Below are 57,671 nucleotides of genomic sequence, written 5' to 3'. Positions count from 1 at the left end.
GAATACGCATACGGTTGTTCCTGTTGATACTAGTGCTGATCTGGATCCCGATCTGATCGTTGGTCGGAGCGAAGTCGGTAATCCCCCTCCGTTGGTAAGTGACGAGTTATCAGTGATCCCGGTGTTAAAGACGAGCGGAGACGACAAAGTCATTGATGGGCGGCCAACACCTGAATATGTCGCGTTTTCGTTACCCAACAAAATGTTCAAAGAACGTGTGCCAAGTTCAGGTCAATATTTTCGCAATAATGCAAAGACGCCCGCGTTTATTGATAAAGGCGAGAGCGTCATCGTGCATGACAAAAAGACGGATGCTTACCAGGCGGTGATGGCACTGGCAAAAGTAAAAGGATGGGAAAGCATTCAACTTGCTGGTAAGCCTGAACATGTTGCACGCGGTTGGCTCGAAGCTCAATTGCTGGGCATCGAAGTGATTAATTTCACTCCCACTGAGCAAGATTTAGTAAAACTTGAACAGGCGCGTGAGGAAAAGTTACGCGTGCCAGGTGAGCACCACATTGAAAACGCTAAGGTGGTTTCTGTTGGACGTCACGTCGGGACAATTGTAGATATACGGGACGGCTATGCTATTCAAAACGGCGGTCGCAATCAATTCCTTGCGCATGCGTTAACGCAGTTTGATACGAAGCCAGAGGTAGGAGAAAAAGTCGATATCCAGTATCACTGTGGTAAGCCGCAGATGCGTAACACGCTATCCAAAGCACAGGAAAATAGTGTGGCACGTTAATTGAAATGAAACACGACTTGATCGCATGCACCCGTCATCCGGTAGGGCTACGATCATTCTACAAAAGCGAAAAATAGGATGCATGCTGCATTTCAAAAAATGATGCTGCGTAACCCGGATGTAATTTTTATATCCGCCCAGAACAACGGTATCGATTCGAGCGCACAGCGCAAAGAGATACCGAGTTCGAAAGATCAATGATGGAGGTAATTTCAATCGAAGTGTTTCTCTCTGAAGGCGGCGTTTGTCTGGCCGTGCCGCGTGATTGTGGTTTGGAGTTCGCCAGCATGCTACTTGTAGACCGAAAGTCTTATTCGCTGACCGCAATGAGTGGCGATGAAATTTTGCCTGTCACATTACCAAATCTTTCCCCCGCACATTGTGATGCACTACTTACCGTCGGGAAAATTGCTGTTGGCGAGTTTGTGCTGCAAGGCGTGGCCGCAGCCTATTTTCTCGATGTGCAATCAGCTTAAGTAAAGGTCATTATGGAAACTGCCACTTTCATTGAACAGGTAGCGAAATTGTTCGCTGATCGTCTGGCGGCTGGGACCGCGCTTTGGCAACGCGACGTTCGAGGCGTATTGCAGTCCATGCCCATTGCGATGACTGAAGACCAGGATGTCCCCCTGTCGGGTGGTAACGCGATGTTGTTGGCGCAAACAATGGCAGATCGTGGCTGGACCGATCCGCGCTTCTTTACGGAAGACAATCTTGCGTCTATGGGCGCTGCCGTTATTGAAGGTGTCGCCGGCACAACTATTCAGTTTGCGAAGTCCGTTGGCACTGATGGCCTTGTGTTATCCGCTCCCGAGGTGAAGGCCTATCGGTTGTATAACGCAGCAGAAGTCATCGGTTTGCCGGAATGGAAAGCGCCGCGTAGGGACTGGCCGTTGGAAACACTGGGTACGCGGTTATTGCCGAAATTTGAGATCGATATAGTGCATGACCAGGTTGATCAGGCATTTTATTCGCGTGAGGATGGGAAAGTACATATGCCGCCGATGCGTTCATTTCCATCGGTTAGTGACTACATCGGTGTCGCGGTACATGAACTTTCTCACGGTAGTGCCTCTGAGTTGCAAAGGTCGGTAACAGGCGTTGCTGGCACACCGTCCTATGCCCGCGAAGAAATGAGAGCAGAAATGGCATCAATGCAGTTAAGTGTTGCCTTAGGCTTGCCGCATAATATTGCGCGCCATGCAGGTTTTGTAGAAGAGTGGCGAAACATATTGCATGCAGAACCCGGTGAATTTTTCCGCGCGACGAGGGATGCTGAAAAGATGGCAGCGCTGGTACTGTGGCATGTCAAATCTGTTGAAAAGGAAGTCGCTGTGGAAAAATCTCGCACAACAACGCCTGATCGCGTCGCCCAAAGTAAAAAGAAAAGTGGGACGACGCGGGGGCAGTATCTGGCACGATTACGATATCTTTTCGATCATCGACAAACGATACTGGCCGTACCTTTTCGGCAAAAGGACGATGCGATGGCTGCTGGCGCGCTCTACTTTGGGATTGAAAATCTATGGTTCGCGCCGCCAGATGCTGACATCACAAAACTGAAGGCGTGGGATCCCCGGCAATCCAGCCTGGCAGCACCGCAGATGCCGTCAAAATCCACCATGATTGCATCAATCCAGGACAAGATGCGGGCACTCGGCCTCACTATTACTGACCGGGTACAGCGCGAAATGCAGGAAGCGATGAATGGCGAATGGCATTACGCCCCGGTTGAAGCCAAGAGTTCTAATCGTTCGGGAGCCTACGTACTTTACCTTGACGGTCGAGCGGGTAATGCATCGGGAAACAGTACTCCTTATGCCGTAATCATGAATCATAAGTCCGGGGCCAAGGACACATGGTTTTATGACGGTCCTGAGCTAACCCCGGAACAACTGGCCCGTATGCGTGCTGATGCGCAAGCAAGGGATGCACAACTTGCAAAAGAAGTGGCGGTAACGCAAGGATCAGTATCGTTGCAAGCGAATGCTCTCTGGAACCGGGCATCGCACATTACAGACCCTACAACTCATGGATATTTGGAAGCAAAAGGGATAGAGGCGCACGGTGCAAAAATGGCGCAGGGTGATATTTTGCTTGAATATCCGGCATTTTCAAATACCGAAGGAAAATCAATCATCCGTCCACATCAGTCATATTTGTTGCGCCCGTTGCGCGATCTCGAAGGGAAGTTATGGTCACTGCAAGCGATTAGTGATGATGGGAAGATCAAGACCTTTATGGCAGGAGGCAAAAAGAAAGGATTATTCGACCTGATTGGCGCCGATACATTGCCTGAAAAGGGTGCGCTAGCTTTTGCGGAAGGTTTCGCTACGAGCGCCTCGTTGCGAGAGTCCAGTGGCTGGGTCATCGCAAATTGTTTTGATGCCGGTAATTTGGAAGCGGTGATCGCAGAAATCGGAAGCAACATTCCTAAGGCGGTGACTCCTGTCATCGGTGCAGACAACGATCAATTCTTTGTCGAGCGGGCGTTCGAAATGTTGTTGCAGACAGGTATCGTTGCAGGCCCGTCGCTGGATGGCGCGACATCCGGTGAAATTCAGGTAAGGTCAGCATTTGATGCGACTCGGCGTATCGTATTAGGTGAGGCTATCGCCGACGGGCAGTCGTATCAAGGACCAAAAGGAAGATACAAACTTTCATTTGAAAACGATGTTTCTACATTAAATATTGTTAATAAGGCGATTCTTGAAATTGCCATTAACGATTCATCAGGCGAACAGAAGATTAAGACTTTGCGTACAGGAAATCGTGGAGCAGAAGCGGCAGCAGCGGCTCTGGTCAAATTACCCCGTGCATTGATTGTGACACCAAAGTTTGCATCGTTAACTGGCAGACCGACTGATTGGAATGACTTGGCGAAGAGGGAAGGGATAGATCAATTACGATCGCAACTGATTGAACAGGGAGCAGGATTTCTGCTTGGAAAAAGTAGATCACCTGATTCAACACAGAAACGGGAAGTAAGTACTGGACATAGCCGCTAAGTAATTAGCATAATTAAAGGATATTTAGAAATTTTTCTGTATTAAGCCTACTACTCGGTCGTCGTATCACAGAGCGAAGATGTACAATATTTTGTGCTTTTTCAATCGGTCGTCTATACTGGTTGCGGAGGTATTACAAATGGATATCAGAACTGTTGGGAAAGAAGTACGGGGGCGCAGGGAGGCGATCGGGCTAACTCAGGATCGTCTGGCGAAGCTGGCACATTTATCGCGCCAGACAGTGCAGCGCTTAGAGGCAGGGACGATTAAGGATCTCAGTTTTCAACGCGTAGCCAGCTTGCTCTCGGTACTAGGATTGAGTTTTGACAGCGTATCGCTCGATGCCCGCAAGAAAAAGCGCGGTTTGTGGATGGCAGCGAAAACCTCTAGCGTCAGCTATGTCGGTGAACTGACCGAAAATATGCTTGAGCAAATCCTGGCAACAGGACAAGCGCCGGTCGGTTACGAAGCGCATATTGGCCACCTGTTGGACGAAGCACCAGTGGGTATCGTGGTGATGGCCGTTGAGGAGGCGGCGAGGCTGGAGCACCGTTCACCCTCCGAAATCTGGCTAAACGTAGCTAAACTCGCCAAAATTTACTCAGATGGACGCAAGGAACTTTGGATATGAAGCAGTCTGAATTGGTATCTGGAATATGGGAAACACTACTCCCAAAGGCACTTACACTTATCGACGAAATCTCGACGCACGGCGGAGTCAAAGACCCCTTTTTTACCTTCGGTGGCGGCACGGTGTTGATGCTCCGCTATCAACACCGCTTCAGCAAAGATATCGATATCTTCGTACCCGATCCACAAAGCCTGGGATACATCAATCCACGCCTAAGCGATACGGCCGAAATGCTTTGCGGATCGCAATATATTGAAGCTGAAAACTTTGTGAAACTCATCCTTGAAGAAGGCGAGATTGACTTTGTCGCTTCTCCAAATCTTCTACCCAAACAGCATGCCTTTGAGTTTTGGAATCTCTTCGGCCGAGAGGTACGCGTGGAAACAGCGGCTGAAATTGTTGCAAAAAAAATGTTTCATCGCGGGGACTGCGCAACTGCCCGCGATTTATTCGATCTCTCACTAGTCATCGAGCGTGAGCCGCAAGCCCTGGAAGCTACCATACCTTTCATGCATCGGCATTTAGAGGTATTTATGCGGCATTTAAAACTAGCAAGTCCCAACTACATTGCTCAGTTTAATCGCGTCGAAACAATTGGCTACCATCCGACCTTTGAGCATGCGGCGGAAGTGGCCACTGGCTATCTCAATGGACTAATTGCTGGCAAAGCACAATCCGAGCAGGAGGCACGCACTTTTGCAATGCAGAAAAACTTTGTAGTGGTTTCTATTGATTTTGATAAGGGCCACTATTCTGGTCCCATCATTCATCGAACCCCCACACATCTGGTTCAGGCACTTGGCCGTAATACTGTCGCTATTCACGATCTGCACCAGCTTACGGCCAGTACACGTGAGGCATTGACGAATGAATCATCGAGCGTAAATTTCCGGTACCGTAATAGCGAATTATCTTTTATGGGTAAGCATCCCCGCGAGACGGACAACAATCGCGGACGGTAACCGGAATTAAGGAGAGGCATTATTGCTACTTAATGCCTCGACTTTTGTCACTAAAGGAATTTATTAATATCATAATTAAATTTCATTAATTTAGGACGCTATTTAATATCGCCAAGGGCAACATAGGTCATTAACTAAGTGTCAATTTAGCGTTAATTGAAATCAAGCCACCAAATAATTTTTTAATGCCAATTTTTACTATTATTGATGAGGTGATATGCAGCTCGACATGTTTGGGGCAACAGAGGAAACGACGGTCAACAATACCGCACCGCCGATTATCATAAATGATGCCTGGTTACCGCCAGAGCTAATCAGATTTGAAGAAGCACTCGGCAGACGCGATTTAGGAAGTGCGATCCGGCAATTAAATACGTTGAAGACAGATGCCGCCGCCCGCGTATTACTCGGTGCTGGTTTTGCCATCTCATCACTGAAAAACAGAGCCCAGTTGATGGCCAGCGTACAGCGCGATATCGTCGAGGCCGCCAGGTGCGGTGTGAATGGTCATGCGTTACGATTATCTGAAAGTAGTGACAGCGCGTTAGCAAACGACAACGAAACACTTACAAATCATATTTTAGAAAAGGAGTTTGAAAATCATGGAAGAACTATATCAACGGAACGCATATCCAGCGGCGTTAGCAGACCAGATCGAACATTTGGGTCCCACAGCGGTATCGATCGCCAACAGATGGCGACTGGGATGGCCGAAGCGAGTAGACAAGCTGGTGAACACGCAAACGTTCCTGACATGCATCCAGACACAATTGGAGCAGGAGATGGAAGTCATGGCAGCAGAGCCGAATCTGCGGCATCTGTCCCCACGCGAGATCCGAGAGATTTACGAGATTCAGGAAGCCCCGCCGATCGCATAAACCCGGTGACAGAAAGGCTGGTGGATTATGTTCTTTCTGATGAGGACCTAATTGATCTGGGGAGCCTGGGAGAAAAATTCCGCAACAATATTCAGGCGATTGAGATTGTCAAAAAACTAGAAACAGAACAACGCCGTGTCGCACCGGATGAGCAAAAAATACTGGCTAGGTATGTCGGTTGGGGCGGTTTAAAAGGTGTATTTGATGCCAATAACAAGCAGTGGTCGAAACAACACAACGCACTCAAAAATCTGCTGACAGATAGTGAGTGGGCGGCAGCAAGTCGGTCCCAACTGGATGCGTTCTATACGTCGCCGGTCATTGCAAACGCGATGTATAGCGCCGTGACACGGCTTGGTTTTGGTAGTGGCCGCATATTGGAACCATCAGTCGGTGTCGGTAATTTTTTCGGGTTAATGCCGGAGACGATGCGACGAGATTCTGTATTGCACGGTGTGGAGCTGGATGTTCTCTCCAGTCAGATTGTCGCCAGCTTGTATCCAAACGCAAAAATTGCAAAGGCGACGGGTTTTCAAGATTTCAAAATTCCGGCAGGTTACTTTGACATGGTGATCGGAAATCCCCCGTTTGGTAGTCAGGCGGTCACCGACGACAGCGGCAGCGCTTACTCAGGCTGGTCCATCCATAATTATTTTTTCGCCAAGAGCATCGATATGTTGCGGCCAGGCGGTGTGATGCCGATGGTTGTGTCACACCATTTCCTGGACAAGCTCGACCCGCATGTGCGGCAATGGATTTCTCGTCGTGCCGAGCTTATCTCAGGAGTTCGGCTTCCTAAAACAGCCTTCAAGGAAAATGCCAACACAGAGGTCGTGACCGATATTTTGATTTTTCGGCGACTGGATGATTCAGCAATGTCGGGCCGACAAGCGCTGCCGAACTGGCTCAACGTCACGGATGTGAATCTTGAAAATCCTGAGACAGGCGGGATGACTCAGACGCCGATCAATGATTATTTCCTCGAAAATCCTCACAATGTACTTGGTACGCAGCATGCCGCATCCGGGCTCTATCGCGGAAATGCGTACACCGTTAATCCAAATGGAAATCTTGCCGACCAATTGGCCAATTGGGTCGAGGAGCTTCCAGCCAACATTTATGTGCCATTGGTTCGGTCTGCGGTGGAGCTTGATTCGCCGGATGTGGCTATTCCAGATGGGGTCAAAGAAGGTTCGTACTACCTGGATGAAAATATCATCCATCAACGTTTGCCCGATATGCTCGGGAATCACAGATCTACCGCATGGGAGCCGCCAAATCAGCGTGCATTCGAACGCATGAGCGGGATGATTCACATCCGCGAGACGATGCGGCACCAAATGCGACTTGAGCGATCATCCGATGCAACAGACGACCAAATTGAGGATGGTCGTAAAGCATTGAACCGGATCTACAACGATTTCCAGCGCAAGAATGGTTTTTTAAATGATGCCACCAACCGTCGTCTTTTTATGGATGACACCGAATCTGCGCTAATTCAGGCGCTGGAATTCGATTACGAGAAAGCAATCTCTGCGACAAAGGCGGCGGAATTGGGTCTCGAATCACGACCTGCGCGCGCTACAAAGGCTGATATCTTGCATCGCCGCGTACTGTTTCCGCCTGTCGAAATAGCAAATGTTGAAACAGCTAAAGACGCACTGTTGCATGCATTAAACATGACTGGTCGTGTCGATATGGAATACATGCAACGCGCTTATGGCAAAGATCGTGAGGCGATTATCAGTGAGCTTGGCGATCTGGTATTCAATGATCCTATCGATGGACTGATGACTGCCGATGCGTATCTGACCGGCGACGTTAAATCCCGGTTTGAAGAAGCAGAAGCCGCAGCAGTCAATGATCCAGCATTTCTACGCAACGTCGAAGCGTTGTCTTCTGTCATACCCAAAGATAAATTGCCATCAGAAATATTTGCTTCCATAGGCGCAGCCTGGATACCCGGATCTGTGTATTCCGATTTTGCAGAGGAAATTTCGGGTGGTTCAGTTTTGTTTGGATATGTGAAAGGTGTGGCGAACTGGGCATCGCATGTGAGTGGAGGCATTGATTTTGCAAAGAATAATAATGCCTTCGGTACCGAGCGTATGAGTGCTCTGGATATCTTGTCGCAGACCATGAATTCACGCGCAATCGAGGTCAAAAAAAAGGTCATGCTAGACGGTAAAGAGCGCTACGTTACCGATGAAGCCGCAACGGAAGCCGCGCGCCAAAAGTGCGACAAGATCCGAGGGCATTGGGACTCCTGGTTATGGTCGGATGGCGATCGCGCAGACGAACTGACGAATATCTATAACAAGCAGTTCAACAGAATCGTTGGTCGTCGCTTCGACGGATCTCACTTGACGTTTCCAGGTATGAACCCCGCGATATCATTGTTGGCGCATCAGAAGAATACTGTATGGCGCGCATTGCAGGATCGAACGCTATTAGCCGATCAAGTGGTCGGCGCAGGTAAAACCTATGAGCTGGTGACGATTGCGATGGAAATGCGTCGCTTGGGCATCGCCAAAAAAATGATGCTGGCGGTGCCGAATCATTTGACGCTGCAATGGCGAAGCGATTTTTACCGTCTATATCCGGGTGCCAATATACTTGCCGCCACCCCGCAGGATTTTGATAAAGATAATCGCGAAAAATTCTTTTCCAAGATCGTCACCGGTAACTGGGACGCCATCATTATTGGTCATTCTTCATTGAAAAAATTAGGCGTACCACTCGATGCTGAGAATGCGATATTGCAAGAACAGTTCGACGAAATTTCTTCATCCATTCGTGCAATGAAAGAAGAGCGTGGCGATCGCAACATCATCCGCGACATGGAAAAAATCAAGGGCAACCTCCAAGCGAAAATCAATACGCTAAACAAGAAGGCCGGGCATAAAGACAATGTCGTGAACTTTGAGGATCTGGGTGTTGATGCTCTGGCGATCGATGAATTACATGAATTCAAAAATCTATTCTTTTCAACACAAATGAGTCGGGTCGCTGGCCTGGGGAATCCCGCCGGCTCTGGAAAAGCATTTGATTTGTTCGTCAAAATCAGATGGCTTAAAAAGACTTACGGCGAAAATGCACCGCTGATTACTGCCACAGGAACCCCTGTTTCAAATTCGTTGGCAGAAATGTATACGATGCAGCGCTTCATGCAATATGAGTCACTCAAAAGAGACGGCTTACACCACTTCGATACGTGGGCAAAACAATACGGTGATGTGCAAACGGTGTATGAAGTCGCACCGTCTGGAAACGGTTATCGACTTTCTCAACGATTTGCGAAATTTAAAAATCTCGCTTCGCTCATGGGTTCTTATCGCAGCTTTGCTGATGTTGTCACGCTAGAGGATTTGAAGGCGCAAGAAATTGCTCTCGGAAGAATATTTCCGGTTCCAAAAATGCGCGGTGGAAGACCACAAAATATTGTGGCGAAAAGATCCGATCTTCAGGAAAAATTCTTCGGTGTACCAGAAATCCAAAAGGATGAAAACGCGCGCCCACGCTTTGACATGGATTTGTCGCAGCCGGTATCGATTACTCAACAAGCAGAGGGAAATTGGAAGTTGGAGAGTCTCGGCTGCGTAAGGATCTTTGAAACCGAAGAAGAAGCGGCATACGCTCTGGCGATCATGGCAACGACGCCAAAAATGACAATTGATCCAAAATCAATTGTTGGCCAGTTTGAAAATATTCGCCATCTGACGCGCGCAACCAAAGGCAAGATTAATGCCTTATCGCTGACGGGTCTGGCAAACAAAGCGGGTCTGGATTATCGGTTAATTGACACCGGTGCGGCCGACTTCGGTGGCAGCAAAATTAATCTTGCGATCGGAAACATGCTTACCAGCTACGCGGCCTGGCAAGCTGATAAAGGCGTGCAGTTAGTATTTTGTGATCTGTCGATACCGTTATCTGCCAAAGCCAAGATGGCAAGCAACGAAAAACGGATCTATGTTCGCAACGATCAAGAACATGTCACGCACAAGAAGGGGACACTGCATACGGTGAAAGACTATGAAGGTTTTCCCTATTATTTGGTGGCAGAAGGCAAGGGGAAAGGACGAACTTATACGCTGTACGACCCCGGCTCGGGACAAGTCCTGAAATCGGGATTCGACTCAAAAATATCGGCACATACATTCGTGTCTGAATTTATAGCAAAGGAAGGCGGCCAGGAACAATGGCTCGACATACGCGAGAGCGCAAGAATGATCGAAGAAGATGAAATTGATGAGTACAAAAACAGCCTTGCGTTAGATGACGAAGGTGATTCGGCAGATTTTGAAATTTCAGCGAAAGATATTGAAGGTGCGACCGGCGTTTCAGGATTTTCCGTCTACGATGATATCAAGGCAAAACTGATCGCCAGAGGTGTACCAGAAAATGAAGTCGAATTCATTCACGACCACGATACGCCACAAGCAAAAGATGCGTTGTTTAAACGGGTGAATGCTGGCGACGTTCGCTTCTTATTGGGATCAACTCCGAAAATGGGAGCTGGCACGAACGTGCAAAAGCGCCTGGTCGCGTTGCATCACATTGATGCGCCGTGGCGGCCCTCAGATTTGGAGCAACGCGAAGGCCGTATTATCCGGCGTGGGAACCTCCTATACGATCGCGATCCGGCTGGCTTCTTTGTTGAAGTCAACAGATACGCAACAGCGCAAACCTACGACACACGTCGCTGGCAGTTGTTGGAGCATAAGGCGGCAGGGGTTGACCAGTTGCGTAACTATAAAGGCGATAACGAAATCGAAGATGTTGCCTCCGAAGCCGCCAATTCGGCAGATATGAAAGCAGCGGCATCAGGCAATCCACTCATCCTGCGCGAAACCCAGTTATCAAACGAAGTCAAGAAGCTGCGGACTCTGGCGCGTGCGCACAATGACAGTGAATTCATGCTCAGAAACCGTTTGAAAAGCTTCGTGGACTATGCTGAGAGATCCGGACCGGCAGAGCTAGCGAAATTAACTGATTTGCTCCAAAGCCGTAACCTGGCAAAAACATTGGCGGTGTACGAAGGAAAAGTATTGCACGAGAATTCTATGATGACGACCGCTATGGGAAAAATTGCCGTGGCGATGAATGAAATGGGGGCTTCTCGCAACATACATTATCGGGGCCTTTTATTTGCCTTTGAAAAAGTATGGGAGACCAAAGTAACGATGATGATGCCCGACGGCGATAAGCATTTGATCGAAGCATTATCACCAAGTGGTGCTGTCACTCGTATGGAAAATTGGGCAAACGCAATTGAGCAAAAAATACACAGTGTAAATAATCGCATTGATAAATACGTCAGCGAAGCTGAAGGAACCAGAAAATTACTTGGGCAACCTTTCAACGATGCTGATGCGTTGGCGGGTGCTATTTCTGAGCATGGAAAAGTGCAGCGAGCTTTGATGAAAGCAAACTCGTCGGCTGCGATTAAACCGGAAGAGAAAGTCATGTTTGCGGCCGCATTGGCAGAGCAAAAGCGTATGCTGATTTCTCTTGGTTATGCAACTGCTGTAGCTGAAATCGAAGCGGCAGATCGTGCTGAGGAAATTAATTTACCGAACGCTGAAGTCATCGAGACAGCATCGCAGATAGCAACCGTCAACACCGGGCTACATATTGGCGAGATTATCCGTGTGGAGCCGAATATGGTGATTCAAAGTTGTGGGCGTGGCCAGGAAATTGCCCATTTGATCGCGCCTCTCGACGTAGTGCCAGAGCTTGGTCAGGCGGTGAAGATTGCGTATGCGGGCGGTAAGGGCGTTGTGCGGCAGTCTGGTACGCAGGAACGAGAAGTTATGCGATAAATCGCTGTTGCGTCTGGGTAACATTAAAATAATTTAATGCTATTGGTGAGGTTAATATGTCGGAACGCAGGGAAAATAGTGACAGTGGTAAGAAGCAAGGTAACAAAATGGCGTTAAATGGCTATTACGTGAAAAAGCTTGGTCAGAACAAAGGAGCGCCAAGAATTTGGCTTGAGGGTGCTTTGGCATCTTTGGGCGGTTTCAATCCTGGAACACGCTTTGACGTCGATGTTCATGGCAGGATGGTCGTGTTGCAAGCGAATCCTGATGGGACACGCGTTGTATCCGGTAAGAAGATCGGTGAAAAGACAAATCCGGTCATAGATTTAAATAGCAAAGAGCTTCTGGCCGTATTCGATGGCATGGCTGCTGTTCGTATCGCCGTCAAAGATGGTGAAATTTTTATTTTACCTTTGGCATCGGAATTAAAAAAACAAGAACGATTTAACCGTCTGCGAGAGAAACTTGAGTCGGGAGAACCGATAACGATCGGAAGTCTGTCTCATGGTGGCGGCATACTGTCGCATGCGTTCCATACTGGACTGGCCAGTGCTGGCATCGAAAGTAAACTCAGTTTTGCGAACGAAATTCGACCAGAACTTTTGGAGCATGCGCGTATGCATAATGATGCATGGTCGACCGATACAAAGGTCTATGCTGCTCCTATGCAAGAATTGGCTTTCGACGAACGTGGTTTGGCAAGCATCCCTTTGGTTGAGGGGATGGAAATTTCTTTACCGTGTAGCGGCGCCAGTCCGGCTGGCCGCAGTAAAAAAGGGCTGTCAAAGCCCGAGGATCATGAGCAGGTAGGCCATCTTGTCGTCGCCAGCTTGATCCTATTAGCAAAAGCAAATCCGGCTATTGTCTTGTATGAAAACGTTCCAGCCTACGCCGAGTCCGGCAGTGCTTCAATTCTGCGTAATCAGCTTCGGGATCTTGGCTACGAGACGCATGAGAAATTCTTAAACGGGAAAGAGTGGGGCGCTCTCGAAAACAGAAATCGATGGTGCATGGTCGCCGTCACGCAAGGCATCAAATTTGATTTCGATCAACTCGTGCCGCCAGTTCCAGCAGAGCGTCGTCTGGGCGATGTACTGGAGGTGATACCTGATGATGATCCGCGATGGTCCAGGATGCAGGGGTTGCGTGATAAAGAGGTACGGGATAAAGCACAAGGAAAAGGATTTTCAATGCAAATCTATTCTGAAGATTCTGATCACGTTAATACCATCACCAAAGGCTACGGGAAGGTGCGTAGTACTGATCCAAAATTACGAAATGCAAATAACCCTGACTTATTAAGGCAACTAACCCCGCTAGAACATGCGGCCGTAAAAAGCATTCCGCCGCATTTGATCAGTGGGTTAAGTAATACCGTCGCGCACGAAGTTCTTGGACAGAGCATCGTATTTCCAGGGTTTCGTGACGTTGGCCAACATATTGGTAACGCGATGAACGCGTTCGCAGGGCGGACAACTGTTTCGTTGGCAAACAGGACCCCACTCAACTGCACCGAACTGGTTTCGGCTACTGGTGCCACAATGGCCAGCGAGATTTTGGCATCTTTAACATTGGCCAACGCTGAGGGTGGGCGTTATTACGGGCGTGTGGTGGTAGCCGACGGTGATGTAGTAATTCAAGATGCAGGACGGGGAGCAGGAGTGGTGCATCAGTTAGATTTGCTTGATGACACGCCGCTATTAGGAGCCTCAGTCGATGTCGTGTACAGCCGAGGCCACGGAGTTGTTCGTGAGGTCGCCGAAAAAGGCAAAGCGTTGGAAGCTGGAATAAGTAGATAATTTTTACTGTGAATTTTATGGAGGTATTTATGAATTTCAATAATGCTGAAGAAAAGCGGTTACCTAATGGTGCTCTGGTTGTATCAGATGGCCGATTCATTGGTTCAGTGATCGATATTCAGAACGATCACGTGATTCAGGATACAGGACGAGGTAATCTGGTTGCGCATGATCTGGCAAACTTTGAAACACCGCCGAATAAAGGCGACAAAGTGGACATAGCGTACAAAGATGGGCTAGCCAAAATCGTGGATCCACTGTTGCACGACAATCATTCGGTTGGGGTCGCGATGAATACCCGTTAGGCAAAGCTTTAGCGACTAAAGACATTTCTTCACGGCATAATTAATTGTTATAATAAATTTTATGAAAAGAATGATTCGAATATTATTCCGCTATGTTGTTTTACTGGTATTCAGGGTGCAGATCAAGTATTCGGCCATCTCAACAAAACTTCAGCGCCATGGATGCGCAATTGTCACGGCGAACCACATTTCATTGCTTGATGGATTGCTGATCTGTCTAGCGTCACCGGTGCCATTGTTGTTCGCCGTTGAAGTTCCATTTGTACGAGGAATCAGTATGACGGCACACGGTTTGCGCCTACTCGTCTGGATAGGCTTTGGTGAAGTCGTGGCGATAGATCAACATACGCCGCATGGTCTGCGGTATCTGTTAAGGGCCTTGCGATCAAATCGCCCTGTGATGATTTTTCCTGAAGGTGCTATCTCTGTTGATGGCTGTCGTTCAACTGATCAAGCAGGGGTCGCCTGGCTTCAGAGGCAATCAGGTGCTATGGTTCTTGATGTGCGGATAGATGGTGCCGAACGTAGCCGTCTTTTCAGTAAAAGCGGCAAACATTGGTGGCCAGCGATTCACATCAAATTTTAATTATATTAGCTAAGACATTACTTAATGTTAATGAGGGAAATTTTTTATGGGCATCAATACAGATCAGGTTTTTGTTATTCCGGGACAAAAGACAATGACGTCAGGCGTTGCCGCAATCCAGCACGTTGTAGTCGTTGCCCCGGATCAGTCTGAAGCTTGGGCGTTAATTGAGAGGGAGATGCCCGAATTCAAAGCGCTGGGAGCAACTTCTTTAAAAGAGTATGAAGATGCCGTTGTAAAAATTAGGGCTACGTTAAGCGGGAGCGAAAGCGACTGGTCGATGTTGGTACATCCTGAGTTTGGTTGAATATTGGCAAGGTGACTGAATGAATGCCGAAATTGACAGTGCATCAAAACAAGCCGTCGTAACGGCTAAAAATCGCCGCTTAGGGCCGCCCATATTACACAGCGACGGTTGGAGTAGGGCGGAGGCCTTATTGCTCAGGAGTTTAGTAAATGCGGGTCAAGTAGACGCAGCAGTGGGGATTTTGGCATCATTGGGGGTTGATGATGCACGCGCCATCTTGATCCAAGCAGATTTTCGTCCGAGTCTGTTTGGCGATCGGGAATCCGTATTCGGAGGTTTGAAATTCGATTTTCTGAAAGCTGCGGAGCAATCCTTGGGGCCTGTAACTGCCACGGTGACAACAGAACTACCCACCGCGATGAACACATTGCAAACAGTATTCTCTGCCGGAGACGTTGAAGTAGGACTGGCTGGCACTGCGCCACTGGAGACTAGAACCTCAATGCAATTTTTGGCGGGCCAGGCGATTATGCACCGCGTGACTGGCTTCGAGATCGATGGCATCGATGGCAAATACAAGCTGCCATCCAGCATTGCACTGAGAGATGTGAAGAATTTGTTTGTGTATGCCGCTGGTGAATTGGCAATGGCAGAGGTTCGCTCAACCATTCCCGGGTGGGCAAATGGAAAACCGGCTGCGAAGTTCTCTGACCTTGTGCCAGAATCCATTGCACGTATTTTGCGCGGTAGTCCATCGCTGAGCGGGATTGCATCAGTGCAAGCTGCTTTGGTATCCGGGATGGTCAAAGACTTTGCTTCAAAACAAGGAAGTCAGATTATCGGGCAGGTTTTTGATAATCGTGGGGTGAAGTTAGATATGCCATCGGCACAACAACTTGCTGAGGATGCGGGACTCAAGATCACGATACCTGATCAACAGCGGGGAAATTATTTCGGTACAGTCGTCGCGATTGATCACCGGTCATCAGTCATAAAATGGTCGCGCGACTCGGTGCTGATTTTTCCTCACAAGGAATTGCCGGATGGAGTGGCGCGCCCGAGCAAAGGGGATGTGGTGCGAATCAAATATAGTGGTGGCAATGTGGGAGTAATAATTCAGTCGCAACCAAGGATAAAAGAGACTATTGGCGGACGATGACGCAAATTATTGTCATATATTTCCTTTTGTGACTAAAGTTTATAAACGATCAAATTCCTATCTTTTCAAAATAATGTAATGTTTTTTGAAGGCGTGTAATGTCCAATAACAGCAGTCAGATGTTGAAATTTCGATCAAAACGATCGCCAGTTCAAAATGCGTTAGCTGCATTGTTGTTGGCGGTCATGACGTGGTTCATATTTTCTACAGTGCCTACCCAGTGGTTCGCGTCCGCCGTGCAATATGACACCGGCTTGGGTGAGCCTATGTTTATTGCTGGAAAAATAGCCATTTACTTTCCGCTAGACTGGGTTGGTTGGGGCTGGCGCTTGGGCGACTACGACCCATTACGGATGTTGGTCAAGCGCATGCTGGCGTTAGGTATTGGCACCGTTGTGGTTGCCATGCTGTGCGGTGTTTGTTACGTGTTCATGTTGGCCAGAAAAAAAGCTGGCATGGATGATCTTCATGGCTCAGCACACTGGGCAAGTGTAAAAGAAGTAGATGCAACCGGCTTCTATCCAACCAATGAACGGCAGGTTGATGGCGCAATCATTGGCTCGGTGATGGTAGATTCAAAAAACGCCATTATTCATCCTATGCACCCGAAATATCATCGTCGGTATCGCTCAGTGATGGAAGGTCCGATCTTTCAACGCCGGCAGCAGCGCGATAAAGATGGCGTACCAAAAGTTGCGTTAAGTACGATTGTTAAGCAAGTCAAACTCCTGCGCGATGATAATCCGGCCCACATCCTTGCCTTTGCCCCAACGCGCTCCGGCAAAGGCGTCGGACTAATTTTACCCACGTTGTATACGTGGCGTCATTCAGTACTCATCAATGACATTAAAAATGAAAACTGGGCGCTGACGTCTGGGTTTCGTCAGGCTGCCGGACAAACAGTTATCCGATTTGAACCAGCTTGTCTGGATGGTTCTGCAGCACGCTGGAATCCGCTAGATGAAATCCGTATTTTTACCGATATGGATGTGCAAGATGCACAGTCCATCATGAATATGGTGTGCGACCCGAAAGGGGAAGGTCTTGAAGACCATTGGGCTAAAACTTCCTGGGAGTTCTTGACTGGCCTGGCACTGCACCTGCGGTACGAAGGTAAAACAGCGACTATGGCAGGGATGGCACAGTATCTCGGCGACCCGCGATGGGAAGACGAAAAACAGATGTACACCACGATGCTGCAAACGCAGCATGATCCAGAGGGAAAAACCCATTGGCTTGATACCGATAACAACAGAACATCGATTCATCCGGCAGTCGCGAATGCAGCAAAAACAATGCTCAATAAAGAAGACAAAGAAAGAACGTCAGTTTTATCGACCGCAAAATCGTTCTTGTCCTTGTATCTCGATCCAGTGGTGGCGCGCAATACCGCAACATCGGATTTCCTGGTTAGGGATTTGATGAATTCAGATAAGCCAGTGTCTTGCTACTACGTTGTCCAACCGGCAGATCTGGAACGTATGACATCACTTTCGCGGCTTTTTTACGCGATGGTTATTCGACGCAATGCAGCAGATATGCAGTTCGCTGGCGGGGCACCTGTGCAAAGTTATAAGCACCGGCTTCTGTTAGTGATCGACGAATTGCCATCCCTGCGCAAGCTGACTGTTTTGCAAGAGGCGCTCGGCTACATGGCCGGATACGGCATGAAATGCTATTTGATTTGCCAGGACATCATTCAACTCGAAGATGCCTATGGCGATAAACAAACGATCGTAGCCGGTTGCCACGTCAGAATTTCCTACGCACCGAATACCAGCGAGACCGCTGAAAAATTAGCCGCCATGACCGGAAAAACGACGATCACTGAAGAGAAACGCAGCACCTCGTTTAAGCAGATGGGCGTCGATACAGGCAACGTTTCTGTTTCCGAAGATAAGACCGGGCGAGAACTGATGACCTCGGCCGAATTTCTGGCGTTATCACGTGAAGACATGGTCATTTTCGTCGCAGGGTCCGCGCCGATTTACGGTCGAAAAATCAAATACTACGAAGACAAAGCCATGAACGCACGGTCAAAAATTCCTGCGCCGGCTAAGTCGGACATTCTGCGTTCGGCGGTCGTGGTTGTCACACCTGTTTCGAATCCACTGATTGATCGGGAAATGCAAAACCGGCAGCTTTGGCAAAAGCAAGTGGCGTCTGCAACAACAGAGGGAGTAGTCACAGCGGATGCTGATTGTGGCGCACTTAATGTTAAAGGTTCAGCGGATGTAACCGACGATGGCATAGTGGCCATGCCAATGAAAAAACAATCTTTTTACGCAGGTCGCGTCCATCATTTAAGTGACACCGAAAAAGAAGAAATCATCGCTATGGCGCATAAGATCGGCACGATTGAAAGTGTTGCCCTCTTGAGTGTTTTCTAGGAATGAGATGAAACTATGTGGAGCAATATTTTGCCTGGCCATGCTCGTGGCCAGCCAAGTGACAGCAGCCGAAGAAGTAGAGGCATTATTGACGCGGTGCGCACCAGCGGTTCATCCTGAAACAATGCGCGCTGTGCTATCCGCAGAATCAGGTGGGAATGTGTTGGCAATCGCAGATGCAGGTCCGCTAAAGCTGCCATGGAAACAACGCAAACACCTAGTGCGGTCCATCTATCCAGCCGACAAAATTGAAGCTGTAGCCGTCGTAAAAAAACTGCTGGAAAATGGCCACACCGTATCCATCGGCCTTGCCCAAATCAACGATCGTAACCTTCCTCGATTGGGTGTCTCGATCGAAGACATGTTCGAACCATGTAAGAACGTCAAAGCCGGAGCACTTGTACTGACCGAGTTCTACCAGTCTGCGTTGAGTCGCTTCGACACCAGCCAGCAAGCGCTACGCGCTGCGCTATCGAGTTACAACTCAGGTGATTTTTTTCGAGGAGAAAACGATGGTTATGTCGATAGAGTGACGGATCAGGTGGGCAAACCATTGGTGCTGGTAGAGGGCGGTTCCACGGAAACCAAGGCATCTTCCGTGATCGTACCCGCACTTAATCGTAAGGTAAAAAGCACAGCTCGGCCGGATAGATTGCGTGCTCCCGACCGCCTGGCGCGCAAACCGGTTCTTCCTGCCGAATCGCAAAAATATGCAAAAGAAGATTTTACGATGATTGTGACTTCGTTTGAAAGCAAGTAGCGCGGTTTCATTAAATTAGCTATTACCTTTTTTATACTGCTGTCGGTATGTGTGAAAGCAAAGAGAACCTAACCGCTTCGGCTATGCGCTGCATCCAAATCGTTTTATGGAATTCGAAATCAAATCTACATATAGCTCACAGCAACATCTGCCTACTTATCAATGCACTTCCCATGAGTCGTATAGAAAATCGTAGACGCGCAACCAGTCATACAGCCTTGTCGTTGGTAAGTTTACTGCGAATATCCGCGAGGATGCGTAAAGGACGCCGTTCCAGATTAAACGTATCGACAAACGTCAGTCGCTTAGACCAGTCAGTGCCTAAGACTATCGACATCACTTGTTCATTTCTTCGCCACAACGGATGGATAACAACAGTGCGCGACAATTCATCGCCATCAGGCGTACGTTCAATAATGCAGGGGAGACCAGAATGCTTGAGGTTTTCGTAGTTTAATCTGCCTGATCGCATTGCTACGACCGACTCCGCCAGACTGTGTGCGTATTCGTGCCAGCCAGATATCTCTGGCAGCGAGTGATCACGTGCATTAAGACCGCATGAATAATGGTCGTCGATCAACGCACGCAAGTAGGAAAGTCCAAGACGCCAATCCAGCAACCCGTGGTAGCGGCGATTGCCAAATCGCTGAATACAGCGATAGCACGAAGTTTTGCATTGCTCTGCGTGAGCATGTTCACCATTCACGTCGAGGAAGTCTTCAAGTGGCCAGACATGCTCGTTACCGAGGATATCTTCGATCAGTTGGGCGATGTATGGTTTGCCACCCGGGACGATCGGATAGCCAAGACGCCTGCATAGCCCGGAGCCGTTGATTAACGAGTCCGCAATCTGCAACATTGGCATACCGCCACGCAGACGTGGCTCGATCACCTCGAACTCCTCTGCAGATACGTCGAGTACGAGCGCTGCTTTTTGCACCAAAATCTGTGTCGCACTGATGGCTGCCGCTCGAGTCGCAATGTCGAAAAACTCTCCCTTTCGAGCCACACAATCCAATGTTAGACGCCGGTCAAACTTACTTATCTCCAGATAGAGCGCATCTGTTTTCTTGCGTGAGATCAAGCCGAACTGGACGCCGGTAGAAGCATTGACCTCCCAGCGGCCGCGCTTCGCGTTTTCAAGCACACTGCTCTCAATTGCCTGTGACTGATTCAGTTGCAGGTTTTTTGATGAGGATGGCAATGGCACACGGAGATCAATCACTTCATCGACCTTGAAGCGCTGACCATTTCCCTCGGCGTCTGGCACTCCGTCATTTAGCTGCATGATTGTGGCACCTGCACCACGCCGCACAACCATGTTCTTGTAAGGAACTGGCTCGCCTTCATCAAGCACCGTAGCGACGGTGCGCTGAGCCATGCGTCCAACATCGTCGCTGTCTTCCTGGGGATAGAAATCGGTGCGGAAAGCCGTCGGGGTCCGGTACTCGCTGAAATTACTCATTGAGATAAGGCTCTGACAGTCCTCGCATGAAATGTCCAATATCGGTATTTCTTCGTGGTGCTTGGCTGATCCGCAAGAGGCACAAATCGCTACGAACGTTTTAGACTCCCACCAGTTCGACACCGCCCGTACCGATAGGACTTCTTTACGCCACTGAGGGTCTGTAAGGTTACCTGTGAAGCCTACGACTTTGTGTCTTTGCTTGTCCTTCACGAGGATCGCACCCGGCGCATATTCGAACACGGCAAGATCCAAATCGCGGCTCATCGTTGACCACACATAATCGGCGCTACCATTGGTGCCCTCTTTGCGCAGGCCGAGGTATAGCGGCCGTACGCGAGTCGGCATGCCGTACATCGGCAGTAGCCCCCACTCTGCGAAGAATCGCGCCAGACCGAACGGCATTTTGGGCGCATATTGCCCAAGACTATCGATTTCCATCATCAGTTGATTTGTAGTCGCGCGCGCTAGCAGCTTCTGACGTTGCACCTCGAAAGTCGCAGTTTGCACGAACCGGTCCCGCACCTCAAACGTGGCGTCGAGCGCTACGCGAAGGCGACGCGGCCATTGCGCTTTCAGGTTACAGTAATAGTCCGCAGTGGTGACGTACTCGCCGTGAATATCTGGTGGAGATAGCAGGTCGCCAGGATAACTCTCGCCCTTAGCGTGACACTCATCGCGTAGATACTGGAATGCTGCACGTAGCCAAGTTTTCCGTAGCAACCGCAGCGGTATCGGCTCGTGATTTACCGCAAGGAATGGTGGCGGTGGTGCGTCGCCAGTGATCGCTTTCGGATGTGCAAAGTAATAGGCATCATGGGTACGACCCCGGCAGAAAGTAACGACAAAGGAAAACGCTTTCCCGCGCCGACCAGCGCGACCGACACGCTGCTGGTAGTTAAATCGCTGGGGCGGCATGTTTGCCTGATACACGCTCTGCAATGAGCCGATATCGATACCAACCTCCATGGTAGTAGTGGCCGATAGCATGTCAATCTCACAGGCCAGTTTCTGGGTATCACTCTCACCATTGACGAAAATTCCCTTAAATTTTCTTAATCTGTCGGAAAAATTATCGGTTTGTCCGGTCAACTCCTCCACGCGGAGTCGGAACCGCGCTACGCCATCGTCGGCTCCCCGGACGATGCGCTTACCAAGAAAGTTGTTGCTCCATAGTTCCTCCACCTTGCCATTTGGCAATTCGTCCAGTCGATCGCTGCAACGTGTGCAGTGCTGCACACCGATATGCAAATGGACGCGCTCGCAGGTATGGCAATGTGGTGGTCAAGTAATTTCGGACACAACAATAGGTTTTTTTTCTGCCATTTTTCGCTCGTAGGCGACGGGCGACAGATTTCCCAATACTGAATTGAATCGCTCGGTGTTATAGAACCCGACAATGTAAGCAGTAATGTCTTTGCTAGCCTCCGCGTGGTTGGCATATTGGCGTTGCCAGACGCGTTCCATCTTGAGATTGAGGAAGAAGCGTTCAGCAACGGCATTGTCCCAGCAGTTTGCACGGCGGCTCATACTGCAAACAAAGCCATGTTCATCGAGAAGGCCCTGGTAGAGCTGGCTGGCATATTGGCTGCCGCGATCGGAATGGACAATTAGCCCGGAGGCTGGTTGTCGTTGCGCAATCGCCATGTTCAGAGCAGCACAAACCAGTTCTGCTGGCATGCTCGGAGCCATCGCCCAACCGACTATTTTGCGTGCGAACAAATCCAGGACGATGGCCAGATACAGCCACCCGGCACCAGTACGGATGTAGGTAATATCAGTGACATACGCCAAGTCTGGTGCAGCAGGATTGAACTGCCGGTTGAGGATATTAGCGGCTACTGGCAAGTTATGTTTGCTGTCTGTTGTGTGGATAAACTTACGTTTCCAAACGGGTTTTAAGCTGGCTCGGCGCATCAGGCTACGTATCTTGTAGCGACCGATCACAAAGCCTTGATTCCTCATTGCGGTGACCAACCGACGACTGCCATAGCTTTGATGGCTGGCCATAAAAGCAGCCTTCAGGTGAACGCTTGTTTTACACAAAACCGGTTTAGCAGCACGATGCTGTGCCTCGTAATAGCCAGAACGACTCACGCTCAGGACGCGGCAGCAGTGTTTTACCGGGAAGGCCTTCTCTTGCAGTTGACGAATGAGTTGATAGCTCATTTCATTTCCCGGGCAAAGAAGGCCGATGCTTTTTTTAAGATATCAACATCCTGGCGAAGTTGGCGATTATCGTTTTCTAATTGTCGTATCCGTTGCTGCTCGGAGGTCAGCGGTAATCCTATCCCCGGCTTGCCGTTCTGCTCAGCGCCGTACTGCGTTACCCAACGACGAATTGCTGTGGTGCCTATGTTCATACTGGCGCTGACATGTTGAATACTCAGGCCTTGTTCTTTGATCATCCGCACGACTTCCAGCTTCAGGCTGCTGTCGTAATTCTTATGTTGCTTTGACATTTATATTTCCTCAGTTGATGGATTATCCACCCATTGAGGTGTCCGGAAAAATTAGACCACAGCACAACGCCAGTACGGGTCGCCGGCCTCCGTCATCTTCAGATATAAGTTACCAATACCAAACATACCGCTTCTGTGCCCCGCCGCCGTGAGCCGACCGAGGATATCGGTCAGGCGCTCAGTACAGGTGGACTCGCCAAAGATCCTTTGTGCAACCTTCTTGACCCGTTTGTGTGTGATGTCAGTACCAGTTACCCATTCCTTTATGAGATCGTCATCGACATACTGATTTTCACGTATCCGGTAGGCACCGGCGAAAATCCGCAGCCATGCGTCAAGCTCTTTGTCTTCTGCTGTATCACGGTCCGACACACACGGATAGGCGAGTCCAGTCTCTTCCAGTGCGAAGAAGGTATTCGAGAAGATGACGTCATCGATCAATTCGTATTGCTGCAACAAAATTTTGCTGCTCAAGTCTGCGCGTTCCGCCCCCGTCAAGTCATCACGATAGGTGACATTTTTCTCTTCTAGTACGAACAGCTCGTGCCATTGGTGGCGACCGAATCCCTTGCGCCCGGTTTTATCGAACGGATGGACTCCCATCCGGACGAACTCAGCGACCAGTTCTCCCATTCGACCTTCATTGCTGTCGGACTGCAACAACTTACTGAGCGCGACGATGCGCCCACCTCCCGGTGGTGTATCCGATGGCCGACCTTGCGCACGATAGCGATCATTGAGTTCGTCAAATTCATTAGATTTACCTTCCCCTAATAGCTCTACAATCCGCTTCGCGTACTCTGCACGGGTTATCCACTCCTTGCTTTGTCGCTCCGCACAAGCGCGTGCGGCAGTCACCAGAACCTCACGTCGCAGGTCACGCAAATGCATGCTCTCAATCTCAAGTGCTTGGTTAGCCGCATCCTGCCGGCTATCAGAAAAACAAATACCTTTGGCTTCGGCACTGACAGCGTGTAGTAGCTCAAATAGTTCGGTTGCAATTAGCTGCGAGGCTTTGCTAACGCCAGTACGGAACGCACGAATCGGCGAGCGTGAGCGGTTGGAGGCAGGACGTCTCGAATAGTCTGTACCGCATTTCGGGCAACAGAACGGTTGCGCTGACCGCGCGCCGGTAACCTTACCTTTCCCATTTTTTATTTTTACCGCTTCAAGCTTTTGGAAATATAAATAGCCACCGATATGCCCGTCAGGTACATCTTTATCCATTTTGTTAACTGCAACTACACCGGAATGCGGGTCAAGGTGAGCTAACTCCCAAGTGTCGTAGTCGCGATCAGGGCCGAGCGGTTCGCGCCGCTGCGGCCAGAATACAGCGAACTCTTCCATTTTCATGTCGTCGTAGTACTCGTTGGCTGCGCCTTCAGGCAGGTTCTCGATATTTCCAGAGGATGGCAACAGCTCGGTCTCCATGCTCTCCAATGTTCTCTCGCCGCGCTGCCCCCCGATCAACAGATCCCCGCAAGCTTCGCAATACAGCAGTTCGAATAGGCGGCGACCACGTTTTTCTCCAGCGAGAGTGCGGGCGTGGGATAAGCCGCGTTCTATGGTGAAGTTACTGAAGACGACGCCATCCTTGGTTGGGTACGGAGCAGCAAACAAGCCCTCAATATTGCGAATAAATGTATGAAATCTGAAGGATGGGATGTTTAAAACAACCGCATGAAGATCAGTGTTCCAAGCTCTTGTTTCGGGCAGTGCGCGCGCGAGCATTAAACCGCGCAGGGATAGCACAAAATTGGTCGATCCTGGCATGAAAATTCGGCTGGCCACGTCAACGATACTGGTCGCACGCACCCCATCGCCGTCACGGCAGGCACTCGTCAGTGCCGCCGCCGCCGCTTCGGCTAGCTTCTTCACGATTTCTTCCTCTGAGCCGCTGCGTATTCCGAGTGCATGTGCAGCGGCCTTAACGGCGACGCTTAACTCGTCAGTGCGACTTAGCTTGGCAACAAAGCCGTTGCCACCGACAAGTGCGATCTCCATTAGACGTGCGAACGGAACAGGATCGATTGAGCCGCCGCTCCAGGTCGGAATATTCGGCACACCCTTGACCACACATTCTTCCCAGAAATCAGGGTCGGTCGAACCGGGGTCCCCAGCAAATTTGCTAGTGCCGAACGGCGCGAACAGGTCGCGTAGATAGGTGCGCGATTGCGCGCCATCGTTACCGTCCATGGGCAATGATGCTGACGATGCCAGGATACGCAGCTTTTGCCGGTACTGTGGATGATCAAGTCCGAGGCGCACGATCAAAGTCTTTATCAGGAATGCGATCTCGGTACCGGCAGAACCCCGTATTAAGTGAAGCTCATCAAACACCAGGTAAAAATACGCATCGTCATGCGACATAAGCCAATCTCTGGTTTTATCGAAAATCGGATTCTCAATTTCACGCGACAGCATTGACCCGAGCATTGATGCGTTGGTTACCATGATGTCTGGCGGTGCCGCATGCATGTCCCAGCGAGAGAGCATTTCGCCACCATCCAAAGAAGGGAAGATATAGCGGGTCTTGTCGGGTGCGTTCTTGCCGTGCGCGGCCGCTTCCTCCGATGCCTTGGTATCGTGCTGGCGTGCCGCCTGTTGATCAGACTGAGCACGTTGCATCGCGAGGCGCAACTTACTCAGACGGCGTAAGCGGCGCCCTTTTTCTTCCTTGTCATCCGCAATACGCGGATGGGTCTGGTAACCGGTTACCGGAGTTGCGCTTGTGTACTGTGCAAAAAAAATACGATTCCCAGCGAATCTCTCACTCATCACGGCGCGTGCATCGTCCGAATCGAGTGTTTTGCGCAAACGTGCCATTTGGTCTTCGACCAGTGCGTTCATCGGATAAAGAACTAGCGCGCGTACCGCCGCAGGTCGTCTCTCATTTTTTCGCATCGCGCTCCAAGGTGTCTCCGACTGTGTCCACCACCGGTCTTGCAAGTATCCGTCTTCCGCTACTGCCCACCCAACCGCTTCGTTCGCGATAGCCGCCAGAACTGGCAGCATGAAGCTCTCCGTTTTGCCCGATCCAGTTCCAGAGGTAACGATTCCCGGGTGCCCTGGTTTAATGCCGCGCTCAAGCATTGATATCTGATGGCGGTAAGGAGCATAGCGTGACTTGCGCCGCATTTTTCCGTTAGCTGGATCACCTTCGAACAACCCGGACAACGCGAGTTCGACGAATGCGTGCTTACCCTCTGCGGACAGGCTATCAAGAGGTCCATGCTCTAATAAGGCCAGTTCCTCGAGTTTTTTATCGCTCGTCTCATAACGCAGCACAGGTTCAAGTAAAGGTTCTGTCGCCAGCGTATCGGACGATTCAAGCAGATCTCGGCGCGCCTTGGTCACGCAGGGATCTGAAATACGAAAACTGGTCTCTACGTAAGAGATAAAAAAATTCTTAATACGGTCAAAGCCACCGATAGGGTCAAGCATGAGGTCTGTTCCAAGGTTGGACAGCAGTGGGCACCGTATTAACACCTGACACAGCTATAAAAAGTTCAGTTAAAGGTTCATACGCAACGCCGAGCCTCACAGCTTCGACGGCGGCCCGTGCGGCCCGCTGCCCGGTAGCAACACTGAGTTGCCGTGCGTGTGGCGCGATGGCGGGAAGCCCATCAGTTAGGTTTTCCAGGCGCTCACCGGGGTCAAGTTCATGCCTAGAACCAATAGTTGGGATAGTAATCACCGCAATGACAGCCTTTGCCGCTAATGCCGCCCTGACATCAAACCGTACAGTACGTGCGAAGACCTTCGCAGCCTCCTCGTTATCTTCGTTTTCGATGGTGATGCATATAAGAAGCCGTCGTGGCAGCTCACCGCGCCGGGCGCGCGCAGCGAGGGCAGGAAACCAGAAGCGCGCACCTGAACGTTCAGCGCGCTCGATTATGGCCAGTATCGTTCTCGGATTAGCTTTATCCGTGCCACCGGCGAACACCAACGCCTGGCCCAGAGCTGTCTGTACGTTGGTTCCTGGACGCAGCCAAAGATCCTCGAAAGTGATGATAGTCGGATCAGCTTCCAGCCGCACTGATACCGCGTTTGCAAACAAGGATTCCGCAATCAACAGAAAATCCTCAACGTCCGGACCACAAAGTGCAGGAACTTCACCCGCCAGCACGAGCGCAAGAAACTGTAGCATCAGAACCTTGCCGGTTTCCGAAAGAAGAAGGGAGCGTGCGACAAGAGCGTTAACCTCGGCAAGCTGCAGCGGCGTACCCTCTTTTGGTGCTGGCAGGGGGACTAGCATTCTGTACGATGCGGCGCTAACTTGCAGTTTAGCTACACTAACCAGTGCAAGAAGTCTGTCGAGGTTGTCTGACGTTTCTAGCTCTTCTGCGCGCAGAGATAGGAGCCGGGTGTCGATTTCCTCGGACTCTGCGCGTTGTGCATCGAGCTCAACACGTAACTTGTCGCAGCAACTGGCAAGCTCATCAGCTTGTTTTTCGAGCACGGTTGTGCGTGAGTCCAACCTTCGGCTAATTTTCTCTTCACCTTCTTTTTTTCGTACAGCTAGTTCGCACTCAAGCGCCAGCACGCATTCTGCTTGCCGGTCCTCAGCTTCTTTACGTGCCTGACACGCGAAGTTCTCGATTTCTGCATCCAACGCTGCCAGCTGTTGGCGACGTATCGGCTCCAGCTCGCGTAGCATATCAGCATCGAATTTGGCGCGCGCTGCGCGTCGCTCTTCCGCAGCGATGATATCAGCCCCTGTTTTAACCAGTACAGCAACACGAGGATCTGCAAGCATCGCATTCACGAATCCGCGCAGCAGTCCTTGGTCCTCTACGAGACGCTTAACCAGCTTTCCCGAGCGTAGCGCATCGTTGGCAGCAGCAAGATCATTGCCGCTTAACGACTGTAAAGCTTGACCACTCTTCGCATGCTCCTTCAGCCAGGCGATGGTCTCATTGACTCGAGGGTCGGAAGTATTGGCAATGGCGCGCGCAATGCGCAACGCATAGGCCTCATCCGACGACCAGTCGTAAATGTGAGCAATGACATGCTTACCGTTATGGCGAAGATCGTACAATACGACATCTCCAGCCTCAACTGGTACACGAATGATTGCGTCGGAAACAAATGAAAATGCGGGGACTTTTTCAGTCAAATTTGCGATCTGAGCAATGCCTTGGACTTGGCGCAAGTCGACTAGAAGTACCTCTGTCGGGAGTGATCGCAAAACCCAACCTCCAGGAGGCTCGGACATTCTCAGTTCTTCTGCAGCCAAGTAGCGTTGTACTTGCTCTGCACCACCTAAATGTCCCAAATCAACATAGTGGTACAGTGGTTTGTAATCGCCGACAGTCCAGAGGCTACTTGCCTTGTTTCCTTTACCAGATAGCTGGAACCTCCCCCACTCGCCGAGTGCGATTGTCTTCGCATCTTTACCGCGGAAATCAACTTCTCCGGCTCCTCCAAATATGCGCCGTGCATTTTTAACCAGCTCCCAGCCACTATCACCCAGACGGGCGATAACTTCCAGATTTGCTGCTTTGTCATGCTCATGGAGCCTTACACAGCGCCCGATGTACCACATAGGGCTGGATATCATTCTGTTCTTTCATTGTTAAGTTGTAAGACCAGCTGGTTATCCAGCCATTGCGGCCGCAGTCTGCCTCCCGATCTGCGAGCTGTAGAAAGCACTGAGCCTGCCGAACACTGCTCACTGATTGCCGGCCCGACTATGCATCCAGGAAGTAAAGATACAAGCCACCGCACGTCTGCCTCGGAAGCTGGATAGACGTAGTGCCGTCCATTCATCCCCGCAGCCCTGAGCCGGCATCGCCGTAACATCGCGGAAAGCAAATCTGGCAAAGAGCCTTCCTGGGATAACCGGGCAATATGGTCACCGCGAAATTCGAACATAGGGACGGCGGCCATTCCGTGCGCCGCAATGATCGCCGCGCACCGTGATAAATAATGAAACGAACGCCCACCCTGCTCGACGCGGTATACGTCATGGTCAGTGTTATTTTGATGGGATCGCAAGCTCAACCGAACCGGCCCGTCAATCGCACCCGTGCGCACAAAGCGTCTCGCGCTCCAACACCAGGTGGACGCGATCTGATAGTGCTCCGCGTGTCGCTTGGTATCAGCAAGCGCAAACGGTACGGAACCAGCAGTATCTACCTCCATGGCTAGCGGCCATCCCAATCGCTCAGCCAGTGCGACGGGCGATACGCCAGCTGCTCCCATCACAGGTACGGACCATTGCTCAACATCTTGTCGATTGAAGCAGTGCCCACCTAAGCCTTGGACAGCCAATTTGAAATCGTCACGCAGTTGGCTGCAAAGCGCACCTTCCACCAATGCCATCTCAGCATTCCCGTAGCAGACTTTGACGATGCGCGGTGCAACCAGCGTCCATACACGGCCCTTCCATCCTTGTCGTAGCCTCGGCGCAATGACGCCTGCGTCCTGCAACAAACGTAGCATCAACCACGGATCAAGTTTGTCTGCCGCGCGCCGAACAAGGTCAACCAAGTCCTTCTCGTCCCACCCGGAGCCGCCGTCTGCGTATACCGCTTCCAATAGGTTCTCCATTGCAGTGCTACCAGGCTCCCAATCAAGCGCTTCCCGTCCATCGCACCAGACCAGGCGAGACTCAACGCAGTTCCAGTCATGCATAGGCTCCAATTTGTAGCGAGCACCGTTCAAGACGGCATGGGGCAAAGCACGGTCGACAAACTGCATCCGTAACTGCCAAGGTGCAGAACGCTCCCCGTTGTGTAGCTCTGGCTTAACTGTGTAGATACCGACCAGCGGTACGTCGGAAACCAATTGCACCACGCCGTTTGTACTGACGATCTTAGCGGCAGGTGCTTCAACGGTGTTGGCGGAAACCACGAGTTCGCTGGTGTCAGCGTCAATGCTTGGCAGGAATCGGGGTAGTCCAAGCCATAGGCCTTGGACGCGAACACCATTGGTTACTGCAGGCCGAAAGATCCGCTCACCTGCACCGGCCAAAAAATATGCTTGGGTCAGAGTTGAGTCTACGACCTTGATCGACTTTGGCTCAGCGGTAATCAGCCATCCCACTTTGATCAGTTGTCCTAGTCGCTGGCCTATCGTACCTTCGTGCTTGGTCGCAAGCGCTACATAGACGCGGTCGTGGCATCGCGCGAGATCCGGCTCAACTTGCCAGCGTCCCAAGCCCGTTTGCCGAAAAAAAAGAATGCCACGGTTAATTGCCGGACCAAGATTGGCGCTAGAGGCGGCCCCACTACTAATGAGTGCCTCAGCTAGGCTGCTAAAACCATGTATTTCAGTTTCTTCTTGAAAGGACGTGCAGAACTCCCTTTCAGCATCTTCGTTGAATATCAGTTCGAGATTCGTTTGATATGAAGTACCCTTGTACATTCCGACACGCACACGGGTAAGCAATCGCCAGAAGCGGTGCTCAGCGAGAGCACGACGCTGCGCATAATAAGAAAGTCGGAAATCTTCGATTGCGTCCCGTAAGCCGGTCGACGCCTCATCCTTGACAAGCAGGAACGCATTGAGCGCCACTGCCGGATAATCCAGACTCACACAGCGTTCCTGCACGACCCGTTCGACTAACCGGATGTCAGAGCGATTGGGGAACGATAGACGGCGTGTGTAACCGATTTGATTCCAGCCCCTCGGATCGGGTAACACCAAGTGTCGAAATGCATCTCCCGCCGCCACTCGCTGATCTAGCCAGGTAACCAGTTCTTTCCACGTGGATGCGACACCCTTTAGATTCGCAAATTTACCTTTTCCGAGCCAGTCTGACAGTTTTCCACGAAAGGCACCTTTCGAAAGGTGCTTTCCATCTAGCAGGCTATCGATGAAAAGGGTCAATATCAGGTGCGTAAAAAATCGCGGAACTTCGTTGGTAGAAATTCGTTGAGATCCACACTTAAGAGATTCGATCAACAACGGATCATTGACCAAGACCTTGCGAAAGGCCACTTCGACCTCTTCTTCAAACGCCATATCAACCCCGCAAGCTATGGCAAGAGTGCTGCGGGTCACCTCAAAAGAATGTATATCGCTGGCATCACCATCTGGCGCAATCATCAAAAAATAATTAACCAGTAGCCGCTCCCACTCATCCAAGGTGGAGGGCAGCTTTCTAGTCACAATATCTCTATTTGCATCGTTCTGATTTTTCACGTAATAGTCCACGCAACAGCGTTAATACAGCGCATGGTTGTAAAGTCCTGACCAAATGTTGACTGCTTGAGTACGCATCACAACCAAATATGTAATGTGCAGCCGAGGTTCAAAATAATTTGACAGCGGCCGTGCTATACAAACAACCAAGAAAAATTAATTTGCGGCTTGGACTGTTTTTGCAGTCCTGCTAGATCGCTTCATATGTGTTGATATTACAGCATCCTTTTATAAAATTACAACATGAATATTTATGAACGTATGCCTAGTAATAGTTATTTAATTAACAAATCATTAGGTCCTAATACATCGACAAAGCATGTGATGGCAATAATGTTACGAATCAGGGACAATGCAATAAAATAAAGGGCTTTTCAGATGGGACACTATTACGAATTTTTCGCAGGTGGCGGAATGGTCAATGCAGGCTTGGGCAAAAGCTGGCAATGTTTATTTGCCAATGATTTATGCGAAAAAAAAGCGTCTTCCTATCGCGCTAATTGGGGTAATAATCATCTAGTCGTCTGCGATGTTGCATCGATCAAAACAAACCAGCTGCCAGGCAAGGCTGATCTCGCTTGGGCATCTTTTCCTTGCCAAGACCTGTCCTTGGCCGGAAATGGGCTTGGCCTGGATGGAGAGCGCAGCGGCACCTTTTGGGCGTTCATCAAGCTGATGAAACAACTTAGCAGGGAGGGTCGAAGACCGCAGATTATCGCCCTTGAAAATGTATATGGTGCACTGACCAGCCATGCTGGTAAAGACTTTGAGGCAATCATAAATGCCGTGACAGATGCAGGCTATCTCGTGGGTGCGATGATCATTGATGCAGTGCATTTCGTACCCCATTCACGACCGCGCCTCTTCATCATTGGCATCGATGATAGGTTACCGACCCCACAGGACTTAGTCGCCGAAAATCCAAATCCAGCTTGGCACGCAGCTGCACTCATCAAGGCTCATAACCGTCTCCCTGGCAAACTCAAAGATAAGTGGCTTTGGTGGAATCTGCCTGTGCCTAGCCTACACCTCAAGACATTGGACGACATCATTGAGAAAAATCCAAAAGGGGTAGCATGGCATTCCGATGAGCAGACCTCGCGTTTGCTTGAAATGATGACGTACGTAAACCGGCAAAAAGTCATGCTCGCTCAACAAGCTCGCCAGCTAAAGATAGGTACCATTTACCGCCGCATGCGTGATGGAGTACAACGAGCAGAAGTACGTTTTGACGGTATTGCTGGTTGTCTACGTACCCCAAAGGGTGGATCGAGCCGACAGACGATTATCTCGGTAAATGGCAGTGTTATCCGATCACGGTTACTTTCGCCAAGAGAAGCAGCTCGATTAATGGGATTGGACGATAGTTACGTTTTACCGGAGCGTTATAATGACGCATATCACCTTGCTGGTGACGGTGTTCCCGTACCAGTTGTTGCCTACTTGGCGCGTAATATCTTCGAACCTGTGCTAGCGGTCAGTCATCAGTTATCATTGATTGATGTTGCGTAACGTATTTGTCAGCACCTGATGTAAAAGTTTAATTTAATCGGCTTATGGCTTCGGCAATTCGCTCATGTTCTTGCAATAAACTGCAAGCTTCGCCGGAAGATAGTCATTGATCACAGTACACTATACTTTTGCCAGAAAATGCGCCCTGCTGACTACCCATCTCATGTGTTGGCGAGATGATGCGGCATAGCAAAAGCGCCTGTCGGATTTTATCCTCAGCTCTCTCGAATCTGGCATGCCAAAAGCACCATCTTAACCATGTCATTTGTCGATGCAGGAAATCCTTTTATCCGTCTCTTTCTCGAACTGTGCCTGCATTCCTTTCGAGATTTGTTTCAAATATCGAATACGCATAGATATATGGAATCAGTCTAGGATGGGCGTTACGGTTACGGCAGAGAGGCGGAAATCGCGGGCTAGATAAGGTAGTTCTCATCAACGAAATTCTTTACCGACAACTTTGGCGCTGGCCATGCCGTCATTCGATCAGTAGGGAAGGGACGCAAAAAAGCCCTCGCCACTTCAGGATCGCGGCACCCTAACCAATCATCGTAGGCGTCTTCCGGCACAATAACGAGTGAGCGCTTTTCCTCACCCGGTTTATGGAAACGGCGCAACAATGGTGTTGCCGCTGACCGAAAACTGACCCACCCAGACGTCAACCGAAGTAAAAGTGATAAAAAAACGAAGTAAAAGTGCAAACAAATTGAGGGACTGTTAAAAATGTGGGGGTAATTGCCTCTAATCCTGATGAGCAGAGTGTTCGGGTGTTGGAATGGGGGGTGAGTAAGCAACTCTGGGGAGAGCAGCATGAAGATCGTCGTTCGGGCTGAGCTGGTGACGGATTGGGGCGAAACCACAATAATCGAAGTGGCGCGATTTGACCGCCCTGTCCAGTTACTTGACCCAGAGTCGATTGGATTATCACTTGCCGACGGCAAGCAATTGCTCTCCGGGTTACAGCAAGTAGTGATTCCGGCGCAAGCGGATGAGTACTGCGAAATACGACGCGTGTGCAGTCATTGTCAACGACAGACGCAACTGAAGGACTACCGACGACTCAAGATCGATACCGTATTCGGTACAGTCAGCGTTCTTAGCCCGAGACTCATGTCGTGTCCCTGCGAACGGTTGTGTCGCATTAAGGAAAAAAGCTGAAGTGAAGCCGTGGATGGTCTGCCCGCCCCTATGCTGGACGGCCTGATCCAACGAGTGCATAAAATTGTTGCGCTGCTGTTATTTTCTGGAAGCCCCTGTGCATTAGTTGTCCTTTGCGTATCATGTGCATGGTCTCAATACCAGCAAGTATGATTTTAGCAGCCCGAAAAGATTTGAATCCCATCATCGGTTTGGTGATGCGTTTAACGGCGCGATGATCTTGTTCAACGATGTTGTTGAGATACTTTACCTGGCGCACGATGATGGCATTTCCATGGCTGATGTTGATCGTATCAATGCCTGCTTTATTGGCACCGCTCTTGTCCATCACCACTTTTTCAGGAATGCCATTGTCAAGCATGGTTTTGCGAAAGAAGCGCATAGCGGCTTGCTTATCGCGCTTTGTTGTCAATAGAGAATCAACAGTTTGACCGTCTTTGTCTACCGCACGATACAGATATTTCCAGTTACCTTTGACCTTTATATAGGTCTCATCCATACGCCAGCTAGTCCCCACCGGACGCTTCACTTTGCGAAACTTTTTCTCAAATAACGGCAATAGTTTGAGCGCCCACCGATGCACTGTCGAATGATCCACTTCGATGCCGCGCTCAGCCATCATCTGTTCCAGTTGGCGCAGGCTCAATGGATACGCAATATACCAACGCACGCACATCAACATTATTTCCAACGGATAATGCAATCGTTTCAATGCCGTTGTCATTTCAGGAATCAGCTCGTCATTAGATATTACAGATAGGTTCATTGCAGATATTTGTCGTCTGTCAAAACACAAATTCTAAACTAGTGACGTTATTGCGACAAAACTCTTCTTCCCGCTCGGCGCATCCTGATCGGAAACCTTCGCTTCCTGTCCCAAGTTGTCACGGAAGATCGTGATGTCAATGTCTTCGGAAAATCGAAAAATCAGACTGAAGGCCTTGGAGAGCGAAGTAACGCCCTTGAATAACAGACGAGGTCCACCACAACCTCCAGACCATGGAACGGCGCATCTAATGTCCAGTAAGACCCAAAAATCCTTTTCGACGTTCTGGACCGCAGTACCAAGGCGGGCTGTAGCGGTGAAAAACTAGTCTCTCCGATCGGCATCGCTAGCGGTGATAACGATATGGAATGCTGGATTCAACGGACCTCCACGTGTTTGGCCAAGCGGGGACGTAAAGCTGATGGCTTTTCGGTAGCGGTCAATGCGGCCTGCGTGTCACATCCAGAAAGTTCAAGGACCAAATTTTGCATTCGCGCCGGTTACACGCTGAAGTCATCAAGCAGATCCTGGCGGATCGCGGCACCGTGTACAGGGTCGGCCAGCAATTTCGTCAGCTTGCTCAGGATAGGACCGCGCTACGAAGTCAATGTGTCTTTCATCCAGTGCAGCGCCTGTACGATGCGCATAGCTGACCTCCCCGTCTAACAGAGACGGCTGGGTGTCGTTTGCTTGTACTCGATGGTGCGCTTGTCTAATTGAATTGCGCGGCGGCGGGTGTCGGTGTGAGTGGTGATGCGAGCCGGCACCGCGTAAGTCAGACCAAGGTCATTGGCAGCGGTCTTAACGTCTACCAATAGGCGAAGTTGATCCCTGCGGGCAATGGCTTCAATAAGCGCTCGGTAGTCGGGGATTGTCGGGCGTTTAGTCAAACTGTTGAGCTTGGGCCTGTCATATAGGTGCCTGCCGAAGCGAGGCAACTGATTCGCCTGCACCATGCGCTGAAGGATCTTGTCGATGGCATCACGACTGCCAAAATGTGCAAAGTGGGTTGGTACCAAAAGTTGTCCGGGTTCAGCCGCTTCAATTAGGGCAGACATAATATTTCAAAACGGTTAGGCTCATATTTGACGCCATTTTGAAGCAAGCCTCGACTACAATCAGTGTTTTCGATACTTTACTTACCCGCCATGCCTGATGCTGCGTCTATTCGATTGTGCTTTGAAAAGAAGTTCCATACATCCGACACTACTTGGTTTTTATGGCTGCGGGCCGTCAACCGCGGCAACAAGCAGAATATCCTTATGGGTGTCGCCATCGCCGCAGGGGCTTAAATGACCAGCTTCACCAGACTACTTTCAATATTGGAACTCTTTTCAGGCGAGAAGCCGTTTTTGTCGGCAGAGGACGTTGCCCTCGAGTTGGACTGTTCCGCGCCAACGGCTTATCGCTACGTGCGCGAACTGCTCGAAGCTGGTTTGCTGGTTCGCTTCTCTGGCGGGCAGTATGGTTTGGGACCACGTATCATCAGACTCGACTATCATCTGCGTATATCTGATCCGCTTCTTGCCGTCGGACAGCCGATCATGCGAGAGTTGAGCGAGCATTCTGGCTTTGATGTCGTGATGTCACGCTGGTACGGACACGAACTTGTGGATACGCACCGCGAGACGCGCGATACAGCGCTTGCGTTGCGATATGGTCGAGGAAGACCGCGGCCGCTTTTTCGCGGTGCGGCGGCCAAGGCCATACTTTCGACGTTCCCTAAAGCCAAGCTGGCAGTGCTATTCGAATCGCACAGTGAAGAAATATTACAGAGCGGGTTGGGCACAACATTGGAGGAATTCCGCTCGTTGTTGATGCGCATCCGGCGCGCCGGTTTTTATCTGTCATGGGGAGAACTGGAGGCTGAAGTGTCAGCTATCGCGGCACCGCTCTTCATGGACGACTCCGGCGAAGCTGTAGGGGCGCTCGCGTTGATTATTCCGACGCCGCGCATAGAGTTCTTAAATCTCGAACGTCTTGTTGAGTCCATTCAGGATGCGGCTGCGCGTACGTCGCAGCGTACGCGAGCAGTCGTCGAGGCTTGAGTCCTTCCGCGCAGGCCGCGTGCGCCTGCCTGGTGGATTCCGATCGTTAGGTGGCGACGCCCATCCGTATCGTCATCTCCCTTTCCCATTCGCTTCGTGGCCGAAACCCGGGCAAGGCTTGCGCATGCTGTTCTACAAACGCCATCAGTTTGTCATTTGGCAGGTCGAAATCGATCGCAATCCGCATCGGCTGATCGACGTACCAGGGGGTGTCAATGAACAACTCCAGACGATTTCCCTCTGGATCCGGAGCATAGAAGGAAATCGCATTGCCGTGCGTAATTGGCATGATCTCACCTATCCCTTCGGACACGAAGCGCTGATGAAACCCCTTCAGTGTTTCCAAACTGTCTGCCTCCAGCGAAATTTGATTAATTGGGTTAAATGCGAGTTGCTCAGGCCTACCGCTGGCTAGAACGATTTGATGATGTACTGCCGGATTTCTGCTCAGAAATACGAGTTGTACATTTCCCCGCTCTGTTTGAAGCGACCCTCGGTCGGTTACCGTGAACTCAAGTACACGCGTATAAAAATCCTCCATACATGCCATGTCGTTCACATAGAAGCCCATGTGACTTAAGGACAATCCGCGACGCATTGTTTTCGATGGTGCCATTAGTGCCTCCATTTTATTTGATAAAAAATCAAAGAAAAACGTATTGATTTACGTTTGTTTTATAGTATATTATCAAATAAAGATAAAAACACTATTTTATTTACACTCTCAATCATGTACCCCCACACTTTTTCCGCCAAGGAACGCTATGAAACTCGTCAGCTTTATCACGCAAGAAGGAACTTCATTCGGACTCGTTAAAGATCAGGCTGTATTCGATCTCGGCAAGCGTCTGAGCCAGCGCTATCCTGACCTGAAGGCGCTGATTGCCGCTGATGCCTTGCATGAAGCCGAAGCCGCTGCCCGCGATTCGGCAGCTGACTATCTGCTCTCTGATATCACTCTCTTGCCCGTCATTCCGAATCCGGGCCAGATATTCTGCGTGGGTTTGAACTATGCGGATCATGTGAAGGAAACAAACCGTGAGACCACAGAGAACCCAGTGATTTTCATGCGCGTGCCCGCGTCTCAGGTTGGTCATGCTCAACCCATGCTCTGTCCCGCCGAGTCGCATGAATTCGATTTTGAAGGTGAGATTGCCATCGTCATCGGCCGTGGTGGGCGTCGGATAGCACCATCCGACGCATGGAATCACATTGCCGGATATGCGTGCTACAACGACGGATCTGTGCGCGACTGGCAACGACATACGGGGCAATGGGGCCCTGGTAAGAATTTTTATCGCACGGGTGCATTCGGACCGTGGATGGTGACGGCCGATGAAATTCTTCCAGATACCACTATGACCCTTATTACGCGTTTGAATGGACAGGAAGTGCAGCGGACCACGACGCCGATGCTGATTCATGGGATTGCTAAACTCATCGCTTACCTCTCGACGTTCACACCACTTGAGGCTGGAGATGTCATCGTCACCGGCACCCCTGGTGGTGTGGGCGCAAAGCGTAATCCTCCGCTATTCATGAAAGAGGGCGATGTCGTCGAGGTAGAGGTCGATTTGATCGGTACCCTTCGCAATTCAATCGCTGTCGAGGCGTGATACGCGACTTATCTAAGATATACGCGATGCGGCGGGGGTTGGCAGCATCGCCCCGCCGCCGAGGGTTACTGCTCCGCATTGTTGGTGCAACCAGATATTACGGACCTGACCCACGGGACAATTAATCACGCATCACAGGCGAAAATGAAGGTGCTCACGATCGCGAACGCGCTAATACACGACTGGGTCGTATCGATCAAGACCGCAACTGTACTTGCGTGGCCAGAGCGCCAAATATATGGAATCGCACACGATACTGTACCTTTAGCATTGCTGCTCGAACAAGCCCTATATGCATGGCAGATCATCGAAACATAACTGGGAGTCATGACGGCAGCGACTGACTCGTCGATCAGAATACCGCAATAAAACGCCCAAAAATACGGGCGAAAACCAAGCCCAAAAAAAAGGGCAATATGGAGGAGAATTTAATGACTTACCCGACCAACAGCACTGCGCTTGTTTCGTCGTCAGAGGCACCCGGCGTGCCTGAAGCGTTCGCGCCAGAACACGCTCCTATATCACCGGAACTTGTCGTCCGAAAAGTGTCGCGACGACTGACCTGGTTTCTTTTCATCTTGTTCGTGTTTTCTTTTCTGGACCGGATCAATATCGGTTTTGCCGGCGTTGCCATGTCCAAGGATTTGCACTTGACAGGGGTTGCTTTCGGACTTGCATCGACCATTTTCTATATTGCGTACGTGCTAGGAGGCGTACCGAGCAATGCGATGCTAATGAGGGTAGGACCGCGGCGCTGGATGGCGGTCTTAATGATATGTTGGGGTATCGCATCCACATGCACGATGTTTGCACGTGATCCCACGACCCTGTATGTGATACGCGCGTTCGTGGGCGTGACAGAAGCGGGCTTCATGCCAGGAATGCTCTATTACCTGAGCTGCTGGTTTCCAAGCAGCCACCGTGCCCGCGCAAGCTCACTTTTCATGGTGGCCATGCCGATTACTGCCATGCTTGGCTCTCTTTCGTCAGGTTACCTCCTTAACCTCGATGGATTGATGGGGCTGGCGGGCTGGCAATGGCTGTTCGCCTTGGAGGGGTTACCGTCGGTCATACTTGGTATCGTGGTTTTCAAATATCTTGATGACAAGCCAGCCCATGCGACATGGCTATCGGCAGCCGAAAAAAAATGGCTCATCGACACGCTTGCACAGGAAAAAACGCTCGCACTAAGTGCTACCGTGTACTCGGGAGTGAGCATCGTGCGTCAGGTCCTCAATCTCAAAATAATCAAGTTTGCCACGGTTTACTTCTGCCTTGTCACGACTATGGGCATGGTAAATATCTGGGGGCCACAAATCCTGGCAGCATTTAATGCCGGAGCCGGCAACGTTCGGATGGGCGTTCTGGCCGCCGTACCTCAACTCGTCACCGTTGTGGCCATGATATGGCTGGGCTCGCATTCGGACCGCATGCGAGAGCGTACATGGCACGTCTTCTTTCCGATCTGCTGTGCTGCGGTTGGCTGGGTCATGACAGCTTATGCCGGTGAGCCGCTTGTCCGGCTGGCTGGCCTTTGCTTGGCTTCCGCCGGAGGCTTCAGCGCTTCCGCCATTCTCTGGACGTCGCCCGATCAGATGCTGCCGGACAACGTGAAAGCTATCGGGATCGCGGTCATTAGTGCGCTGGGAAATGTCGCTACTGCGCTCAGTTCGTACATTGTCGGTGCACTCAAGGACGTGACACACAGCTTTTCGAGTGGGTTGCTCTACGCAGCAGCAATTCTTGTTATTGGCGCGTTTGTCGTTCTTACGATCCCAGAAATGCGGCGGAGCAATTTAGCGGGAAATTGATCGCATTCGCGCTAACCGCCCATTCGTTTCCACCAAAATACTATAACGATAAAAATTTATGAAATCAACTATTGTAATCGCTTGCGTAGCAACGGCCATGATGCTTTGTGCGTCGGTGCGGGCACAAAGCAGTGTGACTTTGTATGGCCTGATCTCTGACGGGGTGGGGTGGGTCAACAACGAGGGTGGTGCGAAAAATGTAAAGATGATCAGCGGATCAAACCAGAACAATCGCCTCGGTTTCAAGATGACAGAGGATATTGGTAATGGCGACTTTGCCATCGCACAACTCGAAAATGGGTTTGACATAACGACCGGCAAGCTTGGACAGGGCGGACGCCTGTTCGGCAGACAAGCTTTCGTGGGACTGAGCAGTCATTCGCTTGGCACCGTCACGTTAGGGCGTCAATATGACATGTTCTGGGATTATTTAACGCCACTGGATGCGGCAATCGCAGCCTCGGGTCTCGCCGCACATCCGGGCGATGCCGATAACCTGATGGGTAGCTGGCGCTATAACAACGCTATCAAGTACGTGAGTCCAACCTTCAATGGCATGAATATGGAGGCTTTGTATGCGTTTGGAGATGCGGCGGGTACGTTCGCATTAAACCGCGCATTCAGTGCCGGTGCCGGGTACGGGGCGGGTCCGCTAAAGCTCGCGGCAGCGTATGTTGAATTGGACCGTCCGGGCGCGGCAAATCCAACCGGTGCAGTGACGGACGACTATTCCGGAGCGCCGTTCCTGTTGTTTCATCAGAGTCCTATAAACGGTGCTGCCGGCGTGGAAAGACAGCGCAATTACGGCGTGGGCGGTTCCTACGACTTTGGCCACGGCCTGAAGTGGAGCCTGCTGGGAGATTTGATTCAGCTCTCCTATATCGACCATACGAACCTGCAACTAACCAACTACGACACTTCGCTCACCTACTATTTGACCTCGGCGTTGATGTTCGGGGCGTCGTACACGTACACGCATGGAAAATATGGTGGTCTGGACGCAAATCCACACTGGCATACCGCAATGCTGAGCGTCGACTATTTCTTGTCGAAAACAACGGATGTGTATTTGTTCGATGTCGTTCAACGCGTTGCTGGGCCCCATGCTGTCGCTGACATCTATTTGAACGCGCCGTCGACCGGTCGCAGCCAGAACCTTCTTCTAGCCGGCATCCGGCATCGTTTCTAGCCTGGTCCAAGATCCAGCGGTGCAATAAATTGGTCCGGCTGGCGTACACGCCTGACCGGACTATTCACGTAATTGTATAGGGAATTACCATGAGCAACCGACTTCCACCGTTCCACATTGCGAGTGCCACACCAGAACAGCAAGCCGTACTGCAGGAAATAATTTCTGGACGGGGCAACCTGAACGGCCCATTCCTGAGCTGGATTCACAGTCCAACATTAGCGCAGCACGCGCAACGCCTCGGTGCATTTTGTCGCTACAACACAGGTTTGCCACTACGTCTTTCCGAGCTGGCTATTTTGGTTACTGCGGCGCGATGGAAGTCGCAGGCAGAGTGGCACATCCATTATCCGATTGCACTCGAAGCAGGCATTCCAGCCATTACGGCAGAGGCCATTCGCACGGGTGCCGCGCCGACGTTCGAGAGTGCAGATGACGCACTGATTGTCGCATTCGCGACCGAACTTTACGAGACCAGGCGCGTCTCGGATGTCACCTTCAATCAGACGGTGGCGCGCTTCGGTCACACGGTGACCGTTAATCTGGTGGGCCTGCTCGGCTACTACGCGCTCGTCGCGATGACGTTGAACGTATTTTGCATGAGGGCAGAAGGTCAAAACAATCTTCCGTTTAGCGAATAACACGAGGTTCAAAGGGCTTTACGTTACGTCAAACGGAAATGCGATTCTGATCCATCCACATCACCTCGGGCCTTTCGCGTTCGAAGGCATCGTTGGTGGGGACATGGCGTCGATTTGTGCATGAATGGGGTATGCGGGACATATTCGTTCTTTCAATAAATTTTAAGCAGGAAAATTATGATGATGCATAAAAAAATCACTGAATTACCAACCGAGTCGACCATCTATGACGTGGTCATCGTTGGTTGCGGTCCCGCCGGGGCGGCGCTAGCCAATCTTTTGGGCGCATATGGCCTGACAGTCCGCGTCCTGGACCGCAATGTGGGCGTGCTGCCGATTCCGCGGGCGGTGCACATCGACGGCGAGACCATGCGAATTTTCCAGTCCATGGGGCTGGCCTCGCGTGTAATGCCCATCATGCGACCCGGCGGCGGCATGCACTGGGTCAATGCCGAAGGCGCCACACTACTCGTGCGCGCTGGCGTGGAGGGGCTCGGTGTACATGGTTGGCACAACGATTATTACTTTCACCAACCGGAGCTGGAAACAATACTGCGCGAGGGCTTGGCGCGCTTTTCAAAGGTCAGCTTGCAGGAGGGCGTCGTGCTGCGTACTCTGCGCCAGGATGCCGACGGGGTGGAGCTGGACCTCGTGGCGACGGACGGTGGCGCGCCGAATACGTTGCGCGCGCGTTATGTCGTGGGTTGCGATGGCGCACGTTCTACGGTACGGCAATGGGTGGGCGGCGAGGACTTTGACGATCTGGGCGAACATCAAGCCTGGCTGGTGGTAGATGCAGTGCTGAACCGGCCACTCGATCTGCCCGAGCATTCGGTGCAGCACTGCGATCCAACGCGGCCGTCTACTTCTATCTATGTAAGCCCATTGCGGCGGCGTTGGGAATTGATGCTGCTGCCGGGCGAAGATCCCAAGGCTATGACCGAGCCTGAGATGGTATGGAATTTGCTGAAATCCTGGGTCAAGCCATCACAGGGCACGCTCGAGCGTGCCGCGACCTATATGTTTCACTCGCTTGTGGCACGGTGTTGGCAGAATGAACGTGTGCTGCTGGCAGGTGATGCGGTCCACCAGACCCCACCCTTCCTCGGCCAGGGCTTGTGCGCCGCGATGCGCGATATCGCCAATCTGGGCTGGAAGCTGGCCTATGCTCTGCAGAAACCTACTCAGGGCGCAGCAGTGCTGGGCACCTATGGGCCGGAGCGCATCCCCCATGCGCACGCGTTCGTGGCTTTGGCAGTCGAGGTGGGCAGAGTGATTCAGATCACGGATACAGTAGCCGCAGCCGAGCGGGACGCACGGCTCTCGACGCAGGCGACGACCTTTACCTTTCCAACGCCCACGCTGGGACCCGGCTTGCACCGCGCTACGCTGGACCGCGCTGCAGTGGGCAAAGTGGCGCCTCAGTTCGAGGCGCCGGATGGACGCTGGTCAGACGACATCGCGGGATCTCACTACTCTGTGTTGCTGGACGCAAAACTTGCGGCCGCCCTGGATGTCAGCATGCGGTCACGTTTTGATGCGCTGGGCATTTTGGTCCTGCAGGATCTGGGCGAACGGGCCTGTCATTGGTTGGGCGAGCAGGGTGCTAGCGCAGCCATTATGCGGCCCGATCATTATGTGTTCGACCTGTGCACCTCGATTACTGAATTGGCGGCCTCACTCGATGCGTTGGAAAGCTGGATCGGGCGCACGCCAGAATCAACAAGATCACTCTCGACTGAGAGTTGCATGGGGTAGAGACAAGGCCTTCGCACCCGCCCTTACCGTCATTATTTTATTTATATACCTGAAAGATCAACCATGAAACTTGCCAGCCTCAAGACCGAGAGCCGCGACGGCTCTCTGATTATTGTTTCGCGTGACCTGGAATATGCTGTGCATGCCAGCCACATTTCTCCGACTTTGCGGGAGGCCCTGGAAAATTGGCGTGTCCTTCAGCCTCGGTTGCAAGAGTTGTCTGACCAGCTTAATGCTGGAAAAGCTGCGGACACTTTTGCGTTTGATTCCAGCAAAGTCGAGTCGCCGCTGCCCCGTACCTTCCAGTGGTGCGATGGGTCGGCTTACTTACATCATGCCGAACTTGTGCGCAAGGCCCGCAATGCTAAGATGCCGCAGCAACTCTACACCGATCCCATGCTTTATCAGGGCGCTTCTGATTCATTCATCGGCCCGCGTGACCCCATCTTCGTGTCCGATGCCAGTTGGGGAATCGACCTTGAGGCTGAAGTCGCGATCGTGACCGACGATGTACCGATGGGTGTCACGGTCGAGGACGCCGCAAAGCACATCAAACTCATCATGATCCTCAACGATGTGAGTCTGCGCAACTTGATCCCGGCTGAACTGGCCAAAGGTTTTGGATTTTTTGTCTCCAAGCCTTCCACAGCGTTCTCCCCTGTGGCAATCACGCCAGACGAGCTGGGAGCAGCATGGGATGGCCGCAAGATATCTCTGCCGCTAATAAGTCATGTTAATGGTCAATTGCTGGGAGCTCCTGACGCCGGGACGGATTGTTACTTTGATTTCCCACGCCTGATATCGCATGCGGCGACTTCACGCGAGCTACGCGCTGGCACCATCATTGGTTCTGGCACGATATCGAACCGTGATACGTCGCTTGGCTCGGCCTGTTTGCAAGAAAAACGCATGTTGGAAAAGATTGCCACAGGGGAGATGAAGACCCCGTTCCTGCAATTTGGCGATACTGTGCGTATAGAAATGCTGAATGTGGAGGGTAAATCGATCTTTGGTGCCATCGATCAAATGGTTGTGCAATACACCAATATTAACCCCGGGTGTTGACACCGCAACCCCCGCCGGTGGTCAATTTTTATTCGGCGTCAACAATGGGCAGACAGAGCCGCGTGTGAGGATAGGGGGAAAGTTCCTGTTCCTCAGCACCGCCCATCCGATCCAGTCGCAGAGCAGAACTGTTAATTTCACTTGAAGTGGCAGCGCGCGTCCCGATCTTGATTGACTCTAAATAAATTGGCCTTAACTGGGGAAGTAAATCCGGTTAGGCAAACAAAGATGCCGGACTTGATCTGTCGTTAAAATGGAGAACGCTTTTTATAAAGGTGCATCAGGTGGTTGTATTGACTCGGCCTCAAGTGCGGCACAGATATCCAGCGCCGCGTCCTGCAACTCCGGCAAGAACTTGCGCTCGGCATCTCCCTGGCTGACCGCGCGTCTCAGGTACACCACGTTCAGGCTGCCCCGCACAATACCGTGGGCAAACACAGGGACCGCTAGCGCACCGATCTTCGCCTGCGCCGCCCAGTCGCCGTCATTGCTGCCATATCCTTCCTCGCGCACCCGTTTGATCAACGCGCAGACCAGCGCCGTGTTTCTCGCAATAGTCTGCTGTTCTTCGCCGCCGGCCCCGGCGCGCAGCAGTTCCAGGATTTGCTCCCTCTCCGCTTCGGCGCAGTGCGTAAAGTAAGACCTGCCAGCCGCAGTCAACAACATAGGCAAGCGCCGCCCAACCATCGCACGGTGAAATGAAAGTGGACTGAATCGATGCGTGGTTTCGCGGATGATCATGGCGTCGCCGTCCGGCGTGGTGAGGTCCGACGGCCACGTAATGCGTTGCAGCAAGCGCCCCATGATGGGGGGTGCCACGGTTGCGATTCGCTCGGCATCGGTAAAGCCTTCGCTCAGCGCGCGTACCGACAACGTCAGGCGGAAGCTGTCGTCGGAGCGGCTCCTGCGCACGTATCCTTCTTCCATCAGCGTCTCAAGCCTTTGGACCTGGCACGCCGAACATCTTGATGCCGATCCCGAGGGTCGAAAGAAGATCAGAGTCAGTTGGTGCGACGTCGCTGGAAAAGCGTACCCATGCCTTGAGACTCTTGTGACCGAACACGCCCACCTTCAACTCGGAAGGAATCGACGCGACCATTTCAAAATGACCGCTGGCGACCCCATGCAGCTTGCGAAATACGGCGCGCCTGGCACAACCCGGATCGATTCTAATATGCTTACTTTGCGCTACATCGACGAACAGTTCAGTTAAGCGTTCGGCGGTCTGGTCAGGCTGGGTAAAACAAGCTGGAGCCGTATCGTTCGGTTTGCTCATGTGTATTTTCCAGTAACGGTGGGTGAAGTTGATGAAGTCAATTAACGCGGCGCGACGGCAGCGAAAATGAAAGGGTAATCGGTGTTGTGTTGATTAAAGGTCGTATATCGAAGAGTCATTAAACGTCGATTCAGCTTTGCGTCAGAACTGCGAGCAGATCCTTTCCGAAGATGAGGTATTCCTTTCCAAAGGTCTCTGGCATATTAAAAGTGCATCCTGTCAGATTGATGGCATGGATTTGACTTCGACCCAAGCGTCAGGAATCGCATCCCCACGCAGCGTAGATTGGAGCGCAAGCATTTGCACCTGATCCGAAAGCGTGTCTGCCACCCGAGGGTTATGTTATTCAATCGGCTATTTTAGTCAACTAAACTCCAAATAATTATAGTTCTACTACGCTGTGTATATAAATGTAAGTATCGTTACGGTAACAATGTCGTTGCATCTTTGAATTTTTACGTCAGGGTGCTGTGCAAGAATCCCAGGGTGGCGGTAGCTGTGTGTAATGAGATGTCTTTAGAGGGGGATATCCGAAATACCAGCACGCTTGCAGGCACTTACGTTTTTGAAGGGGATAGTATTCCGCACATACGGGCGTCCGCTTGTCGTCAACCGAAGTAAAGTTGATAAAAATGAAGTAAAAATGCAAACAGATTGACACTCTGTCGCTTTTTAAAACTCACTCCTTTTAAAAAAAAATAGTTACGGCGCTGTGCGAAGTAATTATGCAAAAGAGTTGATGGTGCAGTTTTATTTCTTTTTAGATAAGTTAATGTAGGTACTCGGACGGATGCGCAAGCGCCATCGATTCTGTTCTAAAACATCCACATCGAGCAAATCAATACACGCCAGCCAGTCGCACCATGACGCTTCCAGCGTCACTTCAAATGCAGATAAATCAGTTTCGTCAAACTCAGTAACTGGTCGTACAGCCGCCTACTCAGCAATGCCATAGAAGGGCAGACCATGACTGCGAGGCAGCAAGTAAGGGTTGGTAGACCCTTGCCACGTCATACGCCAATATAAAAACGCCAGTATCCGTGGCGTCGGTGCCAGTACGCCTGTTTCGCCCTTGAGTAAGCGCCGATACCAGCAGCGCGACTGTGGATGACACTTCCGCCAGTACCGTCGCGCGTATGCCAATAGCAAGCCTCCAGTAATTGATGCGGTGCTTCAGCCGACCACCCAGAAAAATCTCATTGAAAGATCCAACCGCAACCTGGACAGTTGCGGCTGCGATTATTGTAAATACTTCTTCACTAACTCACACCAGAATCCACTTCCCGTCAAAATATTTTCATCATTAAAGTCATAACCCGGATTGTGTACCATGCATGATCCCTCACCAGCGCCGTTACCGATCAACAAATAACTTCCGGGGCAATGTTCCAGCATGTAGGCGAAGTCTTCGCTGCTGGTCAGGGGAGTACCGTGCAGAGTTACGCGATCGACGCCAAGGAGATTGATGGCGACCTCTCGTGCAAAATCCGTTTCTTTCGGCGTATTTACTAATACCGGGTAATCACGCCGGTACGAGATATCGGCCCGCACCTTGTAGCTCTCCACTTGCCCGACCACGATCTCGTGAATGCGCTGCTCAAGCAGCTTACGGACATCGCGATCCAGTGCACGTACGCTGAGTTCCAGTACGACCTTGTCGGGAATCACGTTGTTGGCTTTCCCTCCGCAAATTGCGCCGACAGTGATCACCGCCGTCTTCAAGGGATCGACGTTACGCGATACCACCGTTTGCAGAGCCAGTACGATGCTGGCCGCTGCGACTATGCTATCGCTGGCCCGGTGAGGCATCGCACCATGTCCTCCTGTCCCATGTAAAGTAATCGTGACGTCGTCGGACGACGCCATCGCGGGTCCATCAATGAATACGAGGCGGCCCTGTTCAATACCAGGCATGTTGTGCATCGCATATATGGCATCGCAAGGGAAACGTTCGAACAACCCCTCCTGGATCATCAATCTGGCCCCGCCGGGGTGCTCTTCTGCAGGCTGGAAAATGAGGTTCAAGGTGCCATTAAAGCAGTCGTGCTCTGCCAGATAACGGGCCGCCGCCAGAAGCGTAGCCGTATGTCCATCATGTCCGCATGCATGCATGACGCCCTTGATCCTGCTAGCGTATGCCAGCCCGGTTTGTTCAACAATGGGCAGGGCGTCCATGTCTGCACGCAGGCCGAGGCGACGAGCGCCTTTGCCGCGACGCAGCTGGCCGACCACTCCTGTCTCGGCCAAACCGGTGGTCACGCTGTACCCCCAGGACGCGAGCAGACTGGCAACCAGAGCCGAAGTACGTTGTTCTTGCAGCCCGAGTTCCGGGTGAGAATGTATATCGCGCCGAAGGGCGATAAATTCTTCCATCGTCGACGAAAGAGTATCTGGAAAAATTTTCATATATAAATAAACGCGTGAGAAATTAAAGCTTGAAATAATGTGTGATACCTGAAAGTGTCATTTCGACCGCAATGGCCGCCAAAAGAAGGCCCATGAGTTTTTCGAAACCGCTTATTACCGATTCGCCCAGGAAACGATCCAATACGTCGGCCGCCATCAGCACGGCTGCTGACGCAGCCATTGCACAAACAAGGGCCGCGCTCCATTCAAGTACACGCTCCGGTTGTCGGGATGCGAGCACAAGCACGGTCGCCAGGGCTGATGGTCCGGCAATGAGAGGAATTGCTAATGGGAAGATAAACGGTGCGCGTCTGCCGAGGTCGCCGAATACGCCAGCCACCGGGGGGAACACCATGCGAATCGCTACCATAAACAAAATGACGCCGCCCGCGACTTCGAGAGATGGTTCGGAGAGATGTATGAGTTCAAGAAAGCCCTTTCCGAAGTGTAGAAAAATCATGAGCGTGGCGAGGGCAATCAACGATTCCACGGCGATAATGCGCGGTCGGCGGGAAGGCTCTATCGGACGTAATACCGTGATCACCACGGGCAGGTTCCCTAGCGGATCCAAAACCAGCAACAAAAGAATGAAGGCGGAAGAGAAGGTATGAATCATGATGGTGGATGATCAAGTTAAGCAGTGCGGATGACGGTGAGGCCGGCGCGCATGCCGATGTCCACGTCGGGATTCGGGAACACGATGTATTCGGGTGTGCTGCCACAGCGGATCTCCGCTCCCTCATCCTCAGCGAGTAGCGAATCTGGAGCGAAGCGGGTGAAATTAGGCAGGTCGCGGCTAAACGCCAGTTGGAAAGACGGCGTTGCCTTAATCATTTCCTGCGCGACTTTAAATTGCGCGATACTGACAGTCGGTGTGTCTCGGACACCAATTGGATTGGCGGTTAGCAACTGCTGCAATACGCGGGACATGTCGTCGAAGCAGCGATCTTCATAGGCTCCCAGTGGACCAACTTTTCCAAGTTCGACGGTGGCGCTCGCCGTCTTAAAGCGGGCTGCCGTGTATGCGCTGAAAGTCGACGCTGGCCTGTCGTTGAATATCGCTGCGCCGATGCCGCCTTCCTGAAGCAAATCCGTTAGCGCGTTCCTCTTTAATCCAGAAACGGCGGTTGGTATAACGGCAAATGCTGGGAAGAGCGAGTCACGGATCGCACTATGCAGGTCGAGATGCCACTTGTCATTGTGATTAGGCTCAAAAAACTGGTGTGTGGCCTTCATGATCTCGGTGGCCCGACGAAGTTCCCAGCTTTCACAGCGCGGCGGCCCGTCAGTGTGAAACAGGCGGTTAAGGTCTACGTTCAGATACCGCTTGTTCTGGGCAATGGCCGCCAGATTGCCGACGACGACCATAAGGTCGACTTGCAACCGAGCCGCATCCGTGGACAGCGCTATCAGCAGCGCATCCAGCAAGGCGATGGGGCCGGTTTCATTGCCATGAATTCCTACCGAAATCAAAACCTGCGATCGACAAGCCAACGAGCGTGGTTGCACCCTCAGTATCCCGCTGGCTAATTGGTGAGTGATGAATCCTTGTGAGGTAAAGGCATGTGCCAACGGGGTCATGTCGCCACCGGACAAGGCCTGCAACGACGGAGAAATAGTTGTATGGATCATTCGGATCGCATTCTCTCGAACGATAAACCCGGGGACAACTGCGGCGGCAGTTCGAGAGTGATGCTTTCCATTGATGCGACAGGGTAAGCGCAGTAATCTGCGGCGTAATAGGCGCTCGGCCTGTGGTTTCCCGAGTGACCAACGCCACCGAATGGCGCAGCACTCGAAGCGCCGGTGGTTGGTCGGTTCCAATTGACTACACCTGCACGTACCTGGACGCCAAACTGCGCCCAATGGGCTTCGCTATCGCTCAGCAAACCGGCCGCCAAACCGTAATCCGTCGCGTTGGCTGCGTCAATGGCGTCCTCGAAACTTGAAACTCGACTGACTTGCAGCAGAGGTCCGAACCATTCTTCGTCAGGAATGCCGCGCGCTGCGGTTACATCGACGATGCCGGGACTAACGAAACCCGTGCCCTCCTGCAGCGAACGCATGGTCAAGAGCGAACGGCCTCCGGCGCGGACCAGATTTTCCTGTGCCTCCAACAAGGCGGTGGCGATGTGGCTCGATACCACGGGACCCATAAAAGGCACCGGCGAGGCGTCGAAACGACCAATACGAATCTGGCTTGTTACTTCCACCAGCCGTTCCAACAACGCGTTGCCTTTCGAGGTTGCCGGAACAATGAGGCGGCGCGCACAAGTGCAGCGCTGGCCTGCACTAACGAAGGCCGATAACACGATATGATGCACAGCTGCGTCAACATTCTCGATGTCCCATGCGACAAGGGGATTGTTGCCACCCATTTCCAGAGCGAGTAACATGGAAGGCCGCCCTGCGAATTGCTGATGGAGAAGACGACCGGTACGCCAGCTGCCGGTGAACAAGATGCCATCAAGTTCCATGTTCGCCGCCAATGCTGCGCCTGTTTCACGACCACCATTGATCAAGTTCATAACACCCGCGGGCAAGCCGGCTTCTATCCATAACTCGAGCGTGCGGATCGCAGTCTGCGGTGCATATTCGCTGGGCTTGAAGACGATGGTATTTCCCGCCAAAAGTGCTGGGACGATATGACCATTCGGCAGATGGCCAGGAAAATTGTATGGCCCAAATACCGCCATGACCCCGTGTGGGCGATGACGCACGACGAATTGCGCATCGCCCGCTATTGCAGTCGATTCGCCGGTGCGCGCCCGATACGCCTTTGCGGAAACTTCGATCTTCGCGGCCATCGTCGCCACCTCAGCGCGCGCTTCCCATAAGGGCTTCCCTACTTCCAGGCTGATCAGACCGGCCAGTTCCACCGTGTGCTGTTCCAGAAGATCGCGAAAGCGCTGACAGATGGCGAGACGCTCATCAGGACTTGTGAGCGCCCATGCCTTGAACGCCTTACGCGCCGCCGAGCACGCTTCGTCGACCTCACTTTGGGTCGCAGCGGCCCCACTCCAGCAAGGCAATCCTGTTGATGGATCGAACACAGGTAGCGTTAAGCCCGATCCAACTTTCCATTTTCCATTGATATAGTGGTTATGCATGACATTCCTTTCCTTGATTTTGGGCCGGTGCCAGATCTTCCAAAACCGCGCGCAGCCGAGCTACGGCTTCTTCGATGTCGCTGTCCGTAACGACAAGCGCCGGCAACAGGCGAACCACGTCAGGCCCGGCTATAAGCAGCAGCAGCCCGCGTTCAAGGGCCGCGTCGGTGAGGCGTTTGGCCTTGCCACGCCAGTCGCTCGCAAGCAGCAGGCCGCGCATTAAGCCTGTTCCCCGGACGCAGGAAAGAACGTGGGGAAAGTCGCGAACCAGACTTTGTAGCGCCGATTCCAACCGTACAGAAGCCTGCTCGACCCTGGTAAGAAATGAGCGAGTGTTCACAGTCTGGAGCACCCGCAGCGCGACCGCTGCCGCCAACGGGTTGCCGCCATATGTGGTCCCATGTGCACCGACGCCGAATGCCGATGCAATGGTGGCAGTCGTCAACATGGCGCCGATTGGATAACCGTTGCCGAGCGCCTTTGCGCTGGTCAGGATATCCGGAATAACGCCATATGACATGTAGGCGAACAGCTTCCCGGTACGCCCGATGCCGCACTGGACTTCGTCGAAGATCAGCAACGCGCCGGTGCGGTCGCACAACTCGCGCAACGCTACAAGATAATCCCGGTCTGCAGGCAAGACGCCGCCTTCGCCTTGTATCGGCTCGACCACGACTGCGCAAACATCGTCACCGATCGCATCCCGTGCGGCAGCGATATCGTTGTAGGGAATATGGGTCAGTTCCGATGGCAGGGGTCCGAACCCCTCAGTGTATTTCGGCTGGCCGCCTACCGACACCGTGAACAGGGTTCTGCCGTGAAAGGAATTTACGCAGGAAACGATACGTGATTTTGTAGAGCCATGACATTGGTGTGCGTACCTGCGCGCGAGCTTGAACGCGGCTTCGTTGGCTTCAGCGCCGGAATTGCAGAAAAAAACACGTTCAGCGAAAGTTGCTTCGGTCAGGGCAGCGGCAAGGCGCAACACGGGTTCATTGGTAAAGCCATTGCCGACATGCCATAACCTGCCTGCCTGCTCTATCAGGGCTTCCAGGATTGCCGGATGCGCATGTCCCAGGCTCGTGACGCCAATGCCGGACGTAAAGTCCAGGTAGCGAGAGTCTTTCTGGTCCCACACCACAAGACCGGAGCCGCGAACCGGAATCATTCGACTCGGCGAATAAGTCGGCACCATCACTTCATCGAAATCTCCCCGTCCGACGTCCGGCGCGGCAGGCCGCTCATATTGGTTGGCAATGTTTGGTAAAACGGTATGCATGAAATGCTCCATAAGGTTACTCAGCAGTGAGCGACGGCCGGCGCGAGCCGAGTAGTGCCGCGCATCCCTGCCTGGGAATCGGGATAAGACGGATTCAGTGCGACGACAGCGACCTTGTCGCCAGGGCCGACGCCTAGCGCGGCGGCTTCGCTTACCGTCAGGCAGATCGCGCCATTGGCGGCGCAGCCGTGTGTGACGATGGCAACAAAGGTCTCCGGGTTCGTACTGGAGACCAACAGGCTACGGTCTGAACGATGCTCGGCAATCACGACGTCGAGGCAGACGGCTTCACGCCGCATACGTAAATTTGAAGTTTCGGACGTGATCTGCGGTCCGCCATCGAAGATATCGATGTAACCGCCATAGCTAAGGCCTTCTTGTTCCAGCAGACGGCGGGCTGGCCGTGTCTCCGGATGCACTTCGCCTATCACCGTACGCGCCGACGGCGGCAGCAGGTTGGTATAAATAGGATAGCGCGGCATGAGCTCCGGGATGAATGTCTTGACTCCCTCGCTAGTTAGCGCATCTGCAATGGCAAACTCAACGTCGAAGAATTGTCGTGCGAATTCTTCCCAAAACGGCGATTTGCCGCGCGCATCCTGGTAGCCACGCATTTCCGCCATTACCCGTGACGGAAACCGATCCGGAAACAGCGTCATGAACAGCAGGCGGCTCTTCGACAGCAACCTGCCATTGAAGCCGTTGCGCGACTCGGGAAGTAGAAAAAGTGAGCACAATTCAGCCGCACCGGTCATGTCGTTGGACATATCCATGGTCTGGAAACTTTTGATCACGCCTAGTTGGGCAGACGCGTGTACCATCGTGCTGAGCCGAAAGCTATAGAACGGCTGGTCCAGCCCAATGAAGGATTTGATGCCGGACAGCCCAACCGTTTTGCCGAGCGCGAGGTCCTCCAGCACAAATACGTATTCTTGAAGCTCCTTCGGCGCCACACCGCGCATGGTCTGCGCCACGTTGTCCAGCCTCGCCTCGATAGCGGCACGATTCGGTTTAAGGGTCGTCATTCCTTCCCCCGCATGCAGCGCCATCTGAAAAATGGCCGCCATATCGTCGGGCCGTGCCAGCCGAAGCAACAGGGATGGGGCAGGATCGCATCCTTCGAACCTGGTTGGCGATGGCAACTTGTTATTGGGCGTTAAGGTCTTCATTTATAAGCCCGCGGCATGTTGGCAGCACGTTCGATGATTTCGCCAGCGGCCAGACATATATCTTCTCGGAATGCACGCGACACCAGCTGCACCCCGACCGGGGTCGTACCACATAAACCGGTCGGCACGCTCAGGCCCGGAAGGTTGAGCGCCGCGATCGCCTTGAGCGGCAATTGCGCGGCCAGGATCCGGCCCATTTCTTCAGGCCCGCGCTGGTCCAGGCCCCAGGCAAACGGGAGGTCGCAGGAGGTCGGCATCAGAAGCAGCGGGAACTGCTCGAGGAACTGGTTCCAATCACGGCGAAGGGCATCGCGCTGGGCCAACGACCTGATGTACTCCTTCAGCCCCGTCGCCGGATCATGGTAATGCAACATGTCTCGTAGTGCCTGTACCGCATCGGCGTCGGCCATCGCCTCGACGGCATCTGCGAATTCGACGCGAATTTCGGTCATCGCGATCCCCATCCACAGATCGAATGCCTCCCGCATGCGAGGCGGTGCCACCCGCACTACAGTGTAGCCCGCATCTTCCAGCCATCCTGCAGCCTGCTGCAGTGCGGCCAGGACCGCGGGGGCGATAGGCACACCTTCGATCTCGTCAACGAGGGCCACTATGGGTGCCATGCCAAGAGGCGGCCCCTCCAGCGGAACTGGCACCCATACGGGATCCCGAACGTCTCGGGTCGCCATGGCTGCAAGACTGAGGCGCACATCGTGGACCGTGCGTGCGATCGGACCTTGTACCGCAAAATGTTGGGCGGCGAAGGTGCGCAGGTTGCCAGATGTGGGCGTGAATGATGGCAGCCTCCCGGCCGTCGGCCTCAGGCCAACCACGCCGCATGCATAGGCCGGATAGCGCACCGACCCTGCCAGATCGTTACCGTGCGCAATCGGGCACATGCCGGCCGCCACGGCGGAAGCCGCACCGCCGCTCGATCCGCCCGGCGTGATGTTGTCGTCCCATGGGTTGAGCGTACGGCCATGCAACGCGTTGTCGGTAAACCAGCGCAACGAAAAGGCTGGCGTATTACTGCGACCAATGATTACCGCACCAGCGGCTAACAGGTTGTCGACTACTGGACTATTTGATGTCGCAATCTGCTCGCGCTTTGCCACCACGCCGTGTGTCGTCGCTTGTCCGGCGACGTCGATATTTACCTTTACGGTAATTGGTACGCCATGCAGTGCGCCCATCTTTTCTCCGCGGCTGCGTGCAGCGTCGGCAGCATCGGCATGACTGAGCGCAGTGTCGGTATGTACATGCGTCAGCGCATTCAGGCGAGGATTGGTTTGTTCAATGCGCGACAGACAGCTTTCAACGGCTTCGCGACTGGATATATCCCCTCGAGCGATTGCCGCGGCCATGTCGGCCGCATTCCATTGCCAGATTGGGGAAGATGTCGTGTTATGGGGCGCAGTTGACGCTGGTAAATCCGAGGCGACTGCAAATGGGGAATGCATGGTGGATCCTTTGAATGGATGCGCCTTCCCGCCGAGATGCTGACCGGAAGGCGCAAAGAAAGTTTAGAACATGTGTTTTATGCCGACGCGGGTGACAACCTGGCTGGCGTTAGATGAAGGTGCGGTTAATGCGATGGAAGCTACCGTTGCCGCGCCGGATGCGCGCTGATAGGCGCCGTCGATATAGATATCCGTACGTTTAGACAATGAGCGTGTCAGTCCGAGGTTCAAGGTGCGCCACCGTGAACGTTCGAAATGATCTTCTGATATCTGACCTAATAAGAGCAACTGTGGCAACAGCCTGACTTCTCCGCCGATGCGTAACACATGATCGGTCGAAGTCTGCTTGCCGAGAGCGAGGCGGGTATCGGTGTAAATCACCGCCAACCGCCCGTTGCCCAAGGAATATGCCGAGGCAAGCGCCATGATGCGTTGGTTGTCAGCGATTAAGATTGGATTGGTCGCTACCGGGCGCCCAAGCACGCTCGTTGTTCCCAACAGACCCGCAAAGATAGCGGCGCCATTGATATCCGTGGTAATGGCGGTAACCTTCAACGGCCCATTCTCATATTCCGTACTGAAACTTAAGGCGCGGCCACGGTTCGTGCTGCCGGCATCGACACTTCCCAATGCATACATGCCGTTGAAGCGGAAGCGCCCGATTGCGCGGCTCTGATACCGGACGGAATTATTTAAGCGCTGTCCAGAAAGTCTGTCCAGGTCGGCGTTCTGCACCGAAAACAGGCCACAGGCCCAACATGGCAGATAGCCGAGCATGCCAATCATCATGTCATATTGTCGGCCAAACGTGAGCTGGCCTTTGTCATCGCTACTCAGTCCGACATAGGCTTGCTTGCCAAAAATGAGGCCACCTTGGCCCAGCGCGCCGTTATTTACCGAAAAACCGGTTTCAAGCTTGAATATGGCGCGATTACCGTTACCAAGGTCTTCTACGCCGTTAAAACCGAGGGCATTGGAGCGGTTCAAACCGTCTTGCAACCAGGTATTGCTGTGTCCGTTATAGTTATTTACATGGGTGATGCCGTTATCGATGCTTCCATAGATTGTTACCTGCGCTTGGGCCGGGACAGCGAAATAAACGATGGACAGCATTGCTGCGATGCTGGTCCGTAGGAGCGTGACAAGTTTCATGGATAGTCTCTTTTGGTGTAATGAAATCGTGGGACGAACGTTCCCCTCCGTGATGCAGCACGGTAATGATTCTGCCGGATCGGAGTGAGTTAGGCGGAGCGGGCTTGTGGAATAGCTGGCGTCGTACCAGTACGCGCCAGCATCAGTACGGCTGTTGCACCGATCAGCACGCTGAACTGCAGATAATAGGCGGGAGCCATTTTATCGCCGGTCACCTTGGTCAACCATGCGTTGGTCAACGGTGCTAAGCCTCCAAATAGCATGACGCCCAGGTTGTAGACTACCGAGATGCCGGTGGAACGCACCTGCACCGGAAAAGCACTCGCCATGGCCAAGGGAGTCGGACCCCAGAAGAAACTCATGATGCAGCAGCTAATCGCCTCGTAACGAAAGAGCGCCGTCGCATCAGGGGCTGTGACCAGATCAGAAAGCAGAGGGTAGACCGTAAGGCCGAACACGACCACCGCCGGTAGCATGACGCTCCGGGTGCCCAAACGATCCGCCAGCCACCCTGCAAACGGGCATAGCACCAGCAGGCACATTGCACCGATCATTAGCGCAAGCAAAGCGTCGGTGGAGGAGATTCCCAGCTGCGCAGCCGCCGACAGCGGTATATAGATGAGGACGACGTACGACGAGGCGGTGCCGATGACGACCAAGCCAAACGACGACCATAGTTGACGAGGATATTGACGCAACACGGCGATCAACGAAAGACGCGGGGCCTGCGCACGATTTCGCAAGAATGTAACGAACTCGGGGGACTCATCAACCCGGGAGCGGATGTAATGGCCGACTGGTCCGATCAATGCACCAAGCAGGAAAGGGAAGATTGTGTCACTCGCGCCTGAAGTGCTGTAAGGAGTCGAGATGGATAAGATT

At 52.0% G+C, this 57,671-nt stretch carries 42 protein-coding genes and 1 pseudogene (1 of these 43 running past the window's edge); 22 read left to right on the top strand and 21 right to left on the bottom strand.

All coding sequences use genetic code 11. From position 1 onward, the window contains the following. From ACVBEF_RS04630 to ACVBEF_RS04570, 13 genes are all read left to right on the top strand, one after another. A protein-coding gene (locus ACVBEF_RS04630; RefSeq protein WP_447122774.1) for an LPD7 domain-containing protein crosses the window boundary here: on the top strand, nucleotides 1-748 show its 3' portion. Its footprint begins 371 nt before the window's first position; the window shows 748 of its 1,119 coding nt (coding positions 372-1,119); the start codon falls outside the window, past its left edge; the stop codon is at nucleotides 746-748. Between the two features lie 200 nt (nucleotides 749-948). Next, nucleotides 949-1,224 carry a hypothetical protein gene (locus ACVBEF_RS04625; protein ID WP_447122773.1) on the top strand — a complete coding sequence of 92 codons (276 nt, stop codon included), beginning with the start codon at nucleotides 949-951 and terminating at the stop codon, nucleotides 1,222-1,224. Nucleotides 1,225-1,236: 12 nt separating this feature from the next. Continuing rightward, the gene (locus ACVBEF_RS04620) at nucleotides 1,237-3,756 is read left to right on the top strand and encodes a zincin-like metallopeptidase domain-containing protein (protein WP_447122772.1); all 2,520 of its coding nucleotides are present in this window, start codon (nucleotides 1,237-1,239) and stop codon (nucleotides 3,754-3,756) included. A gap of 139 nt (nucleotides 3,757-3,895) precedes the next feature. After that, on the top strand, nucleotides 3,896-4,387 hold the full coding sequence (locus ACVBEF_RS04615) for a helix-turn-helix domain-containing protein (RefSeq protein ID WP_447122771.1): 492 nt from the start codon (nucleotides 3,896-3,898) through the stop codon (nucleotides 4,385-4,387). Then, a complete protein-coding gene (locus tag ACVBEF_RS04610) occupies nucleotides 4,384-5,349 on the top strand; it encodes a nucleotidyl transferase AbiEii/AbiGii toxin family protein (protein ID WP_447122770.1) in 966 nt (321 codons plus the stop codon). Before ACVBEF_RS04615 ends, ACVBEF_RS04610 begins: the two co-directional genes overlap by 4 nt. Nucleotides 5,350-5,566: 217 nt before the next feature. After that, nucleotides 5,567-12,049 (top strand): Eco57I restriction-modification methylase domain-containing protein, encoded by a 6,483-nt coding sequence (locus ACVBEF_RS04605; RefSeq protein ID WP_447122769.1) that lies wholly within the window; start codon nucleotides 5,567-5,569, stop codon nucleotides 12,047-12,049. A 107-nt stretch (nucleotides 12,050-12,156) separates the two neighbouring features. Next, nucleotides 12,157-13,848 (top strand): DNA cytosine methyltransferase, encoded by a 1,692-nt coding sequence (locus ACVBEF_RS04600; protein WP_447122768.1) that lies wholly within the window; start codon nucleotides 12,157-12,159, stop codon nucleotides 13,846-13,848. A 29-nt stretch (nucleotides 13,849-13,877) separates the two neighbouring features. Beyond that, nucleotides 13,878-14,153 carry a KfrB domain-containing protein gene (locus tag ACVBEF_RS04595; RefSeq protein ID WP_447122767.1) on the top strand — a complete coding sequence of 92 codons (276 nt, stop codon included), beginning with the start codon at nucleotides 13,878-13,880 and terminating at the stop codon, nucleotides 14,151-14,153. Nucleotides 14,154-14,214: 61 nt separating this feature from the next. Beyond that, a complete protein-coding gene (locus ACVBEF_RS04590; protein ID WP_447122766.1) occupies nucleotides 14,215-14,739 on the top strand; it encodes a 1-acyl-sn-glycerol-3-phosphate acyltransferase in 525 nt (174 codons plus the stop codon). 46 nt (nucleotides 14,740-14,785) lie between these two features. Then, entirely contained in the window at nucleotides 14,786-15,046 is a 261-nt protein-coding gene (locus ACVBEF_RS04585) for a hypothetical protein (protein ID WP_447122765.1), read from the top strand. 19 nt (nucleotides 15,047-15,065) lie between these two features. After that, nucleotides 15,066-16,145: a hypothetical protein gene (locus tag ACVBEF_RS04580; RefSeq protein ID WP_447122764.1), complete on the top strand. Its 1,080-nt coding sequence runs from the start codon at nucleotides 15,066-15,068 to the stop codon at nucleotides 16,143-16,145. 404 nt (nucleotides 16,146-16,549) lie between these two features. Then, a complete protein-coding gene (locus ACVBEF_RS04575; RefSeq protein WP_447122790.1) occupies nucleotides 16,550-18,535 on the top strand; it encodes a type IV secretory system conjugative DNA transfer family protein in 1,986 nt (661 codons plus the stop codon). 46 nt (nucleotides 18,536-18,581) lie between these two features. Further along, nucleotides 18,582-19,295, top strand: coding sequence for a lytic transglycosylase domain-containing protein (locus ACVBEF_RS04570; protein ID WP_447122763.1), 714 nt, complete (start codon nucleotides 18,582-18,584; stop codon nucleotides 19,293-19,295). A gap of 208 nt (nucleotides 19,296-19,503) precedes the next feature. On the opposite strand, the gene ACVBEF_RS04565 is transcribed toward ACVBEF_RS04570, so the two are convergent. The 5 genes from ACVBEF_RS04565 to ACVBEF_RS04545 form a co-directional block, all read right to left on the bottom strand. Further along, nucleotides 19,504-21,999 (bottom strand): helicase-related protein, encoded by a 2,496-nt coding sequence (locus ACVBEF_RS04565; RefSeq protein ID WP_447122762.1) that lies wholly within the window; start codon nucleotides 21,997-21,999, stop codon nucleotides 19,504-19,506. A 45-nt stretch (nucleotides 22,000-22,044) separates the two neighbouring features. Continuing rightward, nucleotides 22,045-23,222 (bottom strand): IS3 family transposase gene (locus ACVBEF_RS04560; RefSeq protein ID WP_447122149.1). Its coding sequence is split into 2 segments (ribosomal slippage): nucleotides 22,045-22,955 and nucleotides 22,955-23,222, totalling 1,179 coding nucleotides; the frame shifts between segments, so codons are not numbered across the junction. Nucleotides 23,223-23,273: 51 nt separating this feature from the next. Beyond that, nucleotides 23,274-26,666, bottom strand: coding sequence for a DEAD/DEAH box helicase (locus ACVBEF_RS04555; protein WP_447122761.1), 3,393 nt, complete (start codon nucleotides 26,664-26,666; stop codon nucleotides 23,274-23,276). Continuing rightward, the gene (locus ACVBEF_RS04550; protein ID WP_447122760.1) at nucleotides 26,659-28,770 is read right to left on the bottom strand and encodes a hypothetical protein; all 2,112 of its coding nucleotides are present in this window, start codon (nucleotides 28,768-28,770) and stop codon (nucleotides 26,659-26,661) included. Before ACVBEF_RS04550 ends, ACVBEF_RS04555 begins: the two co-directional genes overlap by 8 nt. Before the next feature lie 11 nt (nucleotides 28,771-28,781). Next, on the bottom strand, nucleotides 28,782-31,340 hold the full coding sequence (locus ACVBEF_RS04545; RefSeq protein ID WP_447122759.1) for a hypothetical protein: 2,559 nt from the start codon (nucleotides 31,338-31,340) through the stop codon (nucleotides 28,782-28,784). Between the two features lie 411 nt (nucleotides 31,341-31,751). Here ACVBEF_RS04545 and ACVBEF_RS04540 point away from each other — a divergent pair, with 411 nt between their 5' ends. Beyond that, a complete protein-coding gene (locus ACVBEF_RS04540; RefSeq protein ID WP_447122758.1) occupies nucleotides 31,752-32,885 on the top strand; it encodes a DNA cytosine methyltransferase in 1,134 nt (377 codons plus the stop codon). 416 nt (nucleotides 32,886-33,301) lie between these two features. Here ACVBEF_RS04540 and ACVBEF_RS04535 read toward each other — a convergent pair whose 3' ends face one another. Continuing rightward, nucleotides 33,302-33,505: a hypothetical protein gene (locus tag ACVBEF_RS04535; RefSeq protein WP_447122757.1), complete on the bottom strand. Its 204-nt coding sequence runs from the start codon at nucleotides 33,503-33,505 to the stop codon at nucleotides 33,302-33,304. A gap of 190 nt (nucleotides 33,506-33,695) precedes the next feature. Here ACVBEF_RS04535 and ACVBEF_RS04530 point away from each other — a divergent pair, with 190 nt between their 5' ends. Beyond that, the gene (locus tag ACVBEF_RS04530; protein ID WP_447122756.1) at nucleotides 33,696-34,043 is read left to right on the top strand and encodes a hypothetical protein; all 348 of its coding nucleotides are present in this window, start codon (nucleotides 33,696-33,698) and stop codon (nucleotides 34,041-34,043) included. 28 nt (nucleotides 34,044-34,071) lie between these two features. Here ACVBEF_RS04530 and ACVBEF_RS04525 read toward each other — a convergent pair whose 3' ends face one another. From ACVBEF_RS04525 to ACVBEF_RS04515, 3 genes are all read right to left on the bottom strand, one after another. Next, complete coding sequence (locus ACVBEF_RS04525; protein ID WP_447122789.1) at nucleotides 34,072-34,767, bottom strand: IS6 family transposase; 696 nt, start codon at nucleotides 34,765-34,767, stop codon at nucleotides 34,072-34,074. A 75-nt stretch (nucleotides 34,768-34,842) separates the two neighbouring features. After that, nucleotides 34,843-35,016 carry a nucleotidyl transferase AbiEii/AbiGii toxin family protein gene (locus ACVBEF_RS04520; RefSeq protein ID WP_447122788.1) on the bottom strand — a complete coding sequence of 58 codons (174 nt, stop codon included), beginning with the start codon at nucleotides 35,014-35,016 and terminating at the stop codon, nucleotides 34,843-34,845. Between the two features lie 455 nt (nucleotides 35,017-35,471). Further along, nucleotides 35,472-35,867: a DUF6088 family protein gene (locus tag ACVBEF_RS04515; RefSeq protein WP_447122755.1), complete on the bottom strand. Its 396-nt coding sequence runs from the start codon at nucleotides 35,865-35,867 to the stop codon at nucleotides 35,472-35,474. Between the two features lie 234 nt (nucleotides 35,868-36,101). On the opposite strand from ACVBEF_RS04515, the gene ACVBEF_RS04510 reads away from it, so the two are divergent. Further along, a complete protein-coding gene (locus ACVBEF_RS04510; protein ID WP_447122754.1) occupies nucleotides 36,102-36,857 on the top strand; it encodes an IclR family transcriptional regulator in 756 nt (251 codons plus the stop codon). A gap of 46 nt (nucleotides 36,858-36,903) precedes the next feature. Here the strand turns inward: ACVBEF_RS04510 and ACVBEF_RS04505 are convergent, their stop codons facing one another. After that, nucleotides 36,904-37,473: a VOC family protein gene (locus tag ACVBEF_RS04505; RefSeq protein ID WP_447122753.1), complete on the bottom strand. Its 570-nt coding sequence runs from the start codon at nucleotides 37,471-37,473 to the stop codon at nucleotides 36,904-36,906. 148 nt (nucleotides 37,474-37,621) lie between these two features. Here ACVBEF_RS04505 and ACVBEF_RS04500 point away from each other — a divergent pair, with 148 nt between their 5' ends. The 6 genes from ACVBEF_RS04500 to ACVBEF_RS04475 all read left to right on the top strand — a co-directional run bounded on the left by ACVBEF_RS04500 (nucleotide 37,622) and on the right by ACVBEF_RS04475 (nucleotide 44,937). Then, entirely contained in the window at nucleotides 37,622-38,473 is an 852-nt protein-coding gene (locus ACVBEF_RS04500) for a fumarylacetoacetate hydrolase family protein (RefSeq protein ID WP_447122752.1), read from the top strand. A gap of 431 nt (nucleotides 38,474-38,904) precedes the next feature. Next, nucleotides 38,905-40,284 (top strand): MFS transporter, encoded by a 1,380-nt coding sequence (locus ACVBEF_RS04495; protein WP_447122751.1) that lies wholly within the window; start codon nucleotides 38,905-38,907, stop codon nucleotides 40,282-40,284. Nucleotides 40,285-40,342: 58 nt separating this feature from the next. Beyond that, nucleotides 40,343-41,473, top strand: a complete 1,131-nt coding sequence (locus ACVBEF_RS04490; RefSeq protein ID WP_447122750.1) for a porin — start codon at nucleotides 40,343-40,345, stop codon at nucleotides 41,471-41,473. An 89-nt stretch (nucleotides 41,474-41,562) separates the two neighbouring features. Then, entirely contained in the window at nucleotides 41,563-42,114 is a 552-nt protein-coding gene (locus ACVBEF_RS04485; RefSeq protein WP_447122749.1) for a carboxymuconolactone decarboxylase family protein, read from the top strand. A gap of 177 nt (nucleotides 42,115-42,291) precedes the next feature. After that, nucleotides 42,292-43,872, top strand: coding sequence for a bifunctional 3-(3-hydroxy-phenyl)propionate/3-hydroxycinnamic acid hydroxylase MhpA (mhpA, locus tag ACVBEF_RS04480; protein WP_447122748.1), 1,581 nt, complete (start codon nucleotides 42,292-42,294; stop codon nucleotides 43,870-43,872). Nucleotides 43,873-43,935: 63 nt separating this feature from the next. Then, complete coding sequence (locus ACVBEF_RS04475) at nucleotides 43,936-44,937, top strand: fumarylacetoacetate hydrolase family protein (RefSeq protein ID WP_447122747.1); 1,002 nt, start codon at nucleotides 43,936-43,938, stop codon at nucleotides 44,935-44,937. Nucleotides 44,938-45,204: 267 nt separating this feature from the next. On the opposite strand, the pseudogene ACVBEF_RS04470 reads toward ACVBEF_RS04475, so the two are convergent. The 11 genes and pseudogenes from ACVBEF_RS04470 to ACVBEF_RS04420 form a co-directional block, all read right to left on the bottom strand. Continuing rightward, nucleotides 45,205-45,876: pseudogene (locus tag ACVBEF_RS04470) on the bottom strand (DNA-binding transcriptional regulator); the annotation flags it as partial. After that, nucleotides 45,872-46,213, bottom strand: coding sequence for a hypothetical protein (locus ACVBEF_RS04465; protein ID WP_447122746.1), 342 nt, complete (start codon nucleotides 46,211-46,213; stop codon nucleotides 45,872-45,874). The pseudogene ACVBEF_RS04470 and the gene ACVBEF_RS04465, both read right to left, overlap by 5 nt. A 1,239-nt stretch (nucleotides 46,214-47,452) precedes the next feature. Beyond that, on the bottom strand, nucleotides 47,453-48,619 hold the full coding sequence (locus ACVBEF_RS04460) for a M20 aminoacylase family protein (protein WP_447122745.1): 1,167 nt from the start codon (nucleotides 48,617-48,619) through the stop codon (nucleotides 47,453-47,455). Between the two features lie 22 nt (nucleotides 48,620-48,641). Further along, nucleotides 48,642-49,235: a MarC family protein gene (locus tag ACVBEF_RS04455; protein ID WP_447122744.1), complete on the bottom strand. Its 594-nt coding sequence runs from the start codon at nucleotides 49,233-49,235 to the stop codon at nucleotides 48,642-48,644. Between the two features lie 17 nt (nucleotides 49,236-49,252). Beyond that, a complete protein-coding gene (locus tag ACVBEF_RS04450) occupies nucleotides 49,253-50,251 on the bottom strand; it encodes a succinylglutamate desuccinylase (RefSeq protein ID WP_447122743.1) in 999 nt (332 codons plus the stop codon). Next, the gene (gene astD / locus ACVBEF_RS04445; protein WP_447122742.1) at nucleotides 50,248-51,729 is read right to left on the bottom strand and encodes a succinylglutamate-semialdehyde dehydrogenase; all 1,482 of its coding nucleotides are present in this window, start codon (nucleotides 51,727-51,729) and stop codon (nucleotides 50,248-50,250) included. Before astD ends, ACVBEF_RS04450 begins: the two co-directional genes overlap by 4 nt. Further along, on the bottom strand, nucleotides 51,722-53,008 hold the full coding sequence (locus ACVBEF_RS04440; RefSeq protein ID WP_447122741.1) for an acetylornithine/succinyldiaminopimelate transaminase: 1,287 nt from the start codon (nucleotides 53,006-53,008) through the stop codon (nucleotides 51,722-51,724). The genes astD and ACVBEF_RS04440 overlap by 8 nt, the downstream gene beginning before the upstream one ends. 20 nt (nucleotides 53,009-53,028) lie before the next feature. Continuing rightward, entirely contained in the window at nucleotides 53,029-54,177 is a 1,149-nt protein-coding gene (locus ACVBEF_RS04435) for an arginine N-succinyltransferase (RefSeq protein WP_447122740.1), read from the bottom strand. Further along, nucleotides 54,174-55,637: an amidase family protein gene (locus ACVBEF_RS04430; RefSeq protein WP_447122739.1), complete on the bottom strand. Its 1,464-nt coding sequence runs from the start codon at nucleotides 55,635-55,637 to the stop codon at nucleotides 54,174-54,176. Before ACVBEF_RS04430 ends, ACVBEF_RS04435 begins: the two co-directional genes overlap by 4 nt. 63 nt (nucleotides 55,638-55,700) lie before the next feature. Continuing rightward, nucleotides 55,701-56,789: a porin gene (locus ACVBEF_RS04425; RefSeq protein WP_447122738.1), complete on the bottom strand. Its 1,089-nt coding sequence runs from the start codon at nucleotides 56,787-56,789 to the stop codon at nucleotides 55,701-55,703. An 89-nt stretch (nucleotides 56,790-56,878) separates the two neighbouring features. Then, nucleotides 56,879-57,671 (bottom strand): MFS transporter (locus tag ACVBEF_RS04420; RefSeq protein ID WP_447122737.1); only part of this gene is annotated, 793 nt, incomplete at its 5' end.

The sequence above is a fragment of the Glaciimonas sp. GG7 genome (assembly GCF_052976905.1).
The sequence above is the reverse complement of the archived record's forward strand: the minus strand, read 5'-3'. Positions and strand labels throughout refer to the sequence as shown.

Bases quoted from the DNA above. Each gene is read 5' to 3' on its own strand.
- ACVBEF_RS04625 (WP_447122773.1), top strand. From the start codon at position 949: ATGGAGGTAATTTCAATCGAAGTGTTTCTCTCTGAAGGCGGCGTTTGT.
- ACVBEF_RS04620 (WP_447122772.1), top strand. From the start codon at position 1,237: ATGGAAACTGCCACTTTCATTGAACAGGTAGCGAAATTGTTCGCTGAT.
- ACVBEF_RS04615 (WP_447122771.1), top strand. From the start codon at position 3,896: ATGGATATCAGAACTGTTGGGAAAGAAGTACGGGGGCGCAGGGAGGCG.
- ACVBEF_RS04610 (WP_447122770.1), top strand. From the start codon at position 4,384: ATGAAGCAGTCTGAATTGGTATCTGGAATATGGGAAACACTACTCCCA.
- ACVBEF_RS04605 (WP_447122769.1), top strand. From the start codon at position 5,567: ATGCAGCTCGACATGTTTGGGGCAACAGAGGAAACGACGGTCAACAAT.
- ACVBEF_RS04600 (WP_447122768.1), top strand. From the start codon at position 12,157: ATGGCGTTAAATGGCTATTACGTGAAAAAGCTTGGTCAGAACAAAGGA.
- ACVBEF_RS04595 (WP_447122767.1), top strand. From the start codon at position 13,878: ATGAATTTCAATAATGCTGAAGAAAAGCGGTTACCTAATGGTGCTCTG.
- ACVBEF_RS04590 (WP_447122766.1), top strand. From the start codon at position 14,215: ATGAAAAGAATGATTCGAATATTATTCCGCTATGTTGTTTTACTGGTA.
- ACVBEF_RS04585 (WP_447122765.1), top strand. From the start codon at position 14,786: ATGGGCATCAATACAGATCAGGTTTTTGTTATTCCGGGACAAAAGACA.
- ACVBEF_RS04580 (WP_447122764.1), top strand. From the start codon at position 15,066: ATGAATGCCGAAATTGACAGTGCATCAAAACAAGCCGTCGTAACGGCT.
- ACVBEF_RS04575 (WP_447122790.1), top strand. From the start codon at position 16,550: ATGCTGTGCGGTGTTTGTTACGTGTTCATGTTGGCCAGAAAAAAAGCT.
- ACVBEF_RS04555 (WP_447122761.1), bottom strand. From the start codon at position 26,666: ATGCTTGACCCTATCGGTGGCTTTGACCGTATTAAGAATTTTTTTATC.
- ACVBEF_RS04550 (WP_447122760.1), bottom strand. From the start codon at position 28,770: ATGTGGTACATCGGGCGCTGTGTAAGGCTCCATGAGCATGACAAAGCA.
- ACVBEF_RS04540 (WP_447122758.1), top strand. From the start codon at position 31,752: ATGGGACACTATTACGAATTTTTCGCAGGTGGCGGAATGGTCAATGCA.
- ACVBEF_RS04530 (WP_447122756.1), top strand. From the start codon at position 33,696: ATGAAGATCGTCGTTCGGGCTGAGCTGGTGACGGATTGGGGCGAAACC.
- ACVBEF_RS04525 (WP_447122789.1), bottom strand. From the start codon at position 34,767: ATGACAACGGCATTGAAACGATTGCATTATCCGTTGGAAATAATGTTG.
- ACVBEF_RS04515 (WP_447122755.1), bottom strand. From the start codon at position 35,867: ATGTCTGCCCTAATTGAAGCGGCTGAACCCGGACAACTTTTGGTACCA.
- ACVBEF_RS04510 (WP_447122754.1), top strand. From the start codon at position 36,102: ATGACCAGCTTCACCAGACTACTTTCAATATTGGAACTCTTTTCAGGC.
- ACVBEF_RS04505 (WP_447122753.1), bottom strand. From the start codon at position 37,473: ATGGCACCATCGAAAACAATGCGTCGCGGATTGTCCTTAAGTCACATG.
- ACVBEF_RS04500 (WP_447122752.1), top strand. From the start codon at position 37,622: ATGAAACTCGTCAGCTTTATCACGCAAGAAGGAACTTCATTCGGACTC.
- ACVBEF_RS04495 (WP_447122751.1), top strand. From the start codon at position 38,905: ATGACTTACCCGACCAACAGCACTGCGCTTGTTTCGTCGTCAGAGGCA.
- ACVBEF_RS04490 (WP_447122750.1), top strand. From the start codon at position 40,343: ATGAAATCAACTATTGTAATCGCTTGCGTAGCAACGGCCATGATGCTT.
- ACVBEF_RS04485 (WP_447122749.1), top strand. From the start codon at position 41,563: ATGAGCAACCGACTTCCACCGTTCCACATTGCGAGTGCCACACCAGAA.
- mhpA (WP_447122748.1), top strand. From the start codon at position 42,292: ATGATGATGCATAAAAAAATCACTGAATTACCAACCGAGTCGACCATC.
- ACVBEF_RS04475 (WP_447122747.1), top strand. From the start codon at position 43,936: ATGAAACTTGCCAGCCTCAAGACCGAGAGCCGCGACGGCTCTCTGATT.
- ACVBEF_RS04465 (WP_447122746.1), bottom strand. From the start codon at position 46,213: ATGAGCAAACCGAACGATACGGCTCCAGCTTGTTTTACCCAGCCTGAC.
- ACVBEF_RS04460 (WP_447122745.1), bottom strand. From the start codon at position 48,619: ATGAAAATTTTTCCAGATACTCTTTCGTCGACGATGGAAGAATTTATC.
- ACVBEF_RS04455 (WP_447122744.1), bottom strand. From the start codon at position 49,235: ATGATTCATACCTTCTCTTCCGCCTTCATTCTTTTGTTGCTGGTTTTG.
- ACVBEF_RS04450 (WP_447122743.1), bottom strand. From the start codon at position 50,251: ATGATCCATACAACTATTTCTCCGTCGTTGCAGGCCTTGTCCGGTGGC.
- astD (WP_447122742.1), bottom strand. From the start codon at position 51,729: ATGCATAACCACTATATCAATGGAAAATGGAAAGTTGGATCGGGCTTA.
- ACVBEF_RS04440 (WP_447122741.1), bottom strand. From the start codon at position 53,008: ATGCATACCGTTTTACCAAACATTGCCAACCAATATGAGCGGCCTGCC.
- ACVBEF_RS04435 (WP_447122740.1), bottom strand. From the start codon at position 54,177: ATGAAGACCTTAACGCCCAATAACAAGTTGCCATCGCCAACCAGGTTC.
- ACVBEF_RS04430 (WP_447122739.1), bottom strand. From the start codon at position 55,637: ATGCATTCCCCATTTGCAGTCGCCTCGGATTTACCAGCGTCAACTGCG.
- ACVBEF_RS04425 (WP_447122738.1), bottom strand. From the start codon at position 56,789: ATGAAACTTGTCACGCTCCTACGGACCAGCATCGCAGCAATGCTGTCC.